This window comes from Pseudarthrobacter woesei (genome assembly GCF_055412745.1).
Genome location: NZ_JBVAYU010000013.1, coordinates 1 through 56,267, shown reverse-complemented (window position 1 = coordinate 56,267; position 56,267 = coordinate 1). Strand labels below are relative to the sequence as shown.

The 56,267-nt window shown below is 67.1% G+C and carries 50 protein-coding genes, 4 tRNA genes and 1 riboswitch (1 of these 55 running past the window's edge); of the genes, 20 read left to right on the top strand and 34 right to left on the bottom strand.

Annotation, left to right across the window (positions count from 1 at the left end):
* From proB to ACZYZE_RS16100, 6 genes are all read right to left on the bottom strand, one after another.
* Positions 1-591, bottom strand: partial view of a glutamate 5-kinase gene (gene proB / locus ACZYZE_RS16125; protein ID WP_463908834.1) — the 5' portion only. The gene continues 579 nt to the left of window position 1, outside the view; the window shows 591 of its 1,170 coding nt (coding positions 1-591); the start codon lies at positions 589-591; the stop codon falls past the left edge of the window.
* Entirely contained in the window at positions 581-2,167 is a 1,587-nt protein-coding gene (gene obgE, locus ACZYZE_RS16120; RefSeq protein WP_459317669.1) for a GTPase ObgE, read from the bottom strand. The genes proB and obgE overlap by 11 nt, the downstream gene beginning before the upstream one ends.
* A gap of 117 nt (positions 2,168-2,284) precedes the next feature.
* Positions 2,285-2,548 (bottom strand): 50S ribosomal protein L27, encoded by a 264-nt coding sequence (gene rpmA / locus ACZYZE_RS16115; RefSeq protein ID WP_069952019.1) that lies wholly within the window; start codon positions 2,546-2,548, stop codon positions 2,285-2,287.
* A gap of 62 nt (positions 2,549-2,610) precedes the next feature.
* Positions 2,611-2,919: a 50S ribosomal protein L21 gene (gene rplU / locus ACZYZE_RS16110; RefSeq protein ID WP_018773353.1), complete on the bottom strand. Its 309-nt coding sequence runs from the start codon at positions 2,917-2,919 to the stop codon at positions 2,611-2,613.
* A gap of 344 nt (positions 2,920-3,263) precedes the next feature.
* On the bottom strand, positions 3,264-4,850 hold the full coding sequence (locus tag ACZYZE_RS16105) for a bifunctional hydroxymethylpyrimidine kinase/phosphomethylpyrimidine kinase (protein ID WP_463908887.1): 1,587 nt from the start codon (positions 4,848-4,850) through the stop codon (positions 3,264-3,266).
* A gap of 10 nt (positions 4,851-4,860) precedes the next feature.
* Positions 4,861-4,958: riboswitch (TPP riboswitch) on the bottom strand.
* 130 nt (positions 4,959-5,088) lie between these two features.
* Positions 5,089-7,215, bottom strand: coding sequence for an Rne/Rng family ribonuclease (locus ACZYZE_RS16100; RefSeq protein ID WP_463908885.1), 2,127 nt, complete (start codon positions 7,213-7,215; stop codon positions 5,089-5,091).
* A gap of 1,667 nt (positions 7,216-8,882) precedes the next feature.
* Here ACZYZE_RS16100 and ACZYZE_RS16095 point away from each other — a divergent pair.
* A complete protein-coding gene (locus ACZYZE_RS16095; protein ID WP_459317667.1) occupies positions 8,883-9,554 on the top strand; it encodes a vitamin K epoxide reductase family protein in 672 nt (223 codons plus the stop codon).
* Between the two features lie 71 nt (positions 9,555-9,625).
* On the opposite strand, the gene ndk is transcribed toward ACZYZE_RS16095, so the two are convergent.
* From ndk to ileS, 4 genes are read right to left on the bottom strand one after another with little or no spacing between them, the layout of a single operon-like run.
* Positions 9,626-10,081 (bottom strand): nucleoside-diphosphate kinase, encoded by a 456-nt coding sequence (gene ndk / locus ACZYZE_RS16090; RefSeq protein WP_463908831.1) that lies wholly within the window; start codon positions 10,079-10,081, stop codon positions 9,626-9,628.
* Positions 10,082-10,119: 38 nt separating this feature from the next.
* Complete coding sequence (locus ACZYZE_RS16085) at positions 10,120-10,596, bottom strand: DUF4233 domain-containing protein (protein WP_463908829.1); 477 nt, start codon at positions 10,594-10,596, stop codon at positions 10,120-10,122.
* Between the two features lie 3 nt (positions 10,597-10,599).
* Complete coding sequence (locus ACZYZE_RS16080; RefSeq protein WP_459317664.1) at positions 10,600-11,958, bottom strand: bifunctional folylpolyglutamate synthase/dihydrofolate synthase; 1,359 nt, start codon at positions 11,956-11,958, stop codon at positions 10,600-10,602.
* A 3-nt stretch (positions 11,959-11,961) separates the two neighbouring features.
* On the bottom strand, positions 11,962-15,330 hold the full coding sequence (ileS, locus tag ACZYZE_RS16075) for an isoleucine--tRNA ligase (RefSeq protein ID WP_459317663.1): 3,369 nt from the start codon (positions 15,328-15,330) through the stop codon (positions 11,962-11,964).
* 371 nt (positions 15,331-15,701) lie between these two features.
* Between ileS and ACZYZE_RS16070 the strand changes: the two genes are divergently transcribed.
* Complete coding sequence (locus ACZYZE_RS16070) at positions 15,702-16,790, top strand: endonuclease/exonuclease/phosphatase family protein (protein ID WP_463908826.1); 1,089 nt, start codon at positions 15,702-15,704, stop codon at positions 16,788-16,790.
* A gap of 93 nt (positions 16,791-16,883) precedes the next feature.
* Here the strand turns inward: ACZYZE_RS16070 and ACZYZE_RS16065 are convergent, their stop codons facing one another.
* Positions 16,884-17,984 (bottom strand): glycerophosphodiester phosphodiesterase, encoded by a 1,101-nt coding sequence (locus ACZYZE_RS16065; RefSeq protein WP_463908824.1) that lies wholly within the window; start codon positions 17,982-17,984, stop codon positions 16,884-16,886.
* A 146-nt stretch (positions 17,985-18,130) separates the two neighbouring features.
* Positions 18,131-18,907, bottom strand: coding sequence for an SDR family oxidoreductase (locus ACZYZE_RS16060; RefSeq protein ID WP_459317660.1), 777 nt, complete (start codon positions 18,905-18,907; stop codon positions 18,131-18,133).
* 139 nt (positions 18,908-19,046) lie between these two features.
* Here ACZYZE_RS16060 and valS point away from each other — a divergent pair, with 139 nt between their 5' ends.
* The gene (valS, locus tag ACZYZE_RS16055; RefSeq protein WP_463908822.1) at positions 19,047-21,653 is read left to right on the top strand and encodes a valine--tRNA ligase; all 2,607 of its coding nucleotides are present in this window, start codon (positions 19,047-19,049) and stop codon (positions 21,651-21,653) included.
* A 321-nt stretch (positions 21,654-21,974) separates the two neighbouring features.
* Here the strand turns inward: valS and ACZYZE_RS16050 are convergent, their stop codons facing one another.
* The 6 genes from ACZYZE_RS16050 to ACZYZE_RS16025 all read right to left on the bottom strand — a co-directional run bounded on the left by ACZYZE_RS16050 (position 21,975) and on the right by ACZYZE_RS16025 (position 27,390).
* Positions 21,975-22,607, bottom strand: coding sequence for a mycothiol-dependent nitroreductase Rv2466c family protein (locus ACZYZE_RS16050; protein ID WP_459317658.1), 633 nt, complete (start codon positions 22,605-22,607; stop codon positions 21,975-21,977).
* A gap of 102 nt (positions 22,608-22,709) precedes the next feature.
* Positions 22,710-23,990, bottom strand: coding sequence for an ATP-dependent Clp protease ATP-binding subunit ClpX (gene clpX / locus ACZYZE_RS16045; protein WP_459317657.1), 1,281 nt, complete (start codon positions 23,988-23,990; stop codon positions 22,710-22,712).
* A 243-nt stretch (positions 23,991-24,233) separates the two neighbouring features.
* Positions 24,234-24,893, bottom strand: a complete 660-nt coding sequence (locus ACZYZE_RS16040; protein ID WP_282380489.1) for an ATP-dependent Clp protease proteolytic subunit — start codon at positions 24,891-24,893, stop codon at positions 24,234-24,236.
* 38 nt (positions 24,894-24,931) lie between these two features.
* Positions 24,932-25,561, bottom strand: coding sequence for an ATP-dependent Clp protease proteolytic subunit (locus ACZYZE_RS16035; RefSeq protein WP_459317656.1), 630 nt, complete (start codon positions 25,559-25,561; stop codon positions 24,932-24,934).
* Positions 25,562-25,843: 282 nt separating this feature from the next.
* The gene (gene tig, locus ACZYZE_RS16030) at positions 25,844-27,247 is read right to left on the bottom strand and encodes a trigger factor (RefSeq protein ID WP_459317655.1); all 1,404 of its coding nucleotides are present in this window, start codon (positions 27,245-27,247) and stop codon (positions 25,844-25,846) included.
* Between the two features lie 68 nt (positions 27,248-27,315).
* Positions 27,316-27,390, bottom strand: a tRNA-Pro gene (locus ACZYZE_RS16025).
* Positions 27,391-27,521: 131 nt separating this feature from the next.
* Here ACZYZE_RS16025 and ACZYZE_RS16020 point away from each other — a divergent pair.
* Positions 27,522-27,595 (top strand) — tRNA-Gly (locus tag ACZYZE_RS16020).
* Between the two features lie 78 nt (positions 27,596-27,673).
* Here the strand turns inward: ACZYZE_RS16020 and ACZYZE_RS16015 are convergent.
* The 3 genes from ACZYZE_RS16015 to ACZYZE_RS16005 form a co-directional block, all read right to left on the bottom strand.
* Positions 27,674-28,663 carry an Fpg/Nei family DNA glycosylase gene (locus ACZYZE_RS16015; protein WP_463908819.1) on the bottom strand — a complete coding sequence of 330 codons (990 nt, stop codon included), beginning with the start codon at positions 28,661-28,663 and terminating at the stop codon, positions 27,674-27,676.
* The gene (locus tag ACZYZE_RS16010; RefSeq protein ID WP_463908817.1) at positions 28,663-29,154 is read right to left on the bottom strand and encodes a ribose-5-phosphate isomerase; all 492 of its coding nucleotides are present in this window, start codon (positions 29,152-29,154) and stop codon (positions 28,663-28,665) included. Before ACZYZE_RS16010 ends, ACZYZE_RS16015 begins: the two co-directional genes overlap by 1 nt.
* Positions 29,155-29,266: 112 nt before the next feature.
* A complete protein-coding gene (locus tag ACZYZE_RS16005) occupies positions 29,267-30,268 on the bottom strand; it encodes a hypothetical protein (protein WP_463908816.1) in 1,002 nt (333 codons plus the stop codon).
* Between the two features lie 145 nt (positions 30,269-30,413).
* Between ACZYZE_RS16005 and pepN the strand changes: the two genes are divergently transcribed.
* A complete protein-coding gene (gene pepN / locus ACZYZE_RS16000) occupies positions 30,414-32,969 on the top strand; it encodes an aminopeptidase N (RefSeq protein ID WP_459317651.1) in 2,556 nt (851 codons plus the stop codon).
* 113 nt (positions 32,970-33,082) lie between these two features.
* A complete protein-coding gene (locus ACZYZE_RS15995; RefSeq protein ID WP_459317650.1) occupies positions 33,083-33,571 on the top strand; it encodes an OsmC family protein in 489 nt (162 codons plus the stop codon).
* Between the two features lie 4 nt (positions 33,572-33,575).
* On the opposite strand, the gene ACZYZE_RS15990 is transcribed toward ACZYZE_RS15995, so the two are convergent.
* Positions 33,576-34,577: an NAD-dependent epimerase/dehydratase family protein gene (locus ACZYZE_RS15990; RefSeq protein WP_463908813.1), complete on the bottom strand. Its 1,002-nt coding sequence runs from the start codon at positions 34,575-34,577 to the stop codon at positions 33,576-33,578.
* A 135-nt stretch (positions 34,578-34,712) separates the two neighbouring features.
* Between ACZYZE_RS15990 and ACZYZE_RS15985 the strand changes: the two genes are divergently transcribed.
* Together ACZYZE_RS15985 and ACZYZE_RS15980 are read left to right on the top strand one after the other, a co-directional pair.
* Positions 34,713-35,375: a mechanosensitive ion channel family protein gene (locus tag ACZYZE_RS15985; protein WP_459317648.1), complete on the top strand. Its 663-nt coding sequence runs from the start codon at positions 34,713-34,715 to the stop codon at positions 35,373-35,375.
* Positions 35,376-35,379: 4 nt separating this feature from the next.
* On the top strand, positions 35,380-35,838 hold the full coding sequence (locus ACZYZE_RS15980) for a globin (RefSeq protein WP_463908810.1): 459 nt from the start codon (positions 35,380-35,382) through the stop codon (positions 35,836-35,838).
* A 52-nt stretch (positions 35,839-35,890) separates the two neighbouring features.
* Here ACZYZE_RS15980 and ACZYZE_RS15975 read toward each other — a convergent pair whose 3' ends face one another.
* Entirely contained in the window at positions 35,891-36,550 is a 660-nt protein-coding gene (locus ACZYZE_RS15975) for a DUF8185 domain-containing protein (protein WP_463908808.1), read from the bottom strand.
* 63 nt (positions 36,551-36,613) lie between these two features.
* Here ACZYZE_RS15975 and tesB point away from each other — a divergent pair, with 63 nt between their 5' ends.
* A complete protein-coding gene (gene tesB, locus ACZYZE_RS15970) occupies positions 36,614-37,594 on the top strand; it encodes an acyl-CoA thioesterase II (RefSeq protein ID WP_459317645.1) in 981 nt (326 codons plus the stop codon).
* A 92-nt stretch (positions 37,595-37,686) separates the two neighbouring features.
* Here the strand turns inward: tesB and ettA are convergent, their stop codons facing one another.
* The 3 genes from ettA to ACZYZE_RS15955 all read right to left on the bottom strand — a co-directional run bounded on the left by ettA (position 37,687) and on the right by ACZYZE_RS15955 (position 40,436).
* Positions 37,687-39,369 (bottom strand): energy-dependent translational throttle protein EttA, encoded by a 1,683-nt coding sequence (gene ettA, locus ACZYZE_RS15965; RefSeq protein ID WP_459317644.1) that lies wholly within the window; start codon positions 39,367-39,369, stop codon positions 37,687-37,689.
* Positions 39,370-39,379: 10 nt separating this feature from the next.
* Positions 39,380-39,754 carry a DUF6993 domain-containing protein gene (locus ACZYZE_RS15960; protein WP_459317643.1) on the bottom strand — a complete coding sequence of 125 codons (375 nt, stop codon included), beginning with the start codon at positions 39,752-39,754 and terminating at the stop codon, positions 39,380-39,382.
* A gap of 130 nt (positions 39,755-39,884) precedes the next feature.
* The gene (locus tag ACZYZE_RS15955) at positions 39,885-40,436 is read right to left on the bottom strand and encodes a single-stranded DNA-binding protein (RefSeq protein WP_459317642.1); all 552 of its coding nucleotides are present in this window, start codon (positions 40,434-40,436) and stop codon (positions 39,885-39,887) included.
* Positions 40,437-40,674: 238 nt separating this feature from the next.
* Here ACZYZE_RS15955 and ACZYZE_RS15950 point away from each other — a divergent pair.
* Positions 40,675-40,750: transfer RNA gene (locus ACZYZE_RS15950), tRNA-Arg, on the top strand.
* Positions 40,751-40,830: 80 nt separating this feature from the next.
* On the opposite strand, the gene ACZYZE_RS15945 is transcribed toward ACZYZE_RS15950, so the two are convergent.
* Complete coding sequence (locus ACZYZE_RS15945) at positions 40,831-41,847, bottom strand: magnesium and cobalt transport protein CorA (protein WP_459317641.1); 1,017 nt, start codon at positions 41,845-41,847, stop codon at positions 40,831-40,833.
* 304 nt (positions 41,848-42,151) lie between these two features.
* Between ACZYZE_RS15945 and ACZYZE_RS15940 the strand changes: the two genes are divergently transcribed.
* Together ACZYZE_RS15940 and ACZYZE_RS15935 are read left to right on the top strand one after the other, a co-directional pair.
* Positions 42,152-42,658: a LapA family protein gene (locus tag ACZYZE_RS15940; RefSeq protein WP_459317640.1), complete on the top strand. Its 507-nt coding sequence runs from the start codon at positions 42,152-42,154 to the stop codon at positions 42,656-42,658.
* Positions 42,659-42,686: 28 nt separating this feature from the next.
* Positions 42,687-43,310, top strand: coding sequence for a GNAT family N-acetyltransferase (locus ACZYZE_RS15935; protein ID WP_463908804.1), 624 nt, complete (start codon positions 42,687-42,689; stop codon positions 43,308-43,310).
* A gap of 15 nt (positions 43,311-43,325) precedes the next feature.
* On the opposite strand, the gene map is transcribed toward ACZYZE_RS15935, so the two are convergent.
* Positions 43,326-44,093 (bottom strand): type I methionyl aminopeptidase, encoded by a 768-nt coding sequence (gene map / locus ACZYZE_RS15930; protein ID WP_463908801.1) that lies wholly within the window; start codon positions 44,091-44,093, stop codon positions 43,326-43,328.
* A 45-nt stretch (positions 44,094-44,138) separates the two neighbouring features.
* Between map and ACZYZE_RS15925 the strand changes: the two genes are divergently transcribed.
* Complete coding sequence (locus tag ACZYZE_RS15925) at positions 44,139-44,819, top strand: DNA alkylation repair protein (RefSeq protein WP_463908794.1); 681 nt, start codon at positions 44,139-44,141, stop codon at positions 44,817-44,819.
* On the opposite strand, the gene mptB is transcribed toward ACZYZE_RS15925, so the two are convergent.
* Complete coding sequence (gene mptB, locus ACZYZE_RS15920) at positions 44,812-46,377, bottom strand: polyprenol phosphomannose-dependent alpha 1,6 mannosyltransferase MptB (RefSeq protein WP_459317636.1); 1,566 nt, start codon at positions 46,375-46,377, stop codon at positions 44,812-44,814. The genes ACZYZE_RS15925 and mptB overlap by 8 nt on opposite strands.
* A 156-nt stretch (positions 46,378-46,533) precedes the next feature.
* On the opposite strand from mptB, the gene orn reads away from it, so the two are divergent.
* The 4 genes from orn (at position 46,534) to def (ending at position 49,317) form a co-directional block, all read left to right on the top strand.
* Complete coding sequence (gene orn / locus ACZYZE_RS15915) at positions 46,534-47,211, top strand: oligoribonuclease (RefSeq protein ID WP_463908791.1); 678 nt, start codon at positions 46,534-46,536, stop codon at positions 47,209-47,211.
* Positions 47,212-47,343: 132 nt separating this feature from the next.
* Positions 47,344-47,416 (top strand) — tRNA-His (locus ACZYZE_RS15910).
* A 129-nt stretch (positions 47,417-47,545) separates the two neighbouring features.
* On the top strand, positions 47,546-48,700 hold the full coding sequence (locus ACZYZE_RS15905) for an acyl-CoA dehydrogenase family protein (RefSeq protein ID WP_463908789.1): 1,155 nt from the start codon (positions 47,546-47,548) through the stop codon (positions 48,698-48,700).
* A gap of 44 nt (positions 48,701-48,744) precedes the next feature.
* Positions 48,745-49,317: a peptide deformylase gene (gene def, locus ACZYZE_RS15900; protein ID WP_459317634.1), complete on the top strand. Its 573-nt coding sequence runs from the start codon at positions 48,745-48,747 to the stop codon at positions 49,315-49,317.
* Positions 49,318-49,357: 40 nt separating this feature from the next.
* Here the strand turns inward: def and ACZYZE_RS15895 are convergent, their stop codons facing one another.
* Both ACZYZE_RS15895 and ppk2 read right to left on the bottom strand, forming a co-directional pair.
* A complete protein-coding gene (locus ACZYZE_RS15895) occupies positions 49,358-50,062 on the bottom strand; it encodes an alpha/beta fold hydrolase (protein ID WP_463908786.1) in 705 nt (234 codons plus the stop codon).
* A 71-nt stretch (positions 50,063-50,133) separates the two neighbouring features.
* Complete coding sequence (ppk2, locus tag ACZYZE_RS15890) at positions 50,134-51,015, bottom strand: polyphosphate kinase 2 (protein WP_463908784.1); 882 nt, start codon at positions 51,013-51,015, stop codon at positions 50,134-50,136.
* 126 nt (positions 51,016-51,141) lie between these two features.
* On the opposite strand from ppk2, the gene ACZYZE_RS15885 reads away from it, so the two are divergent.
* Both ACZYZE_RS15885 and ACZYZE_RS15880 read left to right on the top strand, forming a co-directional pair.
* Positions 51,142-52,110, top strand: coding sequence for a 1-phosphofructokinase family hexose kinase (locus ACZYZE_RS15885; protein WP_463908782.1), 969 nt, complete (start codon positions 51,142-51,144; stop codon positions 52,108-52,110).
* Positions 52,111-52,119: 9 nt separating this feature from the next.
* A complete protein-coding gene (locus ACZYZE_RS15880) occupies positions 52,120-52,317 on the top strand; it encodes a hypothetical protein (protein WP_463908781.1) in 198 nt (65 codons plus the stop codon).
* 135 nt (positions 52,318-52,452) lie between these two features.
* Here ACZYZE_RS15880 and ACZYZE_RS15875 read toward each other — a convergent pair whose 3' ends face one another.
* From ACZYZE_RS15875 to ACZYZE_RS15865, 3 genes are all read right to left on the bottom strand, one after another.
* Positions 52,453-53,274, bottom strand: a complete 822-nt coding sequence (locus tag ACZYZE_RS15875; protein ID WP_463908779.1) for an HNH endonuclease family protein — start codon at positions 53,272-53,274, stop codon at positions 52,453-52,455.
* Between the two features lie 172 nt (positions 53,275-53,446).
* Positions 53,447-53,656, bottom strand: a complete 210-nt coding sequence (locus tag ACZYZE_RS15870) for a hypothetical protein (protein ID WP_459317628.1) — start codon at positions 53,654-53,656, stop codon at positions 53,447-53,449.
* Between the two features lie 99 nt (positions 53,657-53,755).
* Positions 53,756-55,246 carry a glyceraldehyde-3-phosphate dehydrogenase gene (locus ACZYZE_RS15865; RefSeq protein WP_463908777.1) on the bottom strand — a complete coding sequence of 497 codons (1,491 nt, stop codon included), beginning with the start codon at positions 55,244-55,246 and terminating at the stop codon, positions 53,756-53,758.
* A gap of 290 nt (positions 55,247-55,536) precedes the next feature.
* On the opposite strand from ACZYZE_RS15865, the gene ACZYZE_RS15860 reads away from it, so the two are divergent.
* Positions 55,537-56,022 carry a hypothetical protein gene (locus ACZYZE_RS15860; protein WP_463908775.1) on the top strand — a complete coding sequence of 162 codons (486 nt, stop codon included), beginning with the start codon at positions 55,537-55,539 and terminating at the stop codon, positions 56,020-56,022.
* Positions 56,023-56,267 lie beyond the last annotated feature (245 nt).

The window sequence follows — 56,267 nt, the reverse complement described above, 5'->3', positions numbered from 1 at the left end:
ATCAACGTCGGACAACAGCACCAGGGCATCGGCACGCACCAGATGGGCCACGAGGGCCGACAGGCGGTCGTTGTCGCCGAAGCGGATCTTGTGCGTGGCCACGGTGTCGTTTTCATTGACCACCGGCACCACGCCAAGGTTGAGCAGCCTGTTCAGGGCGCGGAAGGCATTGGTGTGGTGGCTGCGCCTCATCAGGTCATCCGCCGTGAGCAACACCTGGCTGACGGTCACGCCGTGGGCGCCAAACGCCTGTGTGTACCGCGCCATCAAGAGGCCCTGGCCCACGCTGGCCGCTGCCTGCTGGGTGGCCAGGTCCCGGGGTCGCTTGGCCAGTCCCAGCGGTGCCAGGCCGGCGGCGATGGCCCCCGACGACACCAGGATGATTTCCATGCCCGCATTGCTCTTGACCGCAAGGGCGTCCGACAGTGCGATGAGCGCCTCTTCGGAAATGCCGCCCTTGATGCTGGTGAGCGACGACGATCCAACCTTGACCACGATGCGGCGCGCCCTGGCAAGCACGCTCCGGTCGTTGCCGGGTTCCTCGATGATGACTGCGGAACCAGCACGCACGTCTACGGGTTCACTCCCCATTTTCTTCGCCCAGTGCACTCTCCTTGAGCGGCTTGGCCCGGCGTCCGCTCACGGATTCGGTCCAGATGCCGGCCTTGCGCTCGGCTTCGAGCTCGGCGCGGGCGGCGGCCTTGGCATCGCGGCGTTCCACCTGCTCGTCGCGCTTCTGCCCGCGGGTGGGGCGGTCGCCGATGTCGGCGAAGCGCACGTCGGTGCCGCGGGGGGCGGCCAGCAGCTCGGCACCGGCCATCATGGTCGGTTCCCAGTCGAAGACGACGCCGTCGTCCTCACCAATGACGACCGTGTCGCCCGGCACGGCGCCCTGCTTGAACAGTTCGTTTTCGACGCCCAGCTTGGCGAGGCGGTCGGCGAGGTAGCCGATAGCTTCCTCGTTGGTGAAGTCGGTCTGCTTGACCCAGCGCACGGGCTTGTCGCCCAGGACCCGGAACAGCGGCTCGAGGTTCTTCTCTTCCCGGCGGATCTTGAAGCCGGATTCGTTGACGGCACGAGGCTTGAGCACGGGGGCGTGGACCTTCGGCGGGGCGGCCGCGAGGGCGTCGCGGGCGGCCTGGACGATTTCACCCATGGCGAAGCCGAGCTGGCGCAGGCCTTCGTGGCTCGTGGCCGAGATCTCGAAGACCTTGTAGCCGCGGGATTCGAGTTCCGGGCGGACGAACTCGGCCATGTCCTTGCCGTCCGGCAGGTCCACCTTGTTCAGGGCGACGAGGCGGGGGCGGTGGTTCAGCGGCACCACCTCGCCGTCGGCTCCGCTGTAGCTCATATCCACCGTGTACTTCTCGAGCTCGGCTTCGATGATAGCCAGGTCGGAGAGCGGGTCGCGGTCGGACTCGAGCGTGCCGCAGTCCAGCACGTGCACCAGGGCGGCGCAGCGCTCGACATGGCGCAGGAAATAGTGGCCAAGTCCCTTGCCTTCGCTGGCGCCTTCGATCAGGCCCGGCACATCGGCGATCGTGAAGCGTACCTCGCCGGCCTGGACAACGCCGAGGTTGGGGATCAGGGTGGTGAAAGGGTAGTCGGCGATCTTGGGCCGCGCCGCGGACATGGCGGCGATGAGGCTGGACTTGCCGGCGGACGGGAAGCCGACCAGTGCGATATCCGCGATGGACTTCAGTTCCAGGACGACGTCGCTGGACTCGCCTTCGATGCCGAGCAGGGCGAAGCCGGGCGCGCGGCGCTTCTGGGAGGAGAGCGAGGCGTTGCCGAGGCCGCCGATGCCGCCGGCGGCCGCAATGTACTCGGCGCCTTCGCTCACAAGGTCGGCGAGGAGTTCGCCGGACTTGGTCTTGACCACAGTGCCGACGGGGACCGGAAGGATCAGGGTTTCGCCGTGTTTGCCGCCGCGCCAGTCGCCCATGCCGGGGCCGCCGTTGGTGGCGTGCCGGTGGGGTGCGTGGTGGTAGTCCAGCAGGGTGGTGGTCTGGGGATCGACACGCAGGATGACGTCGCCGCCGTTGCCGCCGTTGCCGCCGTCCGGACCGCCGAGGGGCTTGAACTTCTCGCGGTGGACGGAGACACAACCATGGCCGCCGGTACCGCCGGATACGTGCAGTACTACCCGGTCTACAAAGCTCGCCACGTGGATCTCCTCAGTGCTGTTCCTTAGGCCCCCGAAGTGGCCCAAGATGATTGTAATGCGGTTAAAACACCGGTGGAGCGGACCTAATGGCCCGCCCCACCGATTTACAGCTTGTTGTTACTCTGCCGCTGCAGCAGCCACGATGTTCACGACGCGGCGACCACGGCGGGTGCCGAACTCGACTGCGCCGGGGGCCAGCGCGAACAGGGTGTCGTCCCCGCCGCGGCCTACGCCGGCGCCCGGGTGGAAGTGGGTGCCACGCTGGCGGACGATGATCTCGCCTGCGGAAACCACCTGGCCGCCGAAGCGCTTGACGCCGAGGTACTGGGCGTTGGAGTCACGACCGTTGCGAGTGGAACTCGCGCCTTTTTTATGTGCCATTTGAAAATGCCTGCCTTAAAAATTCTGGGGAATCTGCTGAAAACCTGAACAGTAACGGTTAGTTACTTGATACCGGTGATCTTGACCTTGGTCAATTCCTGACGGTGACCCTGGCGCTTCTTGTAGCCGGTCTTGTTCTTGAACTTCTGGATGACGATCTTCGGACCACGAAGGTCTTCGAGGATCTCAGCCGTAACCGTTACCTTGGCCAGGTCCGCGGCAGCGGACGTAACCTTGTCACCGTCGACCAGGAGCAGTGCGGGCAGCTCAAAGGTGCTGCCGGCTCCACCGGGGACGCGGTTCAGGGTAACGAAGTCTCCAACGGAAACCTTCTCTTGCCGGCCGCCTGCGCGGACAATCGCGTACACCACTGGGGAACTCACTTCTCTCGACGTTTATTACTAGATTTGCGTGCGGAACCTGGGTCCAAGATATTTGGTCCGGCTCACGCTGTGCCTCTACGCCGGTGGATTCCCCGGGGGAACCCATGAGCTATCCCGTGGACAATACTGAACGGATTGTCCTCAAGGTCATAACCCAAGTGTTGGCGTAAGCACCGAAGATCTAGACTACGCTAAATTCGCCTTCGGTCGCAAATGAGGCTGGTTCCGGCGGGTAGTTCGTGATAGGCGCCACTTGGTATTGACCGAGTGGTGCCGCTGCGACTTCCGGAACCGTGCCCGACTATCGTACAGGCTGCGTCGGGCCGTCCGCGTCAGGCGTGCAGCCTCGGCGCGTCGAAGAACTCTACTTCATAGCCGGCCGACTGCCGGAAGGCCAGCGCCATGGCCTCCCGTTCACGCCCCGAGGCCAGCCGGGCCGCCGCATCCGTATAGGCGATCGCCTGCCGGGTCGCTGCGGCGAACTCCTCATCCGCGTAGGTACTCAGCCATACGGCATAGGGATGCGCTTCCGGTGCCCCGGCGGCGAGGAACTCTCCGTGCAGGGATTCCCCCACCTCGGCGTAGAGCCAGAAGCACGGCAGGACGGCGGCCACCAGTACCCCGTAACTGCCGGAGACCGAGGCGGCCAGCAGATGGTCCACATAGGACTTGGTGACCGGCCCCGGCCGCAGGTCTGCCGTGCGGGTGCTGAGCCAGTTCCGGTGCAGCCCGGACTCGACTTCGAGGCAGTTCTGCGCGGAGCGCGCCCAGAAGAGCTGTTCGGCTTCGGTGGGCGCCATGGCCGCCGCCCGGGCCAGCACGCGCGAATAGCCGTTGAGGTACTGGGCGTCCTGCGCGAGGTAGTAAGCGAAGTCCTTCTCCGGCAGCGTACCGTCGGCCAGCGCCTTGATGAACTCCAGCCCGTAGATCGCCTCAAGGTCCGCGGCAGCACTGTCTCGCAGCGCGACGGCGAATTCGCCCTCTGCCGGGACGTGTTGCCGCGGGCCGGCATGGTGCTCGGTCAGGTGCTGCACATGGTGGAAATGGTGGACCGGGCCGTTTCCCGTTCCGACGCCGAGGCGCTCCGAATCGCGCAGCGCACCGGCCAGCCACGGCTTGACCTCGCGGAGCGCCGCCTCCCAGTCCCCCACGCGGGCCTGCACAGTGGCGATCGCCGAGGACAGCGAGCAGCCGGTTCCGTGGCTGTTGCGGGTGGGCACTCGCTGCCCAGGCACCACCACAACGTCCTGGCGGAGCAGTCCGCCGGTGTTGACGAGCGCATCGGGGCAGCCGACGTCGGCGTAACCGCCCCCCGCGCCGGCACCACTGTCGAGGTGGCCGCCCTTCACGAGGACCGTGGTGCCGGCCAGTGCGGCGAGCCGCTTACCCTGGGCCAGGGCCCCGTTCCAGTCCGCGGCGACGGGTTCCTTCAGCAGGATCGCCAGCTCCGCAAGGTTGGGCGTAATCAGGTCAGCATAGGGAAGCAGCGCGTGCAGGGCAGCCTCGGCCGACTCCTGCAGCAGCCGGTCGCCGCTCGTAGCCACCATCACCGGGTCAAGGACCACGACGCCGGGCCGTGTCTTGTCGAGCCAGCCACGGACGGCGTCGATCACGTCGGTGTCCCCCAGCATGCCGATCTTGACGGCGTCGATACTGATATCCGTGCTGACCGCCTCCAGCTGGGCGGTCAGGAAGGCCGCCGGCGGGACGTGGACGGCGCTGACGCCCCTGGTGTTCTGGGCGGTTAGGGCCGTGATCGCCGCCATGCCGTAGCCGCCGTGCGCGGCAATGCTCTTGAGATCGGCCTGGATGCCTGCCCCGCCGGAGGGGTCCGAGCCAGCGATGGCAAGCACGCGCGGGATCCTGGGCCCGGCGGTCCGCGGGGCGTGCGGAAGAAGTGAGGCCGCAAAAGTGGACACTGCAACGGAGGATGAAGCCACGAGACATCCCTTCGCCGGTGCTAACCGGACAGGTTCAACGGGTCTGGATCTCAGCCGGCTCGATGCGCGGCACCCCGTGTCAGTGCTACAGCCTAGCCGTATCGCTTAACGAAGTCGCGGGTGCGGTCCGGACCTGGCGTATTGCTACACCGGGTCCGGACCGCACCCGCGGTCCTGCTGAACTGCTGACGTGCTGAGCTACCGGGCTACTGGGCTGTTACAGCTCCGACGCCGGTACGCCGACGCCGAGGATGATCGGCTCGTTCGCGGCCGGCTTCGCTGCTGCCGGTGCGGCGGCCGGGGCCTTGGCCTCGTGCACCGCACCTGCCGCGGCCTGCGTGGCCGCCCCGCGGTGCTCCGTTGCCTCCCGGTGTTCAACAGACGTCGCGTTGGCTGCACCCTGGGCGCGGCTGGCGCTCCGGTTGCGGCGTCCGCGGCGGGCGCGGGACGTGCCGGCCTCGGCCTCAGCCTCGGTCTGGGAACCGGGTCCCTGGGCACGTCCGGGTCCGGTGCCGCCCGCGCGGGCGGGAGCCGCCGTAGCTGTCCGGGCGGCCGGCGTCTTGGCGGCCGGTGTCTTGGCGGCTTCGGTCCGGTCTGCGTCCGTCCGGCCTGTGGCCGGTTTGCTGTCCCCGGGTTCGCCGAGCTGGGCGAACGCTTCGGTCAGCAGGTCCAGGGTCAGGGCCGGTGCCGGGGTGTCGTCAGCGTGCTCAACGAACGGCAAGGCGACCTGCTCGCCGCCGAAGGTCAGTACGGCAGCGGGCCGTCCGGCTGCTTCCTCCGTGGCGGCGAACTGCGCCACGGCCTCGACCGCGGCCCGGCGCGTCTCGGCGTCGGCCTGGCGGGTTCCGGCGTCGGCCTCCCCGTCGTGCAGGTGGGCGGCGTGCGCCGCAGCAGCAATATTCGCCAGCGCGGCGCGGGTCGTCTCGGCCTTGGCGTGGCGCTCGGCCTCGGTGGGCTCGGCGTGGACTGCTGCCGGGGCGGACTGGTCGTCCGCGCCCTGGCCGCCCCGGCCGCGGCGGCGGCCCTTGCGCTCGGTCCGTGCCGCGGGCTGGCTCTCGGCCCGCGGGACGTAGTGTTCGGCGGCGACGGTGTTGGCCCGGCGGTGTTCCACCGGCTCGTCGTGGGTGACGATCCCGCGGCCGGCGCAGGTTTCGCACTGTTCGCCGAAGACTTCCAGCAGCCCGGTGCCCATCCGCTTGCGCGTCATCTGCACGAGGCCCAGCGAGGTCACCTCCGCCACCTGGTGTTTGGTCCGGTCCCGGCCCAGGCACTCCACCATGCGGCGCAGCACAAGGTCACGGTTGGATTCGAGCACCATGTCGATGAAGTCGATCACGATGATGCCGCCGATGTCGCGGAGCCGGAGCTGCCGGACGACTTCCTCGGCCGCTTCCAGGTTGTTCTTGGTGACGGTTTCCTCGAGGTTGCCGCCGCTGCCGGTGAACTTGCCGGTGTTGACGTCCACCACGGTCATGGCTTCGGTGCGGTCGATCACGAGGGAACCGCCGGAGGGCAGGAAGACCTTGCGGTCCAGTGCCTTGTGGATCTGCTCATCGATGCGCCAGGCCGCGAAGATGTCCGTGTCCTTGGTCCATTTTTCCAGCCGGCCCACGAGGTCCGGCGCCACATAGGTGACGTAGGCCTCGATGGTGTCCCAGGCCTCCTCGCCAGAGACGATCAGCTTGGAGAAGTCCTCGTTGAAGACGTCGCGGACCACCTTGATGGTCAGGTCAGGTTCGCCGTAGAGCAGTTCCGGGGCAAGGAGCTTGCTCGACGTCGACTGGCCCTCGATGCCTTCCCACTGCGCGCGGAGGCGGTTAATGTCGTGGGTGAGCTCTTCCTCGGATGCACCCTCGGCCGCGGTGCGGACAATGACGCCGGCGTCTTCCGGCAGCCGGTCCTTGAGGATCCGCTTGAGGCGGTTGCGTTCGACGTCGGGCAGCTTGCGGGAGATGCCGGTCATGGAACCGCCGGGCACGTACACGAGGTAGCGGCCGGGCAGCGAGATCTGGCTGGTGAGCCGGGCGCCCTTGTGGCCGACCGGGTCCTTGGTGACCTGGACGAGGACGGAGTCGCCGGACTTCAGCGCATTCTCGATCCGGCGCTGTTTGCCCTCGAGGTTAACGGACTCCCAGTTCACCTCACCGGCGTAGAGCACGGCGTTGCGGCCGCGTCCGATGTCAACGAAGGCGGCTTCCATGGAGGGCAACACGTTCTGGACCTTGCCCAGGTAGACGTTGCCGATCAGGGAATCCTGCTGGGTTTTGGAGACAAAGTGCTCGGCCAGGACGCCGTCTTCGAGGACGCCGATCTGGATTCTGTCGTCGCGCTGGCGGACGATCATCTGGCGGTCCACGGACTCGCGGCGGGCCAGGAATTCGGCCTCGGTGATGACGGTGCGGCGGCGGCCGGTGTCGCGGGATTCGCGGCGGCGCTGCTTCTTCGCCTCGAGCCGGGTGGAGCCCTTGACGGACGTGACCCGGTTGTTGACGGGCGGCTCGCTGGCGGCGCGGGGCGCACGGACGCGGGTCACCGTGTTGGGCGGGTCGTCGTCTCCCCCGCCGGTCAGCTCCAGGTCCTGGTCACCGCGGCGGCGGCGGCGGCGGCGGCGGGAGGTCACGCCGTCCGCCAGGGTCTCCTCGGAGCCTTCTTCGGCTTCCTCGGTGAAACCTTCGCCTTCGCCTTCGGTCTCGGCCTCGCCGGTGCGGCTGCGGCCACGGCGGCCACGGCTGCGGCGGCGGCGGCGGCCGTCGACCTCTTCGCCTTCTTCATCTTCGGCTTCTTCGGCGGCGGCGGCGGCGGCCGGTGCCGGACGCACGGCGGCGGTCAAGTCGGGGGCCCGGAAGAGCATCGAGGTGACGGCACCGGGCTCCAGGAAGAGCGAGGAGGCTGCCGACGGCGCTTCGGCCGGCACCTCTTCTGCCCCGGCGGCGGNTGCGGCGGGGGCATCGGCGGGAGCTGCTGCGGCGGGGGCATCGGCGGGAGCTGCTGCGGCGGGGGCCTCGGCGGGAGCTGCTGCGGCGGGGGCATCGGCGGGAGCTGCTGCGGCGGGGGCATCGGCGGGAGCTGCTGCGGCGGACGCTGTTGTGGCGGGGGCGCCGGCGGGCACTTCCGGGGGCCCGACTTCGGCTTCCTCCACTGCCGGGGCATCGACCACGGGGACGGCTGCCTTGGCGCGGCTGGCGCGGCGTCGGACGGGCTTCTTCTCTGCTGCGACGTCAGCTGCAGCCTCGGCCGCGGGCGCTTCGGCGGCTTCGACGACCGGTTCTGCCGCGGCCTCTTCGGCGAAGGCAGGGAGGGGCTCGGCCTCCCCGGCGACCTTGCGGGCACGGGTGCGGCGAACGGGTGCCTTCTTGGTTTCCACCGGCACTTCCGCGGCGGGAACCTCGACCGGTGCGTCCGCGGCGGGCTCGGCAGACTCAGCCTTGGGGACGGCTTTACGGCGGGTCCTGACGGGCCGCTTGGGCGGTGTGGCGTCTACTGCGTCCGCAGAAACGGCCAGTTCTTCGTTACCGGCTACAACCTGGTCATTATCCATATGTGGGGACACTCCTGCCCCTGACGTGCCGCCACATACGGCACCCGTTGGGGCAATTATTTGTCAACACCCGCAGGCATTGACAGAAGTCAATTGAATACCCTCAGGTTCGCACCGGCAGTGGGGTGCGGCAGCCCTGGAGGGCCGGCGGAATTGTTCTGAAACCCGTTGATCTGCACGCCACAACCAGGTGCCGACCAATGGCATTGCGGGATAGCCGGGATCAGAGGATCCGTAGCTCCCTGCTCATCATTGGCGGTCTTGGGAACAAAGTCGCCGGACCGGAATCCGGATGTGGATCGGGTTCCAGCCATGTTCATTGTCTCACAGGACCCGTCAAAGCAGGCGTAAGCGGGATGTCAAGCCCGCGGCCGGCGGCGGCACCCGGACCGCGAGGGGCAGTTCCCCGGCATCCTTCAGTCTGCGGCGATACAATCGGAGCAGTTGCACCCGACGCAAAGGACGCTCATTCAATGCCCAGCATCTCCAGTGCCCCAGGCGACGCGACCACCCAGAGGCGGTCCCCCGGTCCTGCCGAGGCAGACGGGCCCGTTCCTCCGATGACCCGCGACCGCCCCTTCGCGTGGCTCCTGCTGATCACCGGCGTCGTCGGCTGGCTTGCCTCCGGAGCCCTGGTGCTGGAGAAGCTCGCGGTCCTCAAGGATCCCAGCCACGTCACCGTCTGCGACGTCAACCCGTGGATCTCCTGCGGCCAGGTGATGCAGACCTGGCAGGGTTCGCTCTTTGGCTTCCCCAACATGTTCATCGGCATCGTGGCGTTCGCCGTCGCCATCACCACCGGCATGGCCATGCTGGCCGGCGCCGCGTTTGCCCGCTGGTACTGGCTCGGCCTGCAGGCCGGCGTGACGCTAGGCTTCGCCTTCGTGGTCTGGCTCTGGTCCCAGGCGCTGTACTCCATCCACATACTGTGCCCGTTCTGCATGATCGTCTGGGCGGCGATGATTCCGTTGTTCGTCTGGGTGACCGTCCGCAACGTGTCGCACGGCGTGATCCGGCTGCCGGCCGGCCCTACCCGGATCCTGGGCGACTCCGGCTGGATCATCACGGCGCTGCTCTACGTCGCCGTGATCGCCTCGATCTTCTTCGCCTTCATCCAGGTCTTTATCGGGACCTCCGGTTACTAAGTACGCGTTTACCGCCCCGGGTGGCAAACGAGTTGACAGTTGAGGCCAATGTTCGCGTGCGTTCATTGGCCTTAACTGTCAACTCGGTGGGGAGCGTGTCCCGGAACCTCGTCCTGCAACCAGATCTTGATCTCGCGCTCGGCGGACTCCACCGAATCGGAGCCGTGGACCAGGTTCTGCTGAACCTTCAGGCCCCAGTCGCGGCCGAAGTCGCCGCGGATGGTGCCGGGGGCCGCCGTCGTCGGGTCCGTGGTGCCGGCGAGCGAGCGGAAGCCCTCGATCACGCGGTGTCCCTCGAAGATTGCGGCGACAACCGGCCCGCTCAGCATGAACTCGACGAGCGGCTCGTAGAACGGTTTGCCGACGTGCTCCTCGTAGTGCCGCTCCAGCAGTTCGCGGCTTGCATCGACCTTCTTGAGTTCGGCCAGGGTGTACCCCTTGGCTTCGATCCGGGCGATGATGCTGCCGGTCAGGTTGCGGGTGACACCATCGGGCTTGATCAGGACTAGGGTGCGCTCAATGCTCACAGCTGCTCCAATGTTTTGGGGTGGGGTTTGCCAACAGTCTACGTGTTCCGGGCATCGGTTTCCGGCGCCGGATCCGGGCCGGAACCCGCCGGGTGCACTGCGTCCCAGGCGGCCTGCTCGCGTTCCCGCTGGGCTGACTCCCGGTCGATCCGGATACCGGTGCGGATCCCGTACCACCAGGCCACCGCAAAGAGGCCACCAACCAGGAACATCGCCGGTTCCAGGATTCCGGTAAAGATCAGCACCAGCTGCAGAATCCAGCCGAGGCCCACACCCCAGGGCCTGGAGACGACCGCGCAGGTCAAGACGTACACGAGGCACAGAGTGAACCCGACCCCGAAGATCAGGACCGGCGGGAACTCGCCCCGCCGCAGCCCGAAGACCGTGAGGGTGCCGAAAAGTACCACAAACGCTTCCAGCAGCAGGACCGTCGAGGCAAACATGGCCTTCGTGGAGCGGCGCTTCTTGGGCATCCCCGGGCGCCATTCGCGCTGGGCTTTGGTGAGTTTCGCCATCGCTTAGGCGTCCGCCTTTCCGAGCAGTATCCGGGCGTCCGCCACGAGGGTGATGGAACCGGTGACGAGCACGCCGCCGGCGAGGTCCTCGTTGGCTTCGGCACGCTCCACGGCCCATTCGAGTGCGTCGTCGAGCTTCGCCGAAACGTGGATGTTGTCCTCGCCGAAGCCCAGGTCCACGGCGAGTTCGGCGAGGTCCTCGGCCGGAACGGCACGGGGCGAGTTGGACTGGGTGAAGCAGTACTCGGCGGCGAGGTCGCCCAATGATTCCTTGAGCTGGCGGAGGATCTCCTCGGCGTCCTTTTCGCGCAGGACCCCCACCACCACCACGAGCTTGCTGAAGCCGAACGCCTCGTGGATGGCTTCGGCCGAGACGCGGATACCCTCCGGGTTGTGGGCGGCGTCCACGATGATGGTCGGCGCGGTGCGCACCACCTCGAGGCGGCCAGGGGAAGTGACCGAGGCGAACGCCTCCTGCAGGATGTCCGCGTCGAGGGCCTTCTCCCCGCCGAAGAACGCCTCCAGTGCGGCAATCGCGACGGCGGCGTTTTCCGCCTGGTGTGCGCCGTGCAGCGGGATCAGCAGATCCTCGTAGCGGCCGGCGATGCCCTGGATATTCACCATCTGGCCGCCGACGGCGACGGTCCGGGATTCGACGCCGAACTCCACGCCCTCGAAGCGGAACGGGACCTGGGTTTCCTTGGCCTTCTCCAGCAGCACCTGGGCGGCGTCGCGGGGCTGCACGGCGCTGACCAGGAAGCCGCCGGGCTTGATGATGCCGGCCTTTTCGTGGGCGATGTCCTCGGTGGTGTCGCCCAGCAGGTCCGTGTGGTCCAGCGAAATCGGGGTGACCACAAAGACCTGGCCGTCGCCGACGTTGGTGGCGTCGGTGACGCCGCCCAGGCCCACCTCGATGACAGCCACGTTGACGGGCTGGTCCGCGAAGACGGCGAACCCGAGGATGGTGAGGCACTCGAAGTAGGTCAGCCGGGGCTGGCCCTCGGCTTCGAGTTCGCCGTCCACGATCGCGAGGTACGGGCGGATCTCGTCCCAGATCCGCACGAACGTCTCATCCGGCACCGGCTCGCCGTCGATGCTGATCCGCTCGGTGACCCTGGACAGGTGCGGGCTCGTGTACCGCCCGGTGCTGAGCCCGTAAGCACGCAGTCCGGCCTCGATCATGCGGGCCGTGGAGGTCTTGCCGTTGGTGCCGGTGACGTGGATGATCGGAAACGCCTTGTTCGGCTCGCCCAGGATGTCCATCGCACGGTGCAGCGGGGCAAGCCGCGGCTCCATCTTGTTTTCCGGCGCCCGGCCCAGCAGCTCGGCGTAGACGCTTTCCACGGAGAATTCGTCGGTCATGGTTCAGGCCTCTACTTTTTCGACGGTGATCTGCAGCTCGGTGTCGTCCCCGGAGGAACTGAGATCGAGTTCGATGGTCAGGGTTTCGGCCACCACTAGGTCCTCGTGTGCTTTCACGGCGTCGACAACATCCTGCGCCGCCGTGATGCTGGTCCGGATCCGGTCGCTGACGTTGAGTCCGGCGTCCTTACGGGCCTGCTGGATGGCACGGACCATGTCACGGGCGGCGCCCTCGGCTTCGAGCTCCGGTGTCACCTCGGTGTTGAGGACCACGAAGCCGCCGCCCGGCAGCACCGCGGCTGCCCTTGTGGAAGGACCGGATCCTGCACCCTGGGCGGCTTCCGCGACAACGGTTTCCAGCGTGTATTCCTGCGGCTCAAGCGCGAGGCCGCCGGCGGTGACCATTCCGGCGTCGTCCACGGACCAGTCGCCGGACTTGGCGCCCTTGATGGCCTGCTGGACGTTCTTGCCCAGCCGCGGCCCGGCGGCGCGGGCGTTGACCACAAGCTTCTGTTCGATGCCGAACTCCGCCGGGGAGGCGCTGCCGGCGTCGAGCAGGCGTACCGAGCGAAGGTTCAGTTCATCGGCGACGACGGCGGCGAAGCCTTCCAGGGCATCCGCACCGGGTGCCACAACGGTGAGTTCCTGCAGCGGAAGGCGGACCCGGAGGTTCGCGGCCTTACGCAGTGAGGAGCCGGTGGAGCAGATCTGCTGCACCCGGTCCATCGCCTCGACGAGTTCGGCGTTGGCCGGGAACAGCCCGGCGTCCGGCCAGTCGGCCAGGTGCACCGAGCGCCCTCCGGTGAGGCCGCGCCAGATCTCCTCGGACACGAGGGGAAGCAGCGATGCCGAAACCCGGCACACGGCCTCCAGCGCGGTGTGGAGCGCGTCGAAGGCATCGACGTTCTCGTCGAAGAAGCGCTGGCGGCTGCGCCGGACATACCAGTTGGTGAGCATGTCCAGGTAACCGCGGAGTTCGTCGCAGGCACCGGAGATGTCGTAGCTGTCCAGTTGCGCGGTCACATTGCGGACCAGGTCACCGGTGTTGGCCATCAGGTATTGGTCCAGGGTGTCTGCGTACCCGTCGTAGCGCAGCTTCGCGTCATAGCCATTCCCGCCATCCGCGGCGTTCGTGTACAGCGTGAAGAAGCTGTTCACGTTCCACAGCGGCAGGATGACCTGGCGGACGCCGTCGCGGATGCCCTGCTCGGTGACCACGAGGTTTCCGCCGCGCAGGATCGGGCTGGACATCAGGAACCAGCGCATCGCGTCGGAGCCGTCGCGGTCCAGGACCTCGGAGACGTCCGGGTAGTTGCGCAGGCTCTTGGACATCTTCTGCCCGTCCGAGCCGAGCACGATGCCGTGGCTGATGACGTTGCGGAATGCCGGCCGGTCGAACAGCGCGGTGGAGAGGATGTGCAGCATGTAGAACCAGCCGCGGGTCTGGCCGATGTACTCGACGATGAAGTCCGCCGGGTTGTGGGTGTCGAACCATTCCTCGTTCTGGAACGGGTAGTGGACCTGGCCGTAGGGCATGGAACCCGAGTCGAACCAGACGTCCAGGACGTCCTCGACGCGGCGCATCACGGACTGGCCCTCTTCCGGGGTGCGGGGGTCGTCCGGGTTGGGACGCGTCAGTTCATCGATAAAGGGCCGGTGCAGGTCAATCTGGCCGGCTTTGTTCAGCGGCAGGCGGCCGAAGTCGGCGTCGATCTCGGCGAGCGAGCCGTAGACGTCGGTGCGCGGGTAGTCCGGGTCGGTGGACTGCCACACCGGGATGGGGCTGCCCCAGTAGCGGTTGCGGCTGATGGACCAGTCGCGGGCGTTGGCGAGCCACTTGCCGAACTGGCCGTCCTTGACGTTGCCCGGGATCCAGTTGATCTCCTGGTTCAGTTCGGACATGCGGTCCTTGATCTTGGTGACCTCGACGTACCAGGAGGACACGGCGCGGTAGATCAGCGGGTTGCGGCAGCGCCAGCAGTGCGGGTAGCTGTGCTCGTAGCTGGCCTGGCGGACCAGGCGGCCCTGGGCACGGAGCACCAGGGTGATGGGCTTGTTGGCGTCGAACACCTGCAGGCCGGCGATTTCGGCGAGGTCGCCGTGGCCGAACAGCGGCAGGAACTTCGCGCCTTCGTCCACAGAGAGGACCACGGGGATGCCGGCCTCTTCACAGACCTTCTGGTCGTCCTCACCGTAGGCGGGGGCCTGATGGACGATTCCGGTACCGTCCGTGGTGGTCACATAGTCGGCGACGAGGAAGCGCCAGGCGTTTTCGGTACCATACTTCTCGGCGTCGTCGAAGTAGTCCCAGAGCGGCTCGTACGTCAGCCCGTCAAGCTCTGCGCCGGTGTGGCGGGAGGTGACAGCGGCCTCGGCGGCCGCCATGCCCTCGGTACCGTCGCCGTAGCCGAGGTCCTTGGCATAGGCGCCCAACAGCTCCGCGGCCAGCAGGAAGCTGCCCGTCACCGGAGCGTCCGCGGCGGCGGCCTTGATGCCGTGCGGGCCTTCCGGCAGGACAACATAGTTGATGGAGGGCCCGACGGCGAGCGCCAGGTTGGTGGGCAGCGTCCACGGCGTGGTGGTCCAGGCGAGCGCCTGCACGCCCGCGAGCCGCCTGGACAGCTCCGATTCCCCCGCCGTGATGGGGAAGGTGACCGTGACGGTCTGGTCCTGGCGGTTCTTGTAGACGTCGTCATCCATGCGCAGTTCATGGTTGGACAGCGGCGTCTCGTCCTTCCAGCAGTACGGCAGCACACGGTAGCCGTTGTAGGTAAGGCCTTTTTCGTGAAGCTGTTTGAAGGCCCAGAGCACGGACTCCATGTACTCGACGTTGAGCGTCTTGTAGTCGTTCTCGAAGTCCACCCAGCGGGCCTGGCGGGTGACGTAGCTCTTCCACTCGTCTGCGTACTTCATCACCGAGGCCCGGCAGGCGTCGTTGAACTTGTCGATGCCCATGGCCTCGATCTGGGTCTTGTCCGTCATGCCCAGCTGCTTCATGGCTTCGAGCTCGGCGGGCAGGCCGTGGGTGTCCCAGCCGAAGCGGCGCTCCACCCGGCGGCCGCGCTGCGTCTGGTATCGGCCCACGAGGTCTTTGGCGTAACCGGTCAGCAGGTGGCCGTAGTGCGGCAGGCCGTTGGCGAACGGGGGGCCGTCGTAGAAGACGAATTCGTTGCTGCCGGGTTTTCCGCCGGGAAGATCAGGGTTGCGCTGGTCGATGCTGGCCTGGAAGGTACCGTCCTCATCCCAGTACTTGAGGATGCGCTCTTCGACCTCCGGAAACTTCACGGAGGCGGACACACCGGGGGTGGTGGAAGCAGACGTGCGGGCGCCTGCGCCGGAGGGTTCGGCGGAGGCCTTCGGGTAATAAGTCATCTCGACATCCTGGGTTGAGCTAGTGAACAAGTGGATTCATTCAGGATGCGAGGACGGCCCGTGCGCTGTCTTTCGACAGCACCGGCGCCGCGGTACCACCTCACTTACCGGCGGCGGTCCTCCCCCTTTTTCCTGAGGAGGAGCATCGGCGTCGGCCGCTCATTACTGCTGTGACGGGCTTACCCGTCCGGTTCTACCGGCCCTGCCGCGCTTGGTGTGGCGGTGGGGCTTTCTTCCGGAAAGCTCGCCGGTGATGGCCGGGTCAAAGCTTTTGAGCCGGTTCTACCCGGTTCCCGTCAATTCTACCCTCTTCGCCGGAGGCCCCGCCGCTTCCCATGGCCAGCCCAAGGTTTGCCGCCGATAATGGACTGATGACCGCCACCCCAGCTGAGGGACACGCGGCGTTGCCGCCCGGGAACGCCGGCGTTTCACCCTCGGCCCTGCTGACCTTCCTGGCCGTTGTGCTTGCCCTTCCGGGGGCGGTGCTCACCGCGGCGCGGATCGGCCCGTGGGAAGTGGGCTCGCCGTGGGTCCAACTGCTCTCGGGCTATCCCCTGACGCTGGCCTCGACGTTCGCGGCGGTACTCGCTGCGGTTCTGGCGGCGGTGCTGATCGGCGGACGCCGTCGTGTCCGCCTCGTGGTCTCGGCCGGCGTGGTCCTGTTGCTGGCCGCCCAGCTCTCGATGCTTGCTCCCCGGCTGCTCCCCGACGGCTGGAACCCGCTGGCGGCGAACCGGGCCGGCCCGCTGAGTCAAGGTCCAGCGGGCGAGGAGCAGGGCAGACCGCTGACGGTCATGGCCCTGAATGTCGGTGGCGCCCAGCTGGACGCCGCTGCGGTGCTCGGCGCGGTGGGCGCACACGGCGTCGAGATCCTGGCCCTACCGGAGCTCAGCCCGGTGACGCTGCAACGCCTGGAGGATGCGGGCATCGCCAGGCTTCTGCCCCACCGGGCACTGGATATTGACGGGGCGAACACCGGGAGCGGGATCTTCTCGGTCTTCCCGCTGTCGCCGCAGAAACGTGTTCCCGGCAGCGAGTCCTTCCAAAGCAGGGCCGTGGCCGACGTGCCCGGCATCCGTCAGGGGATTCGTTTGACGGCGGTTCACGTGGAGTCACCCCGCCCGGGGCAAGTGTCCGGCTGGCGCAAAGACCTCAAAGAACTCGCCAGGCTGCAGCGGGCGGCGCCGGACGGCACGCCCGCCGTACTGCTGGGTGACTTCAATGCAAGCCTGGACCATCGGGGGCTCCGGAGCCTGCTGTCCGCCGGACTTAGCGACGCCGCGGCGGCCACCGGCCGGGGACTCTGGCCGACCTGGCCGGCGAACTCGTCGGCTCCCCCGTTTGTGCAGATCGACCACGTCCTGGTCAGCAGGGAACTGGCGGTGGAGTCCTTCACCACGGTCGCCATCCCGGGGCCGGATCATCTGGCCCTGGTGTCCCGGCTGGTGTACCGCGGCTGACGCCGGCTGTCCGGCTGCCTGGCCCGGGCTGCCTGGCCAGGAGTGCAGTGCCGTGAAGTGCAGTGCCGGCGGCTCAGTGTCCGGGCCGGCGGCTCAGTGTCCGGGCCGCGGCCCGAAGGCGCGGGGCAGCTTCAGGCCGGACTCGGCCATGACATCGCGCAGGCGGTCCGGGTAGTCGGTGATGATGCCATCGACGCCGGCACCGATCAGCGCCCGCATTGTCGGCTTGTCATCTACGGTCCACGGGATGACCTTCATGCCGGCGGCGTGGGCACGCTGGACCATGTCAGCGGTGACGTAGGGGACGTAGCCAGGATCCGTCACTGCGCCGTTCTGCGGCGCGCCGTGCACGGGCGAGACGGCGTCGAATCCCAGCGAGGCGGCTGCCGCAATGAGGTCCCCGCCAAAGTCGTCGGCGTCGATGCCGCCGAGCCACGGCGAGCTGCCGGGCTGGCCGGCCTGGAGGAAGTCCTTGTTGGTGAGGGCGACGGTGGGAATCTGCGGCTGACGCTGCTGGACCAGACGCAGGGAGCCCCAGTCGAAGCTTTGAATCGACACACGGCTTTGCATGTTCGCTGCGTTGATCTCCCGGAGCGCAACGTCAACGAACTGCCCGCGCGGGGCCGTTTGCTCCGGCGCCCCGGCTTCCACCTTGGTTTCGATGTTGAACTTCACCCGGCCGGCCCGGTAGGAGTCAGCAAGGGCAAAGACTTCCGCGAGCGTGGGCATTTTGGCGCCCGGCGAGGCCTGCTGCCCGGGGAACTGCGGCTGGGTCAGCGAACCGCAGTCCAGGCTGCGGACCTGCTCGAACGTCAGGTCCTTGACGTATTTGCCGACGTAGGGGAACTGCGGATCATCGGGCGTGACCGGCGCCGTATCGAGGCACTTCTTGTCGCTGATCTTACGGTCGTGCGTAATGACCTCGCGGCCGTCCCTCGTGATCTGCAGGTCCAGCTCCAGGGTCGACACCCCGGTCTCGATGCCTTTTGCAAAAGACGCCAGGGTGGATTCGACCGTCAGGCCGATCCCGCCGCGGTGGGCCTCGAGGTCAAAATGCCCGCGGCCGGAATGCTGGCCGTTGCCGTGGGCGCCGTTGCCGTCGTTGCTGGGGCCGTTGGCCTGCGCCTGGCCTGCCGTGGCCAGGAGCAGGGCTGCGCTGAGCATGGCAGCGCCAAGCTTCGTCGGGGTGTGCATGGGATGTTCTCCACTCTGGTGGTGTGCAGTTGCACCTGCCACCGTTCCCCGCCGCGGCGACTACGGGGCCGCCTCAGCATGGCTGCCGTGACAAACGCAGGTGAACGGCGGACGTTGCCACCCGTCGGCGCCGTCCCGGTTGCGCCTTAGCCCTTGCGGATCAGCTTGTAGTTGGCGGCCTGCGCCACCGGGCGGATCACGATCTGGTCCAGGTTGATGTGATGCGGAAGGACGACGGCGTAGCGGACGACGTCGGCGACGTCGTCCGCCGTGAGCGGCTTCTCGACCCCGGCGTAGACCTTCGCGGCTGCTTCGGAATTGCCGCCGAGCCGGTTCAGCGCGAACTCTTCGGTCTGCACCAGGCCGGGGGCCACCTCGATCACCCGGAGGTTGTGCTCGGCCTCTTCGAGGCGCAGGGCGCCGGTGAGGGCGTGCTGGGCGAACTTCGCGGCGTTGTAGCCGCCGCCGCCCTCATAGGCGGACAGTCCCGCCGTCGAGGTGAGGTTCAGGACAGTTCCCTCGCCGCCGGCGCGCAGCATCGGCAGGAAGGCCCGGATGAGCTTCAAGGTGCCCAGGACGTTGACCTCGAACATCCATTCCCAGTCCTCGGTCTTGGCCTCGGCCACCTTGTCGGCACCGCGGGCGCCGCCGGCGATGTTGATGAGGGTGTCGATTCCGCCGGCGCGGGCCACCTCCTCGACAAGCCGCGCGACGTCGGCGTCGTCGGTCACATCGGCCGGAAGCGCGACGGCGCCGGTTTCTGCCGCGAGCGCCGCAAGCCGGTCCGCCCGGCGGGCGACGGCGTAGACCGTCCAGCCCTCGGTCCGGAGCGCACGCACGGTGGCTTCGCCGATTCCGGTGCTGGCGCCGGTGACAACTGCCGCTTTGACTACTGCTGCCTTGTTGTTGATTCCCTCAGTCATGGCTCCACAGTAACCGGAAGCCCGCCGTCCCCGCGCGGCACACGTCACAGACGCCCTTGACCGCGAATCCGGCGGCAGATTTCTCCATCGTGCGCCTGCTGCTGCAGGTCAGACTGGCCGGGCGTGAAACAATTGCCCCATGGCTGAAGACACTCAGGGTACAGACACGCCCACCACTGCCCCCATCAACGTTCCGGACAAGCCCGCCCTGGAGGGGCTGGAAGACGCCCTCACCCGGCGCTGGCTTGAGGAAGGAACCTACAAGTTCAACCCGGACACCACGCGGGAGCAGGTCTACTCGATCGACACTCCCCCGCCCACCGCGTCCGGGTCGCTGCACGTCGGTCACATGTTCTCCTACACGCAAACCGACGTCATGGCGCGCTACCAGCGCATGACCGGAAAGAACGTCTTCTACCCGATGGGCTGGGACGACAACGGCCTGCCCACCGAACGCCGCGTGCAGAACTACTACGGGGTGCGCTGCGATCCCACCACGGTCTACGACGCCGGCTACCGGCCCCCGGCGGAGCCCGCCAGGAACCAGCGCGACTTCGACGTCGTCTCGCGCCGGAACTTCATCGAACTCTGCGAGGAACTTGCCGTCGAGGACGAGTTGGTCTTCGAGAACCTCTTCCAGACCCTCGGCCTGTCCGTGGACTGGGACCTGACCTACCGCACCATCGATGACAAGTCCCGGGCCATCTCCCAGCGCGCGTTCCTGGCGAACCTCGCCGCGGGCGACGCGTACATGGCCGAAGCGCCCACCCTGTGGGATGTCACCTTCCGCACCGCGGTGGCCCAGGCCGAGCTGGAGGACCGCGAGGTCGCCGGTGCGTACTACCGCTACCCCTTCTTCACCGAAGACGGCGAGAAGATCTACATCGAGACCACACGCCCCGAGCTGCTGGCCGCCTGCGCCGCCCTCGTGGCGAATCCCGACGACGAACGGTACCAGCCGCTGTTCGGCAAGAAAGTCACCTCTCCCCTGTTCGGCGTGGAGGTGGAGGTCAAGGCGCACCCCCTCGCCAAGGCGGACAAGGGCTCCGGCGTCGCGATGGTCTGCACGTTTGGTGACCTCACCGACGTCACCTGGTGGCGTGAACTCCAGCTGCCCACCCGCGCGATCGTGGGCCGCGACGGCCGTATCCTCGGCGAGACCCCGGACTGGATCACCACCGAAGAAGGCCGCGCCGCATTCGCGTCGATCGCCGGCAAGACCGTGTTCAGCGCCAAGGAAACCGTGGTGCAGCTCCTCGCCGCCGCCGGGCTGATGGACGGCGAGCCGAAGAAGATCATGCACCCGGTGAACTTCTTCGAAAAGGGCGACAAGCCCCTCGAGGTGGTGACCTCGCGCCAGTGGTACATCCGCAACGGCGGCCGCGACGCGGAACGCCGCGAACGCCTCATTGCCCGCGGCCACGAGATCGAGTTCCACCCGGCGTTTATGCGCTCCCGCTACGAGAACTGGATCTCCGGGCTCAACGGCGACTGGCTGGTGTCCCGGCAGCGCTTCTTCGGCGTGCCGGTGCCCGTCTGGTATCCGCTGGACGCCGACGGCAACCCGGACTTCGCCGCCCCCCTAGTCCCGTCCGACGCGCAGTTGCCCGTGGACCCGGCCGCGGACGCGGCCCCCGGCTATGAGGAAGCCCGGCGCGACGTGCCGGGCGGCTTCACCGGCGACGCCGATGTGCTGGATACCTGGGCCACGTCCTCGCTGACGCCGCAGATCGTGGGCGGCTGGAGCACCGACGAGGCGCTCTTCGCCAAGGTCTATCCCTTCGATGTGCGCCCGCAGGGGCACGACATCATCCGGACCTGGCTGTTCTCCTCTGCCGTGCGGGCCGATGCGCTGCAGGACACCGCCCCGTGGAAGCACGCGGCCATCTCCGGCTGGATCCTGGACCCGGACCGCAAGAAGATGTCCAAGTCCAAGGGCAATGTCATTGTCCCCACGGATGTCTTGGAGGAGTACGGCTCCGACGCCGTGCGGTACTGGGCGGCATCGGCCAAGCTCGGCGCGGACACGGCGTACGAGATCGCGCAGATGAAGATCGGCCGCCGCCTGGCCATCAAGCTGCTCAACGCCTCCAAGTTCGTGCTGAACCTCGGCGCCACCGAGGACTCGGTGGTTTCCGGTGACCTGTCCGTGCTCAGCAACCCCCTGGACCGGGCCGTGCTGGCGCAGCTCTCCGATGTTGTCCAGCAGGCCACAAAGGCGTTCGAGAACTACGACTATGCCCGTGCCCTGCAGATCACGGAGAGCTTCTTCTGGCACTTCACGGATGACTACGTGGAGCTGATCAAGGACCGCGCCTACGGAGCCGCCGGCGAGGACCAGCAGGCCTCGGTGCTGGCAGCGCTGGCGACGAGCCTGGACACGCTGCTGCGCCTGTTCGCGCCGTTCCTGCCCTTCGCTACCGAAGAAGTCTGGAGCTGGTGGCGCACCGGGTCGGTACACCGCGCCGCGTGGCCGTCCGCCGTGGAGATGGACGGCGACACCACCCTGCTGGCCACTGTGGGCGCCGCGCTGAGCGGCCTCCGCAAGGCCAAGTCCGAGGCCAAGGTCAAGCAGCGCACGGAGGTCCTGTCCGCGACCATCACGGCGTCGGAGTCCCTTACCACGCAGCTCAAGGCCGGCGTGGCCGACCTGAAGGCCGCGGCCAACGCGCGTGAGCTGACTCTGGTGGCCGGCGAGGGCGAACTGACCGTCAGCGACGTCGTTCTGGCGCCCGCCGAGGCCTAGCCAGGGAGTTTTTGGGCAAAGGGGAAGCCCCATCAGCGTTTTGCCGTTGGTGGGGCTTCGACTTTCGATTGCCACGTGACGTCTCAGACAATCTGGCAGGATCCGCTGAATTCCAGGTCTTCCTACCTCGTCACTGGTAGCCATCATCTGACTTTGCCGAAGGCTGCGTCGGATGAGTGTCACTGAATCTTTGGTTCCTGCGTCCCGCTTCCTGCGAAGTGGGTAAGTTCCATTGTTCTCCCGGAGTTCCGGATACACAAGAGCCCCGCAAGAACTACATCAGGGTAGTTCTTCCGGGGCTCTTGTGTGCTGTCCGTGGCCCTAGTTGAAGACCGGGCTTTCGGTGCGGCTGCGCTTGATCTCAAAGAAATACGGGAAGGATGCCAGCGTCACGGTGGCGTCCCAGAGCCGTCCTGCCTCTTCGCCGCGCGGGATGCGGGTCAGCACGGGGCCGAAGAACGCGGTCCCGTTGAAGGCAACGATGGGCGTTCCCACGTCCTGGCCCACCAGGGAGATGCCGGCGTCGTGGCTGACGCGGAGCTGCGCATCGAATTCGTCGCTCCGGCCCGCGGCCGCAAGTTCCGCCGGCAGGCCCACCTCGGCGAGGGACTTGGAGATGACCTCGGCGATGTCGCCGTTGCCCTCGTTGTGGATTTTGGTGCCCATGGCGTCGTAGAGCGGCTTGACGTACTCGGTGCCGTGCTGTTCGGCGGCAGCAACAATGACCCGCACGGGCGCCCAGGCCTTGGCCAGGAACTCTTTGTACTGCTCAGGGAGTTCTTCCCGGCCCTGGTTCAGCACGGCCAGGCTCATGACGTGCCATTCGGTGCTGATGTCGCGGACCTCTTCGACCTCACTGATCCAGCGGGACGTCACCCACGCGAAGGGGCACATCGGGTCAAACCAGAAGTCGGCTTTGCTGGTCTCTGCTTGATCGGTGAGGGATTCAGACACAGGTGATCTCCTAAGGAAGTCTGCGGGAAATGTGCGCTGCGGCAGCTCAAAGACCGGGCGCGTCAAAGGTGACAGCGGCCCGGGCCGGGGATTTATTCCAGCTCAGGCCGATTTACGGCGTTTGACGTCGTGCGGGATCATGGTGGGCTCGGCCTTCTTCGAGACGACGTCTTCCGTGATCACAACACTGGCGATGTCGTCCCTGCTGGGCAGGTCGAACATCACCGGAAGCAGGACTTCCTCCATGATGGCACGGAGTCCGCGGGCGCCGGTGCCGCGCTCAAGCGCCTGGTCGGCAATCGTGTTGAGCGCCTCGTCCTCGAAGATCAGCTCGACGCCGTCGAGCAGGAACATCTTCTGGTACTGCTTGACGAGGGCGTTCTTGGGCGTCGACAGGATCTGGATCAGCGCCGTGCGGTCAAGGTTGGAGACCGTGGTGATGACCGGGAGCCGGCCGATGAATTCCGGAATGAGCCCGAACTTCAGCAGGTCCTCCGGCATGACCTCGCCGTAGGAGTCCGTGTTGTTCTTGACCTCGATGAGCGGGGCACCGAAGCCGATGCCCTTGCGTCCGGAGCGCGAACCGATGATCTCCTCGAGGCCGGCAAAGGCGCCGGCCACGATGAACAAAACGTTGGTGGTGTCGATCTGGATGAATTCCTGGTGCGGGTGCTTGCGTCCGCCCTGCGGCGGGACCGAGGCGACGGTGCCCTCGAGGATCTTCAGCAGCGCCTGCTGCACACCCTCGCCGGAGACGTCCCGGGTGATGGAGGGGTTTTCGCTCTTGCGCGAAATCTTGTCGATCTCGTCGATGTAGATGATGCCCTGTTCGGCCTTCTTGACGTCGTAGTCGGCGGCCTGGATGAGCTTGAGGAGGATATTCTCGACGTCCTCACCCACGTAGCCGGCCTCGGTCAGCGCGGTGGCATCGGCGACGGCGAAGGGGACGTTGAGGCGGCGGGCCAGGGTCTGGGCCAGATAGGTCTTGCCGCAGCCGGTGGGGCCGATCAGCAGGATGTTTGACTTGGCAATCTCGACGTCGTCGTGGTGCACGCCCTCGGCGAGGCTGCCGCTTTTGGGGGCGTGGCCGGCCTGGATGCGCTTGTAGTGGTTGTAGACCGCGACGGCGAGGGAGCGTTTGGCGGGCTCCTGGCCAATCACGTATTCCTGCAGGAAGTCAAAGATTTCGCGGGGCTTGGGCAGCTCGAAACTGCCCAGGTCAGCTACTTCGGCGAGTTCTTCTTCAATGATCTCGTTGCAGAGTTCAATGCACTCGTCGCAGATGTAGACGCCGGGCCCGGCAATGAGCTTCCGAACCTGCTTCTGGCTCTTTCCGCAGAAAGAACACTTCAGCAGATCCGTGCTCTCGCCAATCCGAGCCATATGTGAACCCCTTTGTATCTTGCTGCAGTCTGTCACTAGCTACTGTGTGTTGAGCAACTGGTGTAAATGGCAACTGTGCAGCGTTGCACCCGTTTAGGAATCACGGACGATCCCGAAGGTGCCACCGTGACATGTTCCACTCTAGGTCACTTTGGGCCTGTTGGGTGGAAAGCCGACGCCGGTGCGGCCGTTTTTGAGGTGAACCGCACCGGCGCCGTGAACTGCATGTCCCCGGGGGAATCCCTACTTTGTGATCGCCTGGGGCTTCATCTTGCGGGAATCCAGGACCTGGTCGATCAGGCCGTACTGCATGGCCTCGGCCGCGGTGAGGATCTTGTCTCGCTCGATGTCGTTGTTGACCTGCTCAGGCGTCCGGCCGGAGTGCTTGGCCAGGGTGTCTTCGAGCCAGGCACGCATGCGCATGACCTCGGCGGCCTGGATCTCCAGGTCGGAGGCCTGCCCGCCCTGCCCGCCGGACAGCGAGGGCTGGTGAATCAGGACGCGGGCGTTCGGCAGGGCGAGCCGCTTGCCCGGTGTGCCGGCTGCGAGGAGCACGGCGGCGGCGCTGGCGGCCTGGCCGAGGCAGACGGTCTGGATCTCCGGGCGGATGTACGTCATGGTGTCGTAGATCGCGGTCATGGCGGTGAAGGAGCCGCCCGGGGAGTTGATGTAGAGGGTGATGTCGCGGTCCGGGTCGGTGGATTCGAGCACCAGCAGCTGCGCCATAACGTCATCCGCGGAGGCGTCGTCAACCTGGACACCGAGAAAGATGATGCGGTCCTCGAACAGCTTGGTGTACGGGTCCTGGCGCTTGAAGCCGTAAGGCGTGCGCTCTTCGAACTGCGGCAGCACGTAGCGGCTGCTCGGCAGGTTACCGGCAGTGGAACCGAAGTTGTAGTTCATGTTCATTGCTCCTGAATTCATTGCTGTCTGCATGCCGGTCACTTCTCGGTGCCGCTGCCCATGCCGGCGTCGCCACCGGCGTTGGTTCCGCCGCCGCCTGCCACGGATCCCGCGTGTGCCGCGATCTTGTCGAAGAAGCCGTACTCGAGTGCGTCCTTCGCGGTAAACCACTTGTCGCGGTCATTGTCCTTGAGGATGGTTTCCACGCTCTGCCCGGTCTGGTCGGCGGTCAGCTCGGCCATGACCTTCTTCATGTGCAGGATCAGCTCGGCCTGGATCTTGATGTCAGAGGCCGTTCCGCCGATGCCGCCGGAGGGCTGGTGCATGAGGATGCGGGCGTTGGGGGTGGCGTAGCGCTTGCCCTTGGTGCCGGAGGAGAGCAGGAACTGCCCCATCGAGGCGGCGAGGCCGGTGGCCACGGTGACGACGTCGTTCGGGATGAACTGCATGGTGTCGTAGATCGCCATGCCGGCGGTGACGGAGCCGCCCGGTGAGTTGATGTAGAGGTAGATGTCCTTTTCAGGATTCTCCGCCGAAAGCAGGAGCAGCTGCGAGCAGATCGCGTTGGCGTTCTCGTCGCGGACCTCGGAGCCGAGCCAGATGATGCGCTCTTTCAGCAGGCGGTTGTAGATGTAGTTATCCTGGGCTGCCGGATCGACAGTAGCCATCCGGGGTGACCCTGCTTGCTGTGACATATGTACTTACCTCTCGCTGGCGACGGTGACGTCACTGGACGACATCACTGAACTTTCCTACATGGACACTAACGGTTTTCACACCCGGTTTGTGCTCTGCCGCGGGGCTGTTCGCTGACGGCGCACGATTGCCGGGGCGCGTCCTGCGGAGTCGGGGGGCATGAAGCGCAGGGCTTAAATGCGGCAGCCCCCGGATCGTTGATCCGGGGGCTGCCGCGGTGCCTGGCCGCGGTGGCTAGGAGTACGCCGGTGCAGTTAGAACTTCACTGCTGCCGGATCATCGTTCGTGGCCTCGGCGGCTGCTGCTTCCTCGGAAGCGGCTTCCTCGACATCGGCTTCAACGGCAGTCTCGACGGGAGCCTCTTCGCCGCCGGGGCGGACGAAGTCACTCAGGTCAACCTTGTTGCCCTCGGTGTCGGTGACCTCGGCCTGGCCCAGGACGACGGCCAGCGCCTTGCGGCGGCGGACCTCGGAAACCATCATGGGGACCTGCCCGCTCTGATCGATGATCTGGGCGAACTGGTTCGGGTCCATGCCGTACTGGCCGGCGGTGGTGACGATGTAGTCGATCAGCTCGTTCTGGCTGACGTTGACTTCTTCCTTTTCCGCGATGGCGTCGAGGATGACCTCGTTCTGGAAGGCGCGCTCGGTGTTGGCCTTGACCTCGGCGCGGTGCTCCTCGGTGTCGTGCTCGCCTTCACCGTGGGCGTTCTCGGCGTTGAAGTGCGTCTCGAGCTGCTCTTCGACGACGGAGGCCGGGACGGGAACCTCAACGAGCTCGACGAGCTTGTCGAGGACCTTGTCGCGGGCTTCGACGCCCTGCTCCACGATTTTGGACTCGACGGCCTGCTTGGCGAGGTCCTCGCGCAGTTCGGCCAGGGTGTCGAATTCGGAGGCCAGCTGGGCGAAGTCGTCGTCGGCGTCGGGCAGTTCGCGTTCCTTGACGGACTTGACCACTACCTTGACCTGGGCGGATTCACCGGCATGCTCGCCGCCCACGAGGGTGGTGTCGAAGATCGCGTCTTCGTCGGCGCTGAGACCGGTGATGGCTTCGTCGAGGCCTTCGAGCATGGTGCCGGCGCCGACCTGGTAGGACAGCCCGGTGGCGGAATCAACCTCGGCACCGTCGATGGAGGCGGTGATGTCGATCGTCAGGAAGTCCTTGTCGGCTGCCGGGCGGTCGACGGACTTCAGTGTGCCGAAGCGGCCGCGGAGCTCGTCCAGGGCCTTGTCGACGTCGCCGTCCGTGGACTCTGCGGCGGCAACTTCAACCTTGATGCCGGCGTAGTCGGGCAGTTCGATCTCGGGGCGGATGTCAACCTCGGCGTGGAACTTGAGTTCGCCGTCGGTGGACGTCGGGTCCGGAACCTCGGTGATTTCGACCTCGGGACGGCTCAGCGGACGGATGCCGGTTTCCTGGACAGCTGCCTGGTACCAGCCGTTGAGGCCGTCGTTGATGGCAGTTTCCAGCACGTAGCCGCGGCCAACGCGCTGGTCAATGAGCTTGGAGGGGACCTTGCCCTTGCGGAAACCGGGGACCTGGATCTGCGAAGCAACAGTCTTGTATGCCTCTGCGATGCTGGGCTTCAATTCCTCAAAGGGGACCTCAACATTGAGCTTGACCCGCGTGGGGGTGAGGTTCTCGACAGCGCTCTTCACAGTCTAAGTACTCCTGGTTTTTTAGGGGGTGGGGTTCTGCCTTGCCAAGTTCTGGCGGTACTGCAGAGTCGGGGTGACAGGATTTGAACCTGCGACTTCCTGCTCCCAAAGCAGGCGCTCTAGCCAAGCTGAGCTACACCCCGTAAGTGCACAGAACAGTCTACGGCCATACTGCGCCGATTTGCACATTTGACACTGGGGCCCTGAATTGGGTTTAGTTGTATCCGGCTTCAACAGCCGTCCGGAAGTTTGGCTGAAGTTCCAGCCGATTCCCGGGGACGTAGCTTAGTGGTAAAGCCTCAGTCTTCCAAACTGATGATGCGGGTTCGATTCCCGTCGTCCCCTCCAGCGGTGCCAGGACACGCCACGGCACGAAAGGAGCCCCTCTCCGGAGGGGCTTTTTTCGTGCCTGCCGGTTCATGCTTTTCATGCCTGCCGGGTCATATTTTCCGCTGGGGCCGCCTGGCAGGACGGGCACCAATAGAGTTTCCTGGCCCCCAGCTCGGTCAGCGCCACCCGGGTTCCGCAGTCGCGGCAGTCCAGGCCCTGCCTTCGGTACACGAAATGTGACTCGTCCGGGGCCGGCAGCACGGTGCCTGATTCGCCGCTGCCCGGCCGGCCGCCGTCGGGTCCGGTCCAGTAGCGCGGAGGCGTGGTGATGATCCGGCCGTCGCGGACGCCGTCGGACATGATGGCGGCGGCGTCGTCCCAGAGCCGTTGCGCCGCCTCTGCCGGCAGCGCCGTGCCCGGCAGCCAGGGGTCAAGGCGCTGCCGGAACAACAGTTCGGCGCGGTAGACGTTCCCGATGCCGGCAACCAGCTTCTGGTCCATCAGCAGTGCCGCCAGCGGCGTTCGCCTGGCCCGGATCCGGGCGGCAAACGCCTCCCTGTCGCCGGGAAGGTTGCGCAGCGGGTCGGGGCCGAGCCGGGCCAAAACGGCGTCCGCTTCCGCTCCGGTGAGCGCCGCGCACGTCGTGGCACCCCGTAGATCGGCCCAGCCGTGGCCGCTCGCCAGCCGGACCCGGACGGCGCCTACCGGCGCGGGCGGACCGGCGTAGGTGTCAGAGCCGGAGGCTGGGGCGGCATCCGTGCCGGCAGCCTCCCCGCCGACTGCGGCGTAGATTTCCCGCTCCCCCACCTTGCGGGGCGCGCCGATGCTTGACGCGCCACGGAATCGGGCGTCGCCGCCGAAGTCCCAGGCGCCGTAGAGGCCGAGGTGGACGTGCAGGATCAGCCCGTGCCCAAATTCCAGGAAGAGGTGCTTCCCGTGCGCCACGGAGCCGGCGAGGGTCTGGCCGTCCAGCAGCGCCGCGCCCTGGACGAACCGGCCCTGCGGGCTGGAGACCGCGAGCCGCTCCCCCATGAAAACGTCCCCGAACTGGCGGGCCAGCCGGTGGACGGAATGCCCCTCCGGCACTACTCGATGACCTCGCCGGTGCGCTCGTACGTGGCAATCTTGCCGATCCGGCGGACGTGGCGCTGGTCGTTGCTGAAGGGTTCGGCCAGGAATGCTTCGATGATTTCGGTAGCTTCCCCGACGCTGTGCTGGCGGCCGCCGACGGCGACTACGTTGGCGTCGTTGTGCTCACGGGCGAGCCTGGCCGTGGACAGGTTCCAGGCCAGCGCGGCGCGGACGCCCGTGACCTTGTTGGCGGCGATCTGTTCGCCGTTGCCGGAGCCGCCGAGCACGATGCCCAGTGCGTTGGTGCCGGCCTCCTGGTCGGCGACGACGGCGAGCGCGGCGTTGATGCAGAACGAGGGGTAGTCATCCAGGGCGTCATAGACCCTGGGTCCGTGGTCGACCACGTCGTAGCCCTTGCCCGTGAGGTAGCTCACGAGGTGGGCGCTGAGTTCCATGCCGGCGTGGTCGGTGGCGATGTGCACGCGCGGGAAGTCCGAAGGAGTCACGGAGTATCCGTTCAGTCGGGCAGGCCAGTGAAGTCACTCGGGCTGCTGGTGCGGGTTTGGGGGCTGTTCCCAGCTTACTAGGGCACGGGCCGGGCGCCTTGTCCGGCCGGCTTCACACATCGGTGGCGCCGCCGTTGCGCCGTGCCCGGGCCGCCACCCGGGACAGCGCCTGTGCGATGTTGTCAGCCGTCGCGGCGCTGCCGCCGCTCACCGCCAGTTTCCGTCCGTCGGAGCGGTCGACGACGACGGCGGGGCCGCTGCTGACGAGCAGCGCCGTCGTGCTGCCGTGGCTCCGGTAACCCCAGCCGCCGTAGTCGGCGGCCCTGACTTCCTTCGGCGTCGCCGCGTCGATGGCGGCGGCCGGCACATCCATGACCCGCACGAATCCCGCGGCGAACACCCGGAGGCCGCTGCGGTCCACGCGGATGCGGGCAAACAGGAACGCGGCCGCAAAAAGGGCCAGGCCCACCAGGACGGCGGCCAGCCACGGCACGGCGATGGTCAGGAGGGCGGCGGGAAGCAGCGTGGCGATCCCGAGCATCACGAAGACGGAGCTGCGGGCATGGACCCAGAGGCTCAGGGAATCACGGGCCAGGTCGGGGTCAAGGTCGCGGGCCAGGGCCTCCCGCATGGCGCGGTCGTCATCCGTGGACCAGCGCTCGTCGGCTTTGAAGACGAAGCCCATAACAAAACCCAGGCCCAGGGCCGCGCCGCTGCCCATGGCGAGCACGGCGACGTCCACCTGTGCCTGGCCCGCGTCCTCCAGGCCAAGCTGCCCGACCAGCACGGCCGCGAGGACTGTGGCGATGAAGAGGCTCACGAACAGCCCCGTACCCATCATGATCCGGCGCATGATGGCCGGGCGGGACAGCGGCACGGCCTGCACCAGCACGGCCCAGCCGATCAGCACGATCATGGCCGCCCCGACTCCCACAACGGCTTCGAAGCGCGCGAAGCCCACAGCTCCGGCGTCGTCCCACCGGACCGCCAAGGGCTCGGGCAGATCGGGCCGGATCAGGAAAGCGCACACCACAAACGCGGCCGCGAGCATCAGCGGGAACCCCACGGCGAAGCGCAGCGCCCTGGCGTCGACGGAATTCTGAAGTTTTCCCATATCCCAACGCTACTCCCGGCCATTGGCCGTTCGGTATCGTGGTGTGACCTAAGACAACTTGCCAAGCCCCGCAGAAGTGAAAGAATAGTTTCACAGTATCGAGTTCCCACCCCTACGCATCCCTGGAGGCCCCACTTTGCCCGGAATGAACCTGACGCGCGCCGAAGCACGCGAGCGCGCCGAACTGATCGCCGTCGACTCCTACGAAGTGGAGCTCGACCTGACCCGTGGGGAGAAAGTCTTCGGAACCACCACCGCCGTGAAGTTCACGGCCAAGCCGGGGTCCTCGACCTTCATCGACGCCGTCACGGACGCGGTGCACAGCGTGACCCTGAACGGTCTCGAACTGGATCCGGCGGAGGTCTCCGACGGCATCCGCATCCAGCTCCGGAACCTGGAAGCCGTGAACGATCTGCTGGTCGTCGCCGAGGCCCCGTACATGAACACCGGCGAGGGCCTGCACCGCTTCGTGGACCCGGTGGACCACGAGGTCTACCTCTACACCCAGTTCGAGGTTCCGGATTCCCGGCGGGTGTTCGCCGTGTTTGAACAGCCCGACCTCAAGGCCAGCTTCACCTTTACCGTCACCGCTCCCTCGCACTGGGATGTCATCTCCAACTCCCCCACCCCGGTGCCGGTCGAGACCATCCCCGGCACGGACGGCGGCGCCCGCTCCGTCTGGGAGTTCACCCCCACACCGCGGCTCTCCTCCTACGTCACCGCCCTGATCGCCGGGCCGTACCAGTCCGTCCGCAGCGAAGTCGTCTCCGCCGACGGCAAGGTCACCCCGCTGGGTGTCTTTGCCCGCAAGTCCCTCATGCAGTACCTCGATGCCGACAATATCTTCGAACTCACCCGCCAGGGCTTTGAGTTCTTCGAGGCGCAGTTCGGCTGCCCGTACCCGTTCGAGAAGTACGACCAGCTGTTCGTACCGGAGTTCAACGCCGGGGCCATGGAGAACGCCGGGGCCGTGACCATCCTGGAGGGCTACGTCTTCCGCAGCAAGGTCACGGACGCCCAGGTGGAGCGCCGTGCCATCACCGTGCTGCACGAGCTCGCCCACATGTGGTTCGGGGACCTCGTGACGATGCGCTGGTGGAACGACCTCTGGCTCAACGAGTCCTTCGCCGAGTACATGTCACACCTCGCCGCCGTCGAGAACACGAAGTTCGACCATGCCTGGACCACGTTCGCCTCGGTGGAGAAGTCCTGGGCCTACCGCCAGGACCAGCTCCCCACGACGCACCCGATCTTCGCCGAGATCAACGACCTGCAGGACGTCGAGGTGAACTTCGACGGCATCACCTACGCCAAGGGCGCCTCGGTGCTGCGCCAGCTCGTGGCCTGGGTGGGTCCGGAGGAGTTCATGGCCGGAGTCCGCGAGTACTTCCGCAAGCACGCCTGGCAGAACACCGAGCTCAGCGACCTGATGGCCGAACTGGAAAAGGCCAGCGGCCGCGACCTGGACCAGTGGGGCCGGCTCTGGCTGGAGACCGCCGGCGTCAACACGCTCAAGCCCGAGCTGTCCGTGGCCGGGGACGGCACCATTTCCGCCTTCGCGATCCTGCAGTCCGCCACCGGGGGCCAGCCCACCCTCCGCCCGCACCGGCTCGCCGTCGGCTTCTACAACCTCAACGGCGCCGGGAAGCTGGAGCGTGTGCACCGCGAGGAGCTCGACGTCGACGGCGGGCGCACCGATGTGCCGGCGCTGGCCGGCCTCGCCCGGCCGGACCTGATCCTGCTCAACGACGACGACCTCGCCTACGCCAAGGTCCGCCTCGACCCGACGTCCCTCGCCACCGCCACGGCGCACCTCAAGGACTTCAGCGAGAGCCTCCCCCGAACCCTCGTGTGGGGTTCGGCCTGGGACGCGGCACGCGACGGCGAAACCCCCGCCCGCGGCTACGTGGAACTGATCCTGGCCAACATTGCCGAGGAATCCGATTCCTCCGTGATCCTGGTGCAGCTGCGCCAGCTCGCCACCACGCTGAACTTCTACGTGGCGGGGGAGCATAAGGAAGCCACCGCCGTGGCTGCCGCCGACCGGCTCTGGGAGCTCGCCTCCGGCGTCCCGGCCGGTTCCGACGCGCAGCTGCAGTTCGTGAAGTCCTACGCCCTGCTGGCCCGCAGCGCCGGGCAGCTGGACACCGTCGCCGGACTGCTGGCGGGGAACCTAGCGCTTGAGGGCCTCACGGTGGACCAGGACCTCCGCTGGGAACTGATCGCGTCCCTGGTCGTCGGCGGCCGCGCCGGCCAGGAGCAGATCGATGCCGAGCTGGCCAAGGACAATACGGCCACCGGGCAGAACGCGGCTGCCCTCGCCACGGCGGCCATCCCCACCGCCGAGGCCAAGTCAACGGCCTGGCAGTCGATCGTGGTGACGGGCGAGCTGTCCAACGCCCTGCAGGGCTCGGCGGTGAACGGCTTCACCCGGGTGCTGGACACGGCCCTGCTGGAGCCCTATGCGGAGAAGTACTTCGAGGCCGTCCCTGGCATCGTCAAGGAGCGGACGCACGCGCTGGCGCAGCAAATCGTCGTTGGGCTCTACCCGGCGCAGCGGACCACGCAGTCCACCGTTGACCGGACCGATGAGTTCCTCGCCTCGCTGCCGGAGGAAAGCGCGGCGCTGCGGCGGATGATGCTGGAAAACCGCGACGGCGTGGCCCGCGCCCTGCGCGCCCGCCAGGCCGACGTCGGCTAGGCCGGCCGCAAGCGGAGTCCCATCCATCTGACTCGCAGCAGGGGCCGTTTTGGAGGCCCAGAACGGCCCCTGATGCGGGTCAGTTGGGAGGAGAGGTGACTTAGGCTGGAGCCATGAGCCTCGACGAGCACCGCTATGCGCTGACAGTCCGCTGGACCGGGAACCTGGGCGCGGGGACGGCGTCGTACCGCGGCTATTCGCGGGACCACGACGTCGAGATCCCGGGATTGCCAGTCCTGCAGGGCTCCGCGGACCCGACCTTCCACGGCGACCGGAACCGCTGCAACCCGGAACAGCTGCTCCTGGCCGCGCTGTCACAGTGCCACATGCTCTCCTTCCTGCACGTCGCGGTGAAGCACGGCGTGGTGGTGACGGCCTACGAGGACCGTGCCGAGGCCCTGATGCGGACTAACCGGGACGGCAGCGGCCAGTTCGAGTCGGCCACGCTCCGTCCCCGGGTTACGGTGGCAGCCCCGGCGGCGGCGGCGGAACTCATGGAACAGCTGCACACCGAGGCGAACCAGGTCTGCTTCATCGCCCGCAGCGTCAACTTCCCCGTCCTGCACACGCCCACCACGGTGGTGGAGCACCCGCTGGGCTGAGCGGCTAGCCGAACTCGGCCCTGTACCCGGCCAGGATCTTCCGTTCCGTCTCCGGGCTCATCCCGGCCCTGCGTTTCCTGCCGAGTCCGCGGCGGCGCTCATCCGCCAGGGTGTCCCGCAGCGTGTCCATCCAGGGGCGGGTCCGCAGCCCGGCGGCCAGGGCTGCCGCGTTGCTGCGGGCGGCGAAGCCCTCGTGGCCAGGCGGCAGCCAGAGCGGCAGCGAGTCCGGGCCGGCCCAGTAGTTTGCCCCGTGCGCGGCCAGCCAGCCCTCGGGGGCGGCCACGACGTCGGCTCCGCCGTCGGCGAGCTGCCGGGCCTCTTCGAGATAGGCGGCAAAAGGCACCGGCTCACCGACGGCGTTCAACGCCCCGGTGATCCCGTTTTCGGCCGCGGCGAGGACCCAGGCGGCGAGGTCCCGGACGTCGATGACCTGGGTGGCGTCCGTCGGGATGTCCGGGACGAGGACGGGCTCCGTGTCCCGGGCGAAGCGCGCCGGCCAGTAGCCGTAGCGGTCCGAGCCGTCCCCGGGGCCCCCGATGAGTCCGGCACGGCAGAGGTGGGCCCTGTCCCCGGCCAGCTCCCCGGTCCACCGTTCGATCGCAGACTTGGCCGCGCCGTAGTTCCCGGCGCTGGGTTCCGTGCCGGCCGCGAGCGGCTCCAGGACGGCGGCGTCCTCCGCCGCTCCGGCGACGGAATGGTCCGCGTACACGGAGCAGCTCGAGACGAAGGTCCAGTGCCCGGTTTCACCGCCCAGCGCCTTGAGGGCCTCCCGCGCCTGTCCGGGGTCGCGGGCGACGTCGACGACGGCGTCCCAGCCGCCGGCCGCGGCGGCTCCCGCATAGGCAGCCGGGCCGTGCGAGCGGTCCGCCTGCAGCCAGGCGGCGCCGTCCGGCGGTGGGGACACGGTCCCCCGTGCCAGGCAGGTGACGTCGTGCCCGGCGGCGAGTGCCTGCCGGGCAATTTCTGCTGACAGGAAGGCCGTGCCGCCCAGAACCAGAATGCGCATGAGGCCACGCTACGGCGCTAGTGTTGAAGGAGAACAGAGTGTTATGCGGCCGGCGAACGCCGGCCGCATAACCGGACGCCCCGCCGAACGCTGCCGGCCGGCAGCAGTGCGCAGCAGCAAGGAGTACTTCCGCCGATGTACAGCATGACCACGACCGGACCGATCACCCCGCCGGATATTTCGGCCATCAACGTGCCCGGAGTCCTCATCAGCATGGGGGTCGGCATCGCCGTTTGGCTGGTGGCGTCCTTTGTGATCGCCGGAATCACCAAGCGCGTCGCCGCCGGAACCACTTTCTTCAAGAAGCCGCACTTCCGCTGGGTGGCGCCCGCGCTGCGGGCCCTCGATCACGAACGCCGGGTCCAGCGGGCCAACACCATCGGCGCGCTGCTCAACAGCGTGGTCGGGGTCCTGGTCGCCGTCCTCACCATCATGTATGTGCTGAGCAACTTGAACGTGAACATTGCCCCGCTGCTGACCAGCGTAGGAATCCTCGGTATCGCCATCGGCTTTGGCGCCCAGCAGCTGATCCGCGACTTCCTGGCCGGCATCTTCATCACCATCGAGGACCAGTACGGCATCGGCGACATCATCGAGACCTCCGAGGTGGTGGGCACTGTGGAGTCCATGAACCTGCGGATCACCCGGGTCCGGGCCGAGGACGGCACCATCTGGTACCTGCGCAACGGCGAAATCCTGCGTGTGGGCAACCGCTCCCAGGGCACCTATGTCCCTCCCTCGGCCGAACCGGCGGACGCCGAGGACGCCGATGCGCCCCAGCAGAAGGCCGGAGAATAAGGCAATGACGATTCCCAGCGCCGGCGAACCCCGGCAGCCCCGGCAGCTGCTGCAGAACGATCCGTTCAACCAGCCCGGCTACACGGACAACTTCTACGACGCCGTGGGCGGCCACGGGACGTTCGTGAGGCTCGTCGATGTGTTCTACGACGGTGTCGCGGCGGATCCGCTGCTGCGGCCGATGTATCCGGAAGAGGACCTCGGCCCCGCGAAGCGGCGTTTCCTGATGTTCCTGGAGCAGTATTGGGGCGGCCCGACGACGTACGGCGAGGAACGCGGGCACCCGCGGCTGCGGATGCGCCACCAGCCGTTCCGGGTCACTCCGGAGGCCAAGGAGCGCTGGCTGCACCATATGCGCACCGCGGTGGATGCCCTGGAGCTCGCCCCGCTGTACGAGGGGACCCTGTGGGACTACATGGAGCGGGCCGCCCTTTCCATGGTGAACAGCCCCTCCGGAGCCTGAGCGGACCCTGTCAGGTCGGCTGCGGCCCGGCCCGGACGCCGCTCCGCTCCGCTCAGATGCCGGAGCCTGAGCGGGCCAGGACATGCCCTCGGGCTCCGCTGAGGCGGAACCAGCGCCCGGCCCGGTAGAGCTGCTGTTCGCCGTCGGCGAGGAAGCCCAAGGTGAGGGCAGCGAAGGCGGCGCCCAGCGGAAGTCCTTCGGCGCCGGGCAGTTCCCTGCCCCAGACGGTGGCGCGGGCGTTGTTGACGATCAGGGCCCCGGGCTTGTCCGGCATGATCGCGGCGACCTCGGTGATGCCGGCCTCGGCGGCCAGCCGCAGCGCGGAATCCTGCAGCCCCCCCACGAGCGCCCAGCCGGTCCGGGGTGCGCCCACCCCGGCCCAGGATTCGGTGACGGTCACCGGCGGCAGCGGCAGTTCGACGTCGTTCTCCCCGGCCCGCGCCAGCCTGTCCAGCACCGCGGAGATCGGGACGGTCACGTCAGCGTCTGCAGGCTGGGCCAGTGCCATGGTCCGCAGCCCGAGGATGGTCGGGGTGGACTCCCCCAGCAGCCGGGGCCGCAGCACACACACGTAGGCGGCGAGCACCGCACCGGACGCCTGGAGCCGGATGGCGCCGTCGTCGATGGATTTGGCGCGGGTGGCGAAGGTGCGCAGATCGGCGAGATCGCGGGGATCAGTAAATTGCAGGGGCTGGGTTAGGACGTCAGACACAATATCGACTCTACCGGCTGTGCCGCTTTGGGGCGGTGCCGGGGGGACGTCTAGAGTCGAACCATGACTGAAGCCGACGCCGGATTGCAGGGTCCGCCCACGCAGGACCCCACCTCCTCGCTCCTCCAACTCCTGAACCTCGGTGAACTCGAGGGTGCCCGGACGGATGAGGACATCTTCATGGGGCCCTCGCAGCAGCAGCCCCGGCACCGGGTCTTCGGCGGCCAGGTGCTGGCACAGTCGCTGATCGCGGGCAGCCGCACCGTGCCGGACGGCCGCGGCGTCCACTCGATGCATGGCTACTTTTTGCGCCCCGGGGACGCCAACAAGCCCATCACCTTCGGCGTCCAGCGGCTCCGGGACGGCCGGTCCTTTTCCGCGCGGCGGGTCCACGCCTATCAGGAGGGCATGCCCATCCTGTCGATGATTGCGTCCTTCCAGGAGGAGGACGAGGGCATTGAGCACCAGTCCGAGATGCCCGCCGGCATCCCCGGGCCGGAGTCGCTGCCCAGCACCGCGGACTTGCTCGGGAAGTTCGACCACCCGGTGGCACGGCACTGGGCCTATGAGCGGCCCTTCGACATCCGGCACGTCGACCCAGCCCTGTACGTCTCGGCCAAGGGCCAGAAGGAACCGCGCAACGCCGTCTGGATGAAGACCTTCGGGCCGATGCCGGACGATCCGGAACTGCACCGCGCCGCCCTGGCCTATGCCAGCGACTACACAATTCTGGAGTCCATCCTCCGCAAGCACGGGATGAGTTGGATTACGCCGGGCATGTCCGTGGCGAGCCTGGACCACGCGATGTGGTGGCACCGGCCGCTCCGGGTGGACGAATGGCTGCTCTACATGCAGGAGTCCCCCAGCGCCCAGGGCGCCCGCGGCCTGGCCACCGGCAAGATCTTCAGCCGCGACGGCCGGCTCGTGGCAACGGTGGCGCAGGAAGGCATGATCCGGGTTCCGAATGACCTCAAGAGCAAGGTCAGGGGCGCAGTCCAGTCCAAGGTGTTGCAGCACCAGATGCGCAAGGCAGAACGCGGCTGACACGCCTGCCGCCTTGACCGACAAAAAGGCCGGCTCCCCAGCGGGGGAGCCGGCCTTTTTGATGGCGGCATGGCCTTTGCGGCCGCGCGGTACTAGTCGCGGGTGAGGCGGCGGTGGGTGACACGGTGCGGCTTTGCCGCGTCCGGGCCCAGACGCTCAACCTTGTTTTCCTCGTAGGATTCGAAGTTGCCCTCGAACCAGTACCACTTGGAGGGGTTCTCCTCGTCGCCTTCGTAGGCCAGGATGTGGGTGGACACCCGGTCCAGGAACCACCGGTCGTGCGAGACCACGACGGCGCAGCCCGGGAATTCGAGCAGGGCGTTTTCAAGGCTGCTGAGCGTCTCGACGTCGAGGTCGTTAGTCGGCTCATCGAGGAGCAGCAGGTTGCCACCCTGCTTCAGGGTCAGGGCGAGGTTCAGGCGGTTGCGCTCACCGCCGGAGAGCACCCCGGCCTTCTTCTGCTGGTCCGGGCCTTTGAAGCCGAAGGCGGCGACGTAGGCGCGGGACGGCATTTCGACGTGTCCGACCTGGATGTAGTCGAGTCCGTCGGAGACGACCTCCCACAGGGTCTTGTTCGGGTCAATACCGCCGCGGCCCTGGTCGGCGTAGGAGATCTTGACCGAATCGCCGATCTTCAGTTCGCCGCCGTCGAGGGGCTCGAGCCCGACGATGGTCTTGAACAGGGTGGTCTTGCCGACACCGTTGGGGCCGATGACGCCCACGATGCCGTTGCGCGGCAGCGTGAACGACAGTCCGTCGATCAGGGTGCGGTCCTCGAAGCCCTTCTGGAGGTTCTTCGCCTCCAGCACCAGGCCACCCAGGCGCGGTCCCGGCGGGATCTGGATCTCTTCGAAGTCGAGTTTGCGGGTGCGGTCCGCTTCGGCAGCCATTTCCTCGTACCGGGCCAGGCGGGCCTTGGACTTGGTCTGGCGGCCCTTGGCGTTGGAGCGGACCCAATCGAGTTCTTCGGTGAGGCGCTTGGCCTGCTTGGCGTCCTTCTTGCCCTGGACTTCCAGGCGGGCGCGCTTCTTCTCGAGGTACGTGGAGTAGTTGCCCTCATACGGGTACAGGTGGCCGCGGTCCACTTCGGCGATCCACTCGGCCACATGGTCGAGGAAATACCGGTCGTGGGTCACGGCGAGCACGGCGCCGGGGTAGGCGGAGAGGTGCTGCTCGAGCCAGAGCACGCTCTCGGCGTCGAGGTGGTTGGTGGGTTCGTCAAGGAGCAGCAGGTCCGGCTTCTGGAGCAGGAGCTTGCAGAGTGCGACGCGGCGGCGCTCACCACCGGAGAGGAGCGTGACGTCGGCATCGGCCGGCGGGCAGCGGAGGGCGTCCATGGCCTGCTCGAGCTGGGAATCGAGATCCCAGGCATCGGCGGCGTCGATCGCTTCCTGCAGCTGGCCCATTTCCTCAAGGAGGACATCGTAGTCAGCGTCGGGGCTGGCCATTTCCTCGGAGATTTCGTTGAAGCGCTGGATCTTGCCGATGATCTCTCCGACGCCTTCCTGGACATTGCCCAGGACGGTCTTGTCCTCATTCAGCGGCGGCTCCTGCAGCAGGATGCCGACCGTGTAGCCGGGGCTGAGCCGGGCCTCGCCGTTTGAGGGTGTGTCCAGTCCGGCCATGATCTTGAGAATGGTGGACTTGCCGGCACCATTCGGTCCGACAACACCAATCTTGGCCCCCGGGAAGAAGGACATACTCACGTCGTCGAGGATAAGTTTTTCGCCAACGGCCTTACGGGCCTTGGTCATTGTGTAGATAAATTCCGCCATGCCTACAAATCTAGTGGCTCAACCGGGATAACTCACATTCAGTGGGTCCCCGTTGTGCCCACGAGGCACCGGCCGTCCGCCGGCACCGAAGGATGACGGCACGGACGCTGCCAGTGCGCACCTGGGCAACGATGCAGTTCCTGCCCGCCTTGACCGCGACTTCATCGGCGTCGGTGTCCAGGCCCGTGGGCGTCCGGCTCGCGGTGGCTTCCACTGCGTCAGCGGAGAAACCGCTGAACCCGGGATGGGGCTTCCGCTTCCTGCGACGGTAGGCGCCGAGCAGGCGGCCGTTGACGCAAGCACGGTCAGAATAACTGCGAAGGATCCCACCTGCCGGTGGCACAGGCGGCGTCGCACGGGCCCGGAAGCCGGCTGTGCTGTCCATCCGTTGCTTGTCCAGGCCCGCATCACGCACCAATACTGTCACGGGGCCCGGCCGCCAGGAGGCCTCGCGGCCGCAGCCCTGACGTCCGGGCGCCCCACCCGGGCGAGCACCGCAGAACAACCGGATCTGGTCAGGCAGCGACTCCTTTCAGCTCCCCCGTCTCCTCATCGAGCTCCTCCAAATCGCCGTTGGCGTCTTCGACGAATACCGGGGCGGAAGAATCGCCGTCGTTGCCTTCACCCCCGGGGGCCTGCGGGTCGCCCTGGCTGCTGTCCGACCCGGAGGTAGCGGCCGCGGGCAGTCCCCCGCTGCCTGAAGTGCCGGCGCCGGCCGTGCGGGTGAAGTTGGCGGAACCCCACATGAGGTCGTGGCCGACGGACTCCGCGTCGATTTCGGCCACGTGATAGATCCGGCCGTCCTTTTCCCAGCTCCGCATCTTCAGCCGTCCGACGACGATGACGCGCTGGCCCTTCTTGATGCTGCACCCGATGTTTCCCGCCAGCTGCCGGTAGCCCTGGACCGTGAACCAGTTGGTGTTCCCGTCAATCCACGTACTCGAGGCTTTGTCATATCGTCGCTCCGTTGACCCCAGGCGGAAGGACGCAGTCCCCACGCCGCCGGGCGTCGTCGAACTCTTGATCTCCGAGGCAACAAAGCCACGGACCGTGATGTTGTCACTCATTCTCATGTCCCGTCTCGAAATGTCATGCCCTAGCAGGCAGTTCCAGCTTCATACCGGGTACAGCCGACGGCGAGAGGCGCGATGCGGTATGTGGAAAACCCGGGCCGGAGGCGGGTGTTGAGGGGCAGACGAAGCCATCCGTCCTGCGGCACACCGGCGCCCTGACCGCAGGTGCACGCAACGCACGGTAAACTTTTTGAGGCGTCCCCCGGCAGCGGCCGGACGGCGCGCCGACAGTGCCCCAGTAGCTCAGGGGATAGAGCAGCGGCCTTCTAATCCGCCGGTCGGGGGTTCGATTCCCTCCTGGGGCACCAGAACGTGGCTCTGGCCTGCCGGAACCTTCCGCAGGCCAGGGCCGCGGTTCCGCGCGGAATTGGCGTTGTGTACCGGCCGGTCAGATCCACTTGTTGTGCTTAAAGGTCCAAAAGAGCACCAGGCCCATGCCCGCCATCAGCCCCAGGGCCATGGGGTAGCCGAACACCCAATCGAGTTCGGGCATAGTGCGGAAATTCATTCCGTAGATGGTGCCGATCAGCGTTGGGGCAAACAGGATGGCCGCCCACGAGGAGATCCGCTTGACCTGCTCGTTCTGGGCGTAGCTGGACTCCGTCAACAACCGCATTTCGTCGTTCTGCCGCTGCGCCACCAGCGCCGCGTTGACCGCCAGCGCATTCTGCAGCAGGGCCCGGAATGCCGTGATCCGTTCACTCAGCCGCAAAACGTGGTCCAGCACATCCCGGAAGTGGTCCTGCAGTTCCGGGCCGGGATGATGGTCCGGCGACTCAACCATCAAAGACTGTAGAATCGCGGTCAGCGGCGCCGTCGCACGCTGGAACATGATGACCTGCCGCGAGAGCTCGTAGATCCGTCGGGACACGCCCGGGTCCGCCGCGAAGAGCTCGTCCTCGATTTCGTCGACGTCGTTCTCCAGCCCCGCGGCGACCGGCTCGTACTCGTCGACGACCTGATCGAGGATGGCGTAGAGCACAGCATCCGGGCCCAGCGCCAGAAACTCAGGCTCGGCTTCCATCCGCCGGCGCACCCGCGCCAGATCCGGCGATTCGGCACGGCGGACGGTGACAACAAAATCCGCGCCGGCGAAGACGTGGATCTCGCCGAACTCAACCTCCTCAAGATCGTCCAGATAGCGGGCCGGCCGCAGCACCAGGAAGAGCGTTTCGCCGTAGTGTTCCAGCTTGGCCCGCTGGTGACCGGCGAGCGCGTCTTCCACGGCCAGATGATTCAGATCGAATTCCCCTGCTACCGAACGCAGCTCCTCAGCGTCCGGCCGGTAGAGGCCGATCCACGCCATGCCTTGGCGCTGCCGCAGGACGAAGTACGTCTCATCCAGGCTATCCGGATCCGCGGTCCGGCGGCCGTCCACGTACACGGCGTTGTCAACGATGGTCACGGCCGCGCCTCCTCCGACAGGCATCCCTGGCTGCGACGTTATACCGTCGCATCGCAGGTGCCAACAGCCATATACGTCGGCGCGCCCTGCGACGGTCCGGGGCCAGGACCATCGAGGGGAGTTGCTGCGGCGGATGGCCGTCAGCCGGCATGGTTCAAGGACAGTGAAGGGAACCACGTCGGGCTGCAGCGCGCCGCCCGCCCGCCGGCCTCTATCTGCCGTCGGGACGCCTAGGATTAAGCGGATACAGCAGGCTGCCCGGGAATGCCGGTTCGCTCTGCCACAACAGAAAGGTATGGCCGCCATGACCCAGACCCCCAGCGGATTCGAACCCACAGACCCGGCGGTTGCCCGGCAATCCGGAACCACTGATGCCGTGTCCGGACATGCCGCGGATGCCGCCACCGCCCCGGCTCCGGCGGGCGGCGCCGGCGTGGCCCGCAGGGGTGCCGAGGTGCTCCCCGGGACGGAACCGGCGGCCGTAAACGTGCCGGGCCCCGCCACAGTCACGCCGGAGCAGGACGTGACCCCCGGCCCGGAGCCACGCCAGGTCACCCGCGCGGGAATGGTCTGGGCCGCCGTGGCCAGCGCGCTCGTGGTCCTGATTCTGCTCATCGCCTTCATCCTGCAGAACCAGGATTACGTCCAGGTGAAGTTTTTTGGCCTGCAGGGTGCGGTCCCGCTCGGCATCGCCCTCCTCATCGCGGCCGTGGGCGGAGGGGTACTCGTCGCCATTGCCGGCGCCGCCCGCATCATCCAGCTCCGGCTCGCCGCCCGCCGCCAGCGGGTCCGGGCCACCGGACGACGCTGATCCGGCTGCTTTCCCGGAGACCTGAAGCATGGCTGGGCGGACAAACGGTTCCGCTGGAACCATCACTGCCGCCGCGGCGCAGTGGCCCGACGTCGAACGCCTCTTCGGCGTCCGCGGCGAGCCCGCGCGCTGCTGGTGCAGGTTCTTCGCTCTGACCGGCTCCGAGTGGTCGGGTACCGGCCCGGACGCACGGAAGGGCCAGCTGCGGGCAAAGTTCGACGGCGGCTCCCCTGCTCCCGGCGTGATCGCCTTCCGCGACGGCCAGGCCGTGGGCTGGTGCGCGGTGGAACCCCGCCCGTGCTACCCCAGGATCCTGCGCTCGAAGGTCGTGACGTCGGCAGGCCCGGCAGCAGCCGGGCCCGGGGGAACCCGTGTGTGGTCCGTCAGCTGCTTCGTGGTTGCCCCCGGCCAGCGGCGGCAGGGCGTCGCCCGGGCACTGCTCAGCGCCGCCGTCAAGCATGCCTTCAGCCACGGTGCCGCGGTGGTGGAGGGCTATCCCGTGGATCCTGCCCGACGGCCCAAGGCCGGTCCGGCCGACCTCTACCACGGCACGCTGGGACTGTTCCTGGGCGCCGGGATTGACCTCGTCAGCGACGCCGTACCGGGGCGGGCCGTCGTCCGGCTGGCAGCCCCGCCTACCTCCGCGGAGTAAGCCCTCCGGCGGGCCCTACGGCAGCGTCAGAATGACCGGGCCGTCCGCCGTGATGGCCACGGTGTGCTCGCTGTGGGCCGCGCGGCGGCCGTTGGCCGAGCGGAGGGTCCATTCGTCATCGTCGTGGAAGTAGTCGTCCTTGCCGCCCAGGATCAGCATGGGCTCGATCGCGATGACCAGGCCCTCTGTCAGCTTGACGCCGCGGCCGGGCCGGCCATCGTTGGGAACGTCCGGCTCGGCGTGCATGGTCTTGCCGATCCCGTGGCCGCCGTGGTCCGCCAGCAGGCCGTAGCCGGCGCGGCGTGATTCCCCGCCGATTGCGTAGCCCAGGTCCCCCATCTTGTTCCCTATCCGGGCGGCCTCAATGCCGCGGGCCAGGGCAGCCTCGGTGGCGTCGATCAGGGCCTGGTCCACCGGGTCCGGGGTTCCCACGATGACGCTGATGGCCGCGTCGCCGCACCAGCCCTCGAGGAAGGCGCCGCAGTCCACGCTGAGCAGGTCGCCGTCCCGGAGCCGGTAGTCGTTGGGGATGCCGTGCACCACGGCATCGTTCACGCTTGTGCAGATCACACCCGGGAACGGCACGGAAGCCCAGCGCGGCTTGTAGTTCAGGAAGGCCGGCGTCGCCCCGGCGGCAGCAATGGTTGCCGCGGCCAGCTCGTCCAGTTCCTTCAGCGAGACCCCGACGGCGGCGGACTCCCTGACCTTCGCCAGCGTGTTCGCCACCACCCGCCCGGCCTCGCGCATCAGGGCAACTTCGGCTGGGCTTTTGATCATCGACATGACGTCAACTCTAGGGCCAGCCGGGGCCGAGGCTAAAGTTGCCTCATGGCCAACGCCGAACTGATTGCCGCGATCCGCGCCCGGATGGCTGCCGCCGCCGATCCCGTCCGGGCCGCCGGCGCCCAGGCCTCCCTAAAGTCGGCAATGCCCTCGCTGGGAGTCCGGGTGCCGGAGGTCCGCCGGATCGTCAAGGCCGCCGCCGCCGAGCTGCCGCCCGTCTCCCTGAACGAGCTGACGGCGACCGTGCTGGAACTCTGGCGCGGCGCCGCGTGGCGGGAGGAACGGTATGCGGCCATCGACCTCACCGGGCACCGGCTGGCCGCCGGCGAGCTCGGCATGCTCCCGCTGTACGAGGAAATCATCCGCAGCGGCGCGTGGTGGGATCTCGTGGACGGCGTTTCCCACCGGCTCTGCGCCCTGCTGCAGGCGCACCCGGAGGATATGGCCCCGGTGCTCCGCCGCTGGAGCACCGATGCGGACTTCTGGATCCGGAGGGCCGCCATCACGGCGCAGCTGGGCGCGAAATCGGCCACGGACCCCGCCCTGCTGGCGGCCGTCATCGAGCCGAATCTCGCCGACCCGGAGTTCTTCATCCGCAAGGCGATCGGCTGGGCATTGCGTGACTACTCCGCCACGGATCCGGACTGGGTCCGGGCCTTCGTCCAGCGGCACGGCGCGAACCTCAGCCCGCTCTCCCGCAAGGAAGCGCTCCGGAAGATCAGATAACCGGCCGTGAGGTGACCGGTTCCTCCGACTTGCTGAACAGCAGCTTGGTCTTCGGGTCAAGGAAGATCAGGTACAGGGCAAAGAGCAGGGCGATGATCGCGGCAGCGTTGCGGGCCAGCGCCAGGGCCAGTCCCAGGTCAGCGGTCTGCAGGTAAGGGAAGACTTCCAGCTGGTCCGAGATGGCATAGACCATAAAGAAGGACACGATGAAGTAGAGCGCCTTGACCTGCCAGTCATCCCGGATGCCGGTGACGGCAAAGAGCGGAATGAGCCAGACGACGTACCAGGACTGGATCATCGGGGCCAGGACCACGACCGCGGCGAACGCCAGCGTGAGGCGGCGCATCAGGCGATCGTAGTCGCCGCGGAAGATCTGCCAGGCGACGATCCCGATCGCAAGCAGCTTGCCGGCGTCGTACACCCACTTGGCCATCCCCCAGCCGTCGAGCCCGAAGGCGTTAAAGATGGAGGCGATCACGAGGCCGAGCAGGCCGATCGGGGCGTACCAGATCCAGATGCTGCCCGGCGCGGACAGCCCATTGATCCAGCCGAAGCCGAAGCCGTTGACCAGGCTCATGGCGTACAGGAGGGCCAGGCTGATTCCCGCGGTGAGCCCCCAGAAGAGGAACTTCCGCGGCCAGCTGGCATTCTTTCCTGCCCAGAGCAGGCCAATGAAAGGCAGGAAGACGATGGTGATGGGCTTGACCGAGATGGACAGCGTCACAAGCACGATGCCGAGGATGACGCGCCGGGTCGCGCAGTAGTACAGCCCGGCCAGAGCCAGTCCGATCATCAGGGCGTCATTGTGGACGCTGGCAATGAAGTTGGTGAGGAAGAGCGGGTTGGCGGCGGTCAGCCACAAGGCGCGGTGCGGGTTGACGCCGTGCAGTTCGGCGAGCCTGGGCACGTAGATCACGCACAGCACGATGCCCAGGAGCGCGGCGAGCCGGAACAGCATGATGCTCGCCTCGGGGTGCACATTGGTGGACCAGACGACGAGTTGTTCGATCCAGAGGAAGAGCTGCCCGTACGGGACGGGGGCCTCCGTCCACATCTTGTCGGCGCCGAGCTGGAAGTAGTTGGAGAGCGCCGAGATACCGTTTTCGTAAGGGTTGAAGCCCTCCACCATCAGCCGGCCCTGCCCGATGTAGGCGTAGACGTCCCGGCTGAACAGGGGAACGGAGAACATCAGCGGAAGGCCCCAAAGGACCACGGCCTGAAGCGTTGCCTTGCGGGCTTCCGCTCCCCAGACACGCACGCGCTGGCCGAGCCGCAGCCACGAGCGGACCAGCAGCATCCCGCCGACGGCCAACAGCAGGATGCACAGCCCGACACCCAGCGATTCGGTGCGCATCCAGATGAACAGCGGCACCCGGCGGAGCTCTGAGGCCGGCGCAAGCCAGCCGACGCCGAGCGAACCGATCGCCATGAACACGGATCCGATGAACCCCGCCAGGAGCGGGGAACGGGCGTTGTCCACGTCGGCAACAGTTGCCGTTGGGGCGGTCCGGGACGGACCGGCGGCCGTTTTCCCCGCCACAGGCACAGGCGCCGTCATCTCAGGATCGTCCAATCTGTTGTGGGCTCGTTTCCGCCCTCAGCCAACCGCTGGAACCGGCACGGGCGCGCCGCGATGACGAAAAAATTCGATGGCCGCGTTCCCGAAATCGTAGCACCGGACGGCCCGGCGGCAACGAAACGATAGGCTGGGCGCGTGCCTATATCTAATGAACGCATCGTCTGGATCGACTGCGAAATGACCGGCCTGGACACCACAAACGACGCCCTCATCGAGGTGGCCGCCCTGGTGACGGACTCGGAGCTCAATATCCTCGGTGACGGCGTCGACGTCGTGATCAAACCCGATGACGCCGCACTGGCGCAGATGGGCGACTTCGTCCGCGACATGCACACCCGCTCCGGGCTGCTGGCGGAGCTCCCCCATGGCAAGACCATGGCGGAGGCCCAGGCCGTCGTCCTGGACTACATCAAGAAATGGGTGCCGGATCCCAGGAAGGCCCCGCTGGGCGGCAACTCGGTGGGAACCGACCGCGTCTTTTTGGTCCGCGACATGCCGGAACTCGTGGAACACCTGCACTACCGGGTCATTGATGTGAGCACCATCAAGGAGCTCTCCCGCCGCTGGTACGCCCGGGCCTATTTCCAGTCCCCCGCCAAGCTCGGCGGCCACCGGGCGCTCGGCGACATCCAGGACTCCATCGACGAGTTGCGCTACTACCGCGAGGCCGTCTTTGTCCCCGCGCCGGGGCCGGACAGCGCCACCGCTCAGCGGATCGCCAGGAAGGTCATGGGCAAGGCAGGGGAAGCGGACTCTTCCGAGGCCTCTTCCCATGCCCGTTCCACGACGCTGACAGAGCAGCTCCCGGAGTAATCTGCGCCACGTTTGACGGAATTTTTCGGCGAAAATCCGAAAAGTGGCAAAACCAGCCCCGAACAGCAGGTAAGCTGTTTGTCGTTGCCTTTTCAGCCAGCCGGTTCACCGGTTGGCATGGCGGGGCACATGGTGGGCGTAGCTCAGTTGGCAGAGCGCCTGGTTGTGGTCCAGGAGGTCGCGGGTTCAACCCCCGTCGCTCACCCTCATGAAGGACGGCAGTAATTGTTCGACCTTAGACGAAGGCCGTACCGGATATCCGGTGCGGCCTTTGTTGTCTGTGCAGGTCTCTGGCAGTTGCCCGTCCATGTAACCGTCACCGGAAGGAACCGCAATGAAGCGCACGCTTTTTGAAGAAGACCACGAGATGTTCCGGGAGATGGCCACCGAGTTCAATGCGCGCGCGGTTGCCCCGCACTACGCCCAGTGGGACAAGGACCGTATGATGTCCCGGGAGCTGTGGACGGCGGCCGGCGAGCAGGGTCTGCTAGGCCTCGCGGTCCCGGAAGAGTTCGGCGGCCTGGGCATGAACGACTACCGTTTCCGCGCCATACTGGACGAGGAATTCGCCAAGAGCAACCACCTCGCCGTGGGCCTGGCCTTCCACCTGCACGACGACATGGTCCTCCCCCACCTGCTGGCGTACGGCTCCGAGGACCTCAAGGCCCGCTGGCTGCCCGGCATGGTGTCCGGCGAAAAGGTCACCTCGATCGCCTGGACCGAACCCGGGGCGGGCTCGGACCTGCGCGGCATCCGGACCAAGGCTGTGCGGGACGGCGACGACTGGCTGATCAGCGGCCAGAAGACCTTCATCGGCAACGGCATCACCGGCGACGCCTCCCTGGTCCTGGCCCGGACCGACGGCAGCGCCGGCCGCGGCAGCCACGACTCCTTCTCCCTGTTCATGGTGGGTAAGGGCGAGGGCTACAACACCGGCAAACAGCTGGACAAGATGGGCCTGAAGGCATCGGATACCGCGGAGCTGTTCTTCGACGACGTCCGGGTGCCGCACGCCGATCTGGTAGGCGGGGAAGGCAAGGGGCTGCAGTATGCGGCCGAACAGCTTCCGCAGGGGCGGCTGGCGATCGCCGTGGCGAGCTCCGCCGTCGTCCGGGCCATCTACGAGGCGACCGTCCGCTACACGAAGGAGCGCAACGCCTTCGGCGAACGGATCATCGACTTCCAGAACAGCCGCTTTGAACTCGCCGATATCCTCACCGAGGTCGAGGTCACCGAGACGTATGTGGACCGGGCCATCCTGGCGTTCAACGCCGGGGAGCTCGACGCCGCGTCCGCCGCCCGCGCGAAGCTGTGGGCCTCCGAGCGCGCCAAGTCCGTCACGGACCGCTGCCTGCAGCTGCACGGCGGTTACGGCTACATCCTGGAATACCCGGTGGCGCAGGCTTTCCTGGCTGCCCGGCTGCTGACCATCTTCGGCGGCACCAACGAAATCATGCGAGACGTCGTCGGCCGCACCATCGCCGGCTGAACGTCCGCAACCATCCAGCAAGCACCAAAGGAGCTTTTCCTGACATGACCGTCCTGCCCATCACGATCTGGGGCGAGCCCGTGCTGCACCGCCGGGCCGCGGAAGTCGAAGCCTTCGACGACGAACTCCGGAGCCTGATCGCCGACATGTTCGAGACCAACGACGCCGCCAACGGCGTCGGTCTGGCTGCACCCCAGGTCGGGGTGGGCAAACGGCTTTTCATCTACCGGTATGAGAACGACGACGGCGCCCCGCCGTCCGGCGTCGTCGTCAACCCGGTGCTGACACTGTCCAAGATTCCCGGCGCGCTGCCGGATCCGGATGAGGACGAGGAAGGCTGCCTGTCCTTTCCGGGCGGGCAGTATCCGCTCAAGCGCGCCGAATGGGCGCGGGTTCAGGGCTTCGACGGCGACGGCCATCCGGTGGACTTCGAGGCGACGGGCTGGTTCGCGAGGGTGATCCAGCACGAATTCGATCACCTCGACGGCAAACTTTATGTCAACCGGCTGATGGACCGCTACTCCCGCAAGGCCATGAAGCAGGCCAAGAAGAGCGGCTGGGGCGTGCCCGGGCTCACCTGGATGCCGGGCGTGGATCCGGACCCGTTCGGGCACTAGGCGTCCCGCCCCGCCGAGGGGCTCGACGTCGTGCCCCGACTCAGGATGCGCGGCCGACGGCGTCGCGGATGGCTGCGCCGAGTTCGGCCGGTCTGGTGAACTGGGGCCAGTGCCCGGTGGGCAAGTCCACATATTCGACGTCGCGGACCCGCGCGAGCTCCGCGACAAACGGGTGGCCTGCCTCGATCATCTGGATCAGCATGGAGGACGGGAATTCGCAGGCGATAACGGTAGCCGGAACCGTATAGCGCCGCTCATCGTGGAGGCGCTGCTGGTCCTGGGCCACGCCCCGCGGCTGCGGGATCGCACGGGCCCGGAACATGGCCCGCAACTCATCGTCCAGGTCGGCGAGGTCTGCGTCCTCGAACAGTTCCCATGGCGGCAGCGGCACCTCGTCGCCGTCGTCCGGCAGTTCGTCATTAATGACACCGCCTTCGCCAAGCGGACCGCTGTCCACATAGATGGCGCGGACCACCCGGTCAGGGCGGGCATCAACGGCGCCGTGAATGATGGCTCCTCCGCCGGAATGGCCAACAAGGACCACCGGTGCCGCGAAGGAGTCGATCTTCGCCACGACGGCGTCAATGTGGGTGCGCAGGCCAATGCCGGCCCTCGGCGCATCGGCCGCTTCCAGCCCGGGCAGGGTGAGCGGGTGCACACGGTGTCCCGCCGCGACGAGCGGAGGCGTCACCTCCGACCATGACGAGGCGTCCAACCAGAATCCGGGAACCAGGATGATGTCCATGCCGGTACCCTACCTGTCCTGGCCGGCCGGCGGCACCCGGCCGGCGGAGATTCACCGGCCGCGCGCCGGGACTAGTCCAGTTCCGGCCGTTCGAGCCCCGCCGCATGGTCCGGGACATAGCGGAAGAGCTCCCGAGGCGGGCGGATGTAGTTGATGGCCTTGGGCCGCTCCGGAAGTGTCACCGGCTCCGTCCGCACTTCGGTGTAGTCGACATTGGAAAGCAGGTGGGCGATCAGGTTGATCCGGGCCCGGCGCTTATCCTCCGCTTCCACCACGTACCAGGGTGATTCTGCGGTGTCCGTCTGCATGAACATTTCATCCTTGGCCCGCGAGTAATCTTCCCAGCGCAGGATCGCTTCCCGGTCCATCGGCGAGAGCTTCCACTGCCGCATCGGGTCATCCAGGCGGGACTTGAAACGGCGCTCCTGCTCCGCATGACTGATCGAGAACCAGTATTTGAACAGCAGGATGCCGTCCTGGATGAGCAGGCGTTCAAAGACCGGGCACTGTGCCATGAAGCGCTTGTGTTCCGCGGGCGTGCAGAAGCCCATAACGTGTTCGACGCCGGCCCGGTTGTACCAGGAGCGGTCCATCAGGACGATTTCCCCGGCCGCGGGAAGATGCTCCACGTAGCGCTGGAAGTACCATTCGCCCCGCTGCCTTTCCGTGGGCGACGGCAGCGCCACGATCCGGGCAAACCGGGGGTTCAGGTACTCCGTGACCCGCCTGATGGCACTCCCTTTGCCGGCAGCGTCGCGTCCTTCGAAGATCACCAGCACCCGCGCTCCCGTGCTGCGGACCCATTCCTGCAGCGCAACCAGCTCAGCCTGGAGACGGAACAACTCCGTCTCATAAAGGCTTAGCTCAAGCCGCGGCGGCCGCTTCGCCGCGCGTTTGGGACTTCCCTTCGGGCTGGCATTTCCCTTGCCTGAGCCGACGCTGCGATGTGCCATAGTTCCCGTTCCAGTCCGTCCCCGCAGGGCGAAATTCGCTGCCGGGCCCAATTCTTGCCCAGCAGATGCCTGCCCACAAGGGGACACCGTCGTCCGATGGCCACATCAGTCTCCTATGCTGGGCCCATGGAAGCCTCAACATCGCCGGCGATGCAGCCCATCCTCACTCTCACCGTGAACCCTGCCCTGGACATCAGCACGTCCACCGAGACGGTCATCAGCGGTCACAAGCTGCGCTGCAGCACCAGCCGCCTCGATCCGGGGGGCGGCGGGGTGAACGTGGCCCGCGTGGTGCAGCGGCTCGGAGGCCGGACCGTGGCGGTCTACACCGCGGGCGGACCCACCGGGGAGGCCTACCGGCGGCTGATAGAAGCCGAACGTATCCCCACCCTCGTGGTCCCGATCCAGGGGAGCACCCGCGAGGACTTCACTGTCGATGAGACGGCGACGGGCCAGCAGTTCCGGTTCGTGCTCCAGGGCCCGGAGCTGAGTGAGCCCGAGTGGCGTTTGTGCCTGGCACTGGTGGCGGATTCGATCCCCGTGGGCGGCTATGTCGTTGCCAGCGGCAGTCTTCCGCCGGGGGTTCCCGAGGACTTCTACGCGCAGGTGGCCCGGTTGGCGCGGCTGCAGGACGCCCGCTGCATCGTGGACGCCTCCGGTCCGGCGCTGTCCGAGGCCCTCGCGGAGGGGGTCTTCCTGGTCAAACCGAGCCGCCGGGAACTGGGTCTGCATGTCGGGGCGACACTCGAAAGTGCCGAAGCCCAGGTCGAAGCGGCCGCTGCCCTGGTCGCTGACGGCTCCTCGGAACACGTCGCCCTGACCCTCGGTGGCGAAGGAGCCGTACTCGCCTCCAAGTCCGGGATTCTCCGTCTGGCGGTGCCGAAGGTGCAGGTGCGAAGCACCGTCGGAGCAGGCGACAGCTTCCTGGCCGCCTTTGTTCTCCGGCTGGCGCAGGGACGCACGCTCGAGACGGCGTTCCGGGCGGCCGTCGCCGCGGGCAGCGCGACGGTGACCACTCCTGCCACGGAATTGTGCCACCGGGCGGACGTGGAGCGTCTGGAAGACGAACTCGCCGCCCAGCCGTTCCAGGTGTAGTCACCCGCCATGAAGCGGAAACTGGCAGGCCTGGCAATCGGGCTGCAGCTCGCCGTGGGCGCCAGAGCCAGAGTGACCGTCCGGGCGCTCGCGTCCGATGGGAATCTCCTGGCCGAACGGACGCTCGAACTGGGCTGGACCCGGGTGGGCGGCAGCGAGGCCTGCGGCGGCCCGGCAACGGCGGGCCCAATCAACCTCACCGTCTAGCGGCCCACCGCTCCCGCCCGACCCCGTCAGCGGTGGGACGCTTGGCCGGTGCAGAACGGTCCGAGGGGTAGACCATGAGGGGGATGACCGCGCCCGCGCCGGCGCGGGTTCGCGGTCAAGGGCCCCAACAACCGCTCACGGTGACGGCGGTTGACCGGTGATGTGTGGAACTATTGTCAGCTGCCCCGGGCAGGACCCGAGGATCCGCTTCATCGCATCCTTTTCCGCCGGCGTCACCCACAGCAGGTAGGCCGCCTTGACCGAGATCTGGCGGGCGACGTAGTGGCAGCGGAAAGCCTTGTTCGGCGGCAGCCAGGTGGCGGCGTCGGACGCGCTTTTGTCCTGATTGGCCGGGCCGTCAGCGGCGATGAGGTTCAGCGGATCGTTGGCGAGGTGCTCGCGCTGCTCCACGGTCAGTTGTTGGGCGCCCTTTTGCCAGGCGTCGCCGAGCGCCACCACGTGGTCGATCTGCACGGCCTTGCTGCTCTCGGATCCTCGGCGGAAGGCGATTAGGTGGCCGGTGTAGGGTTCCTGGAACGTTCCGGCAACTACCCGGCAGCGGGAGCCTTCGCTGAATTCTGCGTCGGCGAGGTCGCGGCGGAGGATGTCGTTGCGGGTGTCGCAGCCGTTGCGGTCCACATCCAGCCAGGCCTGGCCGAAGGCGGCCCTGTCATAGTTGCCCTGTGCTGCGCGGCCTTTGACGGGGAGGGAATCCAGCACGGCAGCAGCGGTCCCCGGCGGAACCGGGCGGGGCGCGGGCAGGGCCTTCATCCAGCCCGGCGCCAGCACGGGAGCCTCCCGGGGGCCGGTTGACCGCGGCTCCGCGGCGGCGAATTGGCCTGCCGTGAAAAGCCAGACCAGTCCTCCGGCCACGGCAAGGGCAGCGACGGCCAGCAGGGCCCACGCCTGGTGGGAGCGGCGCCGGGCCCGGCGGAAATCCGCCCAGGTCACGGTCATGGCGGTCCTGGGATTATGGCTGGCGGGACTTCATGGCGGACCGGATCTGGTGGCCGGCGTGGACGTTTTTCCTGCACCACAAAAGCCTAAGCCAGAGCTACGACGCCGGAGCCTTTGTCCACAGTGTGGAGGACAGGTGGCAGGCGACCGCACCGATGCTGCCGCGCCGGTGCTACTGCTCCTTGGTCACCCGCCGGAGATCCTCGTCGGCCAGGGCCATCAACGCTTCGAGCTGCTGGAGCCGTGCGTCGTCAACCTCGCCTACTGCGCGCTTGGCGCGTGCATCGTCGAGCAGCCGCTTGGCTTCCTTGACGTTCCGCCGCGCGATGTCCAGCGCGTGTTCCAGAGTGGTTTCGTGCTCCACAGCCGAGTTCTGTTCCATTGCACCATTGTGCTGCCCTTTCCCGGCCGATTCCAGTGGATCGGCCGGGAACGATCGAATACGTCCCCGGCCTGGAGACGTATGGTCACGCTTGCGCTGTCAGACCTCGACGGGCAGACCGGCGGCCTCGAGGATCGAGGCGGCGTCCTTGGCGGGGAAGGACGGCGGGTTCACGCCGGCCATTTCCTCCATGACGCGGACCACCTGGCAGCTGTAGCCGAACTCGTTGTCGTACCAGACGTACAGGACGAGGTTCTTGTCGTTGGAGATCGTGGCCAGGCCGTCGACGATGCCTGCGCGCCGTGAGCCGACGAAGTCGGTGGAGACCACCTCGGGCGAATCGATGTAGTCGACCTGCTTGCGCAGTTCCGAGTGCAGCGACATCTCCCGCAGGTAGTCGTTGACCTCGTCCTTCGTGGTGCCGTTTTCCAGGCTCAGGTTCAGGATGGCCAGGGAGACGTCCGGGGTGGGGACGCGGATGGAGCTGCCCGTCAGTTTGCCGAGGAGCTCAGGCAGTGCCTTCGCCACGGCTTTGGCGGCGCCCGTCTCGGTGATGACCATGTTCAGCGCCGCCGAGCGTCCGCGGCGGTCGCCCTTGTGGAAGTTGTCGATCAGGTTCTGGTCATTGGTGAAGGAGTGGACCGTCTCCACGTGGCCGTGCACCACCCCGTAGCGGTCGTTGATTGCCTTCAGGACCGGGGTGATGGCGTTGGTGGTGCAGGAAGCAGCGGACACGATCTGGTCCGAGTCGGTGATCGTGCCGTGGTTGATGCCGTGCACGATGTTCTTCAGCTCCCCCTTGCCCGGGGCGGTGAGCAGGACCCGGGAGGCGCCCTTGCTCTGCAGGTGCTGGGCGAGACCCTCGGCGTCGCGCCAGCGTCCCGTGTTGTCGACGATGAGGGCATCGTGGATGCCGTAGGCGGTGTAGTCGACCGTGGCGGGGTTGTCCGAGTAGACGACCTGGATCTGGACGCCGTTGGCGGTGATCGTGTCGTTCTCGTGGTCCACCTTGATGGTGCCCTCGAAGGAGCCGTGGACGGAGTCGCGGCGCAGCAGGCTGGCACGCTTGGTGAGGTCGTTGTCCGAACCGCGGCGCACCACGATGGCGCGCAGGCGCAGGCCGTGGCCGCCGCCGGCCTTTTCGATCAGGAGGCGGGCCAGGAGCCGGCCGATGCGGCCGAAACCGTAGAGGACGACGTCGGTGCTGGTGCGGTTGTCGCCGCCACGCTTGCCGACCACCTCGGCGAGTTCATCGCGGAGGAATTCATCGAGGCTGGCGCCGTTGCCCTCGACGCGGTACTTCTCGGTGAGGCGGGCGATGTCGATGGCTGCCGCGCCGAGGTCCAGCTTGGTCAGGGCGTCCAGCAGCGGGGCGGTCTCTTCGAGCCGGAGCTCTTCCTTGCTCATCCGGCGGGCGAAACGGTGCGCCTTCAGGATGCTCATGGTGGACTTGTTGATCAGGCTGCGCCCGTGGATGGACGTCACCACGTTGTTATCGCGGTACAGCCGGCCGATCACCGGGATCATGGCCTCAGCGAGCGCCTCACGGCCCATCCACGTATCAAGACAAGAATCTGATGTCTGGCTCACAGAACTACCTTCCTAAAATCCACCACATACGTCCGCGTATATGGAAGTCGGCCGCCGGAGCGTGTCCGGAACCTGGGCGCCGGCGGGGATTCGGTCCACCCCGGGCGCCTGCATGGAATGCAAAGAAAAAGCCACCGGCTGCGAACGCAGACCCGGCGGCAGAACTTCTACGTTCACCATCCATTCTAGGGGCGGCACGACGGCGGCCGGTGCCGCGTTACGCGTGAATTGACTCACACGGACCGAGGGGCACCTGAATCATCCGGGCCAACGCGCCGTAGGGTGGAGCAATGTCCACCCTGTTCGTCCCGGCCCTTGCCGGCGTTGCACTTGCCCTCCTGGTGCTCCGTCTGACCGTTCCCGGTCTCCCCCTAACGAGGTTCGCACGCAGGCTGGCGCCACTGGACCTGGCGGCGACGGTGGCCGGTACGCTGGGACTGATTCTGCACTGCACCTCGATGTTCTTTCCCCAGGCTGTGGCCGCGATAGCGGGCACGGAGGGCGTTATCGACCAGATCAACTCCATGGGAACGGCCAGCAAGATCTGGTACGCGGTACCTGCCCTGCTGCTTCTCGCGGGACTGCGTCGGCAGCACCGGGCGGCTCTGGCGCTCTTGGCCGCTTCGCTGCTGGCGGTTGGCATCACCATGTATAACGGCAGCGCACTGTCCGTCCACGTGGTCACCATCTTCGCCGCGGGCGTGATGCTTGCCGCAACCGTCTTCCTCCTGGCCACCCCGCCCTGGCAGAAGGAGCACGCCGCAGCACGCCGCTAAAGCGGCTGGCGGCAACTCAGTTGTCGGCGGCAAAGTACGACGCCGCGGGCGGAGCGGTGAAGGTCCGGCGCCGGCCACGGAAAGCTGCCACAGAAGGTACCGCGGGCCCGCCAGGGGCGGGACCGCGGCACTTCCCGCCGGTGCAGACCATGCATCCGGCAGGTTTCCTGGCGGGTGTTACTTGGTGTTGACGGTGATTTTGGCGATGCCGACGAGCATGTCGGCCTTCACGGCGTCGGTCTTGA

Coding starts and splice junctions, on each gene's coding strand:
- ACZYZE_RS16095 (WP_459317667.1), top strand. CDS start 8,883: ATGCCCAGCATCTCCAGTGCCCCAGGCGACGCGACCACCCAGAGGCGG.
- ACZYZE_RS15955 (WP_459317642.1), bottom strand. CDS start 40,436: ATGAGTGACAACATCACGGTCCGTGGCTTTGTTGCCTCGGAGATCAAG.
- ACZYZE_RS16060 (WP_459317660.1), bottom strand. CDS start 18,907: ATGACTGAGGGAATCAACAACAAGGCAGCAGTAGTCAAAGCGGCAGTT.
- ACZYZE_RS15940 (WP_459317640.1), top strand. CDS start 42,152: ATGACCCAGACCCCCAGCGGATTCGAACCCACAGACCCGGCGGTTGCC.
- ACZYZE_RS16070 (WP_463908826.1), top strand. CDS start 15,702: ATGACCGCCACCCCAGCTGAGGGACACGCGGCGTTGCCGCCCGGGAAC.
- ACZYZE_RS15870 (WP_459317628.1), bottom strand. CDS start 53,656: ATGGAACAGAACTCGGCTGTGGAGCACGAAACCACTCTGGAACACGCG.
- ACZYZE_RS16065 (WP_463908824.1), bottom strand. CDS start 17,984: ATGCACACCCCGACGAAGCTTGGCGCTGCCATGCTCAGCGCAGCCCTG.
- ppk2 (WP_463908784.1), bottom strand. CDS start 51,015: ATGGCACATCGCAGCGTCGGCTCAGGCAAGGGAAATGCCAGCCCGAAG.
- ettA (WP_459317644.1), bottom strand. CDS start 39,369: ATGGCGGAATTTATCTACACAATGACCAAGGCCCGTAAGGCCGTTGGC.
- ACZYZE_RS15985 (WP_459317648.1), top strand. CDS start 34,713: ATGTACAGCATGACCACGACCGGACCGATCACCCCGCCGGATATTTCG.
- pepN (WP_459317651.1), top strand. CDS start 30,414: ATGAACCTGACGCGCGCCGAAGCACGCGAGCGCGCCGAACTGATCGCC.
- ACZYZE_RS15995 (WP_459317650.1), top strand. CDS start 33,083: ATGAGCCTCGACGAGCACCGCTATGCGCTGACAGTCCGCTGGACCGGG.
- ileS (WP_459317663.1), bottom strand. CDS start 15,330: ATGACTTATTACCCGAAGGCCTCCGCCGAACCCTCCGGCGCAGGCGCC.
- ACZYZE_RS16005 (WP_463908816.1), bottom strand. CDS start 30,268: ATGGGAAAACTTCAGAATTCCGTCGACGCCAGGGCGCTGCGCTTCGCC.
- def (WP_459317634.1), top strand. CDS start 48,745: ATGACCGTCCTGCCCATCACGATCTGGGGCGAGCCCGTGCTGCACCGC.
- ACZYZE_RS16100 (WP_463908885.1), bottom strand. CDS start 7,215: ATGATCGTCCGCCAGCGCGACGACAGAATCCAGATCGGCGTCCTCGAA.
- clpX (WP_459317657.1), bottom strand. CDS start 23,990: ATGGCTCGGATTGGCGAGAGCACGGATCTGCTGAAGTGTTCTTTCTGC.
- ACZYZE_RS16085 (WP_463908829.1), bottom strand. CDS start 10,596: ATGGCGAAACTCACCAAAGCCCAGCGCGAATGGCGCCCGGGGATGCCC.
- ACZYZE_RS15960 (WP_459317643.1), bottom strand. CDS start 39,754: ATGGACAGCACAGCCGGCTTCCGGGCCCGTGCGACGCCGCCTGTGCCA.
- ACZYZE_RS16080 (WP_459317664.1), bottom strand. CDS start 11,958: ATGACCGACGAATTCTCCGTGGAAAGCGTCTACGCCGAGCTGCTGGGC.
- mptB (WP_459317636.1), bottom strand. CDS start 46,377: ATGACGGCGCCTGTGCCTGTGGCGGGGAAAACGGCCGCCGGTCCGTCC.
- ACZYZE_RS15935 (WP_463908804.1), top strand. CDS start 42,687: ATGGCTGGGCGGACAAACGGTTCCGCTGGAACCATCACTGCCGCCGCG.
- ACZYZE_RS16040 (WP_282380489.1), bottom strand. CDS start 24,893: ATGAACTACAACTTCGGTTCCACTGCCGGTAACCTGCCGAGCAGCCGC.
- ACZYZE_RS15880 (WP_463908781.1), top strand. CDS start 52,120: ATGAAGCGGAAACTGGCAGGCCTGGCAATCGGGCTGCAGCTCGCCGTG.
- ACZYZE_RS15925 (WP_463908794.1), top strand. CDS start 44,139: ATGGCCAACGCCGAACTGATTGCCGCGATCCGCGCCCGGATGGCTGCC.
- valS (WP_463908822.1), top strand. CDS start 19,047: ATGGCTGAAGACACTCAGGGTACAGACACGCCCACCACTGCCCCCATC.
- ACZYZE_RS16035 (WP_459317656.1), bottom strand. CDS start 25,561: ATGGCTACTGTCGATCCGGCAGCCCAGGATAACTACATCTACAACCGC.
- rpmA (WP_069952019.1), bottom strand. CDS start 2,548: ATGGCACATAAAAAAGGCGCGAGTTCCACTCGCAACGGTCGTGACTCC.
- ACZYZE_RS15990 (WP_463908813.1), bottom strand. CDS start 34,577: ATGCGCATTCTGGTTCTGGGCGGCACGGCCTTCCTGTCAGCAGAAATT.
- ACZYZE_RS15980 (WP_463908810.1), top strand. CDS start 35,380: ATGACGATTCCCAGCGCCGGCGAACCCCGGCAGCCCCGGCAGCTGCTG.
- ACZYZE_RS15895 (WP_463908786.1), bottom strand. CDS start 50,062: ATGGACATCATCCTGGTTCCCGGATTCTGGTTGGACGCCTCGTCATGG.
- ACZYZE_RS15905 (WP_463908789.1), top strand. CDS start 47,546: ATGAAGCGCACGCTTTTTGAAGAAGACCACGAGATGTTCCGGGAGATG.
- ACZYZE_RS15885 (WP_463908782.1), top strand. CDS start 51,142: ATGGAAGCCTCAACATCGCCGGCGATGCAGCCCATCCTCACTCTCACC.
- ACZYZE_RS15875 (WP_463908779.1), bottom strand. CDS start 53,274: ATGACCGTGACCTGGGCGGATTTCCGCCGGGCCCGGCGCCGCTCCCAC.
- ACZYZE_RS15860 (WP_463908775.1), top strand. CDS start 55,537: ATGTCCACCCTGTTCGTCCCGGCCCTTGCCGGCGTTGCACTTGCCCTC.
- map (WP_463908801.1), bottom strand. CDS start 44,093: ATGTCGATGATCAAAAGCCCAGCCGAAGTTGCCCTGATGCGCGAGGCC.
- tesB (WP_459317645.1), top strand. CDS start 36,614: ATGACTGAAGCCGACGCCGGATTGCAGGGTCCGCCCACGCAGGACCCC.